This window comes from Bacillus sp. 007/AIA-02/001, assembly GCF_004634455.1.
Lineage (GTDB): Bacteria > Bacillota > Bacilli > Bacillales > Bacillaceae_G > Bacillus_A > Bacillus_A cereus.
This window is the reverse complement of sequence record NZ_SEIY01000022.1, coordinates 1-57,671: the sequence shown is the minus strand read 5'-3', so window position 1 is coordinate 57,671 and position 57,671 is coordinate 1. Positions and strand designations below refer to the sequence as shown.

Sequence of the window (57,671 nt, the reverse complement as noted above, 5' to 3'; positions counted from 1 at the left end):
TGTGAACTACGTATTAAGCCGCGATCAGCTCATTGAACGAATTTGGGGATTAAATACAAATACAGAAGATCGAACAGTCGATTCGCATATTCGTAATTTACGTGATAAATTGCGAAAAGCAAATTTCCCTATTGATCATCATTTAAAAACCGTGTATGGAGTAGGTTATCGATGGATTGATACTGAACAGTAAGGGGTAAAACGATGAAACGAATTTCAATTCAATTCGGATTTTATTTTTTAATTGTTACACTTTTAATTGAAAGTGTTCTATTTGTATTGCTCTATTATAGTCTCGTAAACACTAGAGTAAATGAAGAAATGACAGCTTTATTAAAACGTGGAAACAGTCATCGTGATGTACTTGAAAAATATTATGATAAGCAAACAATCTCTCACGTAGCATTAATGGAATCTGAAGCTGAAACAACTGTCGTTATTACAAATACAAATAAAGAAGTGCTAGCTAAATCTAACGAAATAAACACGACTATAAAAAATCACATTAGTAGCATGCAGACTCGAACAGACCATAACGGAGCGATTATAGAAAATCACTGGAAAACATCTAATTATATATGTACAGTTAGTCCTATCATAGTAGCTGGAAAACATGAAGGGTATGTGTATATGTTTCTTGGAACAGAATCAATTGAAGAGCTGGTTAATGGGTTAACGAAACAATTCATTATTGCCGGTATCATCACATTTCTACTCACAGTCATCACCATTTTTCTATTATCTCGATTATTAACAAAACCATTGTTACACATGAAACATGCCACTGAAAAAATGAGTAAAGGTGATTTGTCCGTTTCATTAACAACTACTCGAAATGATGAAATTGGTGAACTAGCATCATCTATTCAAACGCTCGCAAATGATTTACATTATATGAAAACAGAGCGAAGTGAATTTCTAGCAAGTGTTGCTCACGAATTACGAACACCGTTAACATACGTAAGAGGTTATGCTGACATTGCTTCAAAAGAAAGCACCCCTTCTGAACAACGTATGCGATATTTATCAATTATAAAAGATGAGTCTGATTACATTACAAACTTAGTTCAAGATTTATTTTCACTTGCACAAATGGAACAACATAACTTTTCTATTCAAGTAAAGGAAGTACATTTACACACATTCCTAACTCGCATAGCCGAAAAAGTAAATGCCATGTATAAAGAAAGATGCATTAAAGTTTCTTTCTCTTGTCCTCCTACACTGCTAGTAAACTTAGATGAACAGCGATTTGAACAAGTTATAGTAAACATTTTAAATAACGCTTATAGACATTCAAAAGAACATTCTCATATAAACATTTCTATCACAGAAGAACATAAACGTATCTCCATTACAATTGAAGATGAAGGCGAAGGTATTCCACCTGAAGACCTCCCTCACATTTTTGACCGCTTTTACCGTGTAGATAAAGCAAGAACACGATCTACAGGCGGAACTGGTTTAGGGCTATCTATCGTAAAAGAAATTGTAGAACTACACGACGGAAATATTACTGTAACGAGCGAAGTCGATTACGGGTCTTGCTTTATCATTTCATTGCCATCTATAAAGAAACACGACTACCATCAGTAGTCGTGTTTCTTTATCATTTTACTTTATAATATAAATTTACAAATTGCCCAAAACGTTTCGTATCCGTTAAAGTTAAATTAATTTCCGGATTCTTATCTTGAAATAACGGAACTCCAGAACCTAATATGTGAGGGGTAATCGTGACAACATATTCATCAATTAGATTATTCTTAAAGAATTCTCTCAGTAGATTCCCTCCACCGACCATCCATATTTTAGATCCTTCTTGCGATTTTAACCTTTTTGTAAACTCTACTACATCTTCATTTACAAACTCCACGTTTCCGTTTGAACCTTTTTCCGAATTAGAAAAAACATAACATTTTTTATCTAAGTACGGGAATGTTTCTGTATGCTCTACTACATAATTGTACGTTCTTTTTCCCATAATTATTGTATCAATCGTTTCGTACATTTCTGTATAACCGTTATCTCCCTCTCCTTCCGTTTCCATTAACCACTGTAAATCATCATTTTCTTTCGCAATATATCCATCTAAGCTCGCCGCAATAAATAAAACTATTTCACGTGACATATCTTTTCCTCCTTGCATCTCATCTTGATAACATATGATGTAAACAATATACTAACAATAAAACACGACAATTTATGTCATGTTTAAAAAGAAAAAAGGTGATACATTTGTCAAAAGCTAAACGCTTATTAGATATTCTTATATTTGCTTCTGCGAAAAAGGCATTTACTGCTCAAGAAATAGCCGATGAATTTAATATTTCCGTTCGTACTGTCCATAGATACATTTTAGATTTAAGTGATATGGGATTACCCATTTACGCTGAACAAGGTCGCAACGGAGGATATAAAGTATTAACGAATAGAGTAATTCCGCCTATTTTATTTACCGAAGAAGAAGCAGTTTCCATCTTTTTTGCCTTTCAATCTTTAAGCTACTACAGAGACTTACCTTTTAACACAGAAATAAATTCCGTTACACATAAACTATATAGCTCCCTACAACATGATGCGAAAGCGAAAGTTGACAAAATACGTTCTTATATCGCCTTTTGGAATCCGAAGAGAACAATTGATACACCACTTTTAAACGAAGTGTTAACAGCGGCTATTGAAAATAAAAATTTACACTTTCAATACGAATCTAAAACGGGGATAAAAACAAAACATGTTCATCCTATCGGTGTATATGCTCATGACGGGCTATGGTACTTACCGTCCTATGACTATGACAGGAAAAAAGTATTACTGTATCGCATCGATCGTATTCTTTCTATATTATCAACGAAAGAAAATGAGGATACATTCATGAATTTAGAAGAGTGGTTTTCCTCTAACTCTAACGTAGTACACATCCCTACTCAGTTACATGTTTTACTGACACCAGAAGGCGTACGCCAATGTAAAAGCGTCCCTTATCTTGAGGAATTCGTTATAGTAAACGAGGATGGGACAGGATATATAAATTCAACAATTGATAAAGGAGAAATCAATTTTATTACCCCTTTATTTTATAGACTCGGAAAAGATGCAAAAGTTTTAGAACCGACAGAATTGATAGATGGTTTACGTATGCGTGCGAAAGAAGTTTTACATATGTATGAAGACGAAAAAAGCTGCTAAATATAAGCAGCTTCTTTGTCCTGTTGTTCCTATTGTTTTATTATTGACGAATATCAAACCACCAACGATTTTTCGAATTCATATTTTCAGTGTCACCAATCCCTCTGTAATTGAAAGCATCCAAAAAGATTGAATCTAATTTATCTTCATCTACAAAATAACCTAAATTAACTTTTACCGTTTCTCCTGGTGTGATACTGCCAATATTGTAAAAGCTTTTTCCATCTCCATGAGGCTCTAAATAATCAACTTCGCCTGTCATAATATTTTTTTCTGCGATTCCATCTTTCCCAGCATACTGCCATGCATTTCCTTTATCTTCAAGAACTTTTATAGATGGAGTCATATAGATTTCTTCTGTCGCCTGTTTACCTATATTTTTCACTGTTGTTGTCAGGTAGACAAATTTAGGATGAATTAATTTTGATTCTACTAATTGATCAATTGAATCTTTACCATTTCCAATTTTATATTTATCTCTTCTATATGGTATCAATTGTCCAGCTTGATCCAAAGCTTGATTCCTGCTTAGTATTCCTAAGCCCATTTCATTAAAGTTCTCTTGTTTAAAATCTTTGATTGAATCAAAGGCTTCAACTTTTTCTATCACATATTCAATTTGACTGTTATCCATAGATATCGTTACTGGAACCTTTTGCCCTATATGAAATAGTCGTTTGCTATCCTTCTTCAAAGGAATTACCTTAGTTGTTTTACTTTCTTGGCTAAAATACTTTTTATCATAATCGCTTATATATGATGACTTTTCTTTTGACGTGGGCTCAAGTGAAATGCTCCCTAGCACATCTATCATTTGTTCTTCGTTTATATCATTTCCAATATAACTTTGTAACATAATTCCTTCTTCCTCAAAATAGAGAAAAATTACTCTATTAAACATTAAATCTTTATTACCATTTTCTCTATGGACAATTACTGCCTTCTTACCATTTATCTCTTTTTCTTCATAATTTTTCGAGTACAGAGTTGGAAAATCTGAATTCCCTCCTACTCTCCAAAGAACGAATGAAAATCCACCCATTGCGTAGTTATCTTTAAAGGAATATTTCATAGCAGAGTCATCAATTGCTTCCATATTTTCTGGTAATTTATCGATTTTCAGCCTATACCACTTATCAGCCTTTTTCGAGTCCTTATTTGTCACTGAAATATTTACTTCATAATTTTGTTTTTGAACAATCATATTATAGACCTTTACTGCTCCAAAAACGGTTGTCGGCATGCCGATCAATAAGCAAGCAGCAGCGATTAACATACGATGTCTTTTACGCTTTTTCAGCGGTTGTCCATTTTGCGGCTTCATTTCCTCCATAAACAATTTCTTTTTGCGCGTATATGTATGTGAAAATTCATGTTGTTCTTCAAGTTTATCAAAATCATCTAAAGCAATTTTTTCAGCAAGTTCATATATTTCTTTGGAGTTCTTTGAATTCGTCATGTTGTATACCTCCTATCATATTTTGGACTCGTTTTCGAGCGCGTTCAAACTGCTTGCGGACATTTGCCTCGGTTATCCCCATGACACTTGAAATTTCTTGATACGTTAAGTTATAGAAGACTTTGTACTTAAACACCTGTCTATTAGATTCGTTTAACTCTTTTAGCAATGCATCAATTTGAACCTCAGACATTTTACGTTTTTCCCACTCTTCAATATTTTCATCTACTGCTTCTACAGATTCTCTTTCATATTCTTCTAAAAATGTTTCATGTCGTTTGTTTTTCCGGTAACTATCAATCGCCTTGTTTTTCGCGACCCTCAAAATGTAGCGTTTAAGCTCTTGAGTAGCCAAGCTATGGAGCTTTTCCAAGTTCTTATAAAGAGTAATAAACGTCTCTTGAACCGCATCTTCAGCCTGTTGAATATTATTTAAAATAGAATACGCTACATAATAAATCTTTTGTTCATACAACTCATATAGCTCTTCCATCTTTTCATAATCGTTGTTTGTAACTTTCATATAATTCCTCCTCTCACTCTATATAACGAATAAGCGCTATACTTTGTGACACTGCAAAATCTTTTTATGTATAAAATTTAATAATAGAATAAACAAAAGCCCAATTTCTCTATTTTAACTGAGAAATTGGGCTTTTTAATATTAGAATTTTCCTGACCGCTACGCCTTTTCAGTAAGCAGCATATGCTCTATCGCTTCTTTTAACAAATTCTTTGTCTCTTCCAAGTTATGATTCTTCTTTTCTCCCGGTTGTACCATATAAAACTCAGCAAACGAACGCTCTTTATATCTTGGTACGACATGCATATGATAATGTGTTAACTCGTTAAATACTCCACCATTTTGACAAACTGTAACTCCGTCAGGTTTATATACTATCTTAATCGCTTTTGCAATAAGCTTAGAAGCATCCATAACGGATTTTGCTACAACATCATTTAATTCATCTACTTCTACAACATGTTGCTTTGGCACAATTAAAGTATGTCCTGGGTAGAAAGGCGCATGATCTAAAAAGCAAGTTACATAATCATCTTCATATATTATATATATAATTTCCTCTCCGCCTGCTAATTTACACCCTAAACATTCCATCATATTTCCCCCTTTATTAAAAACATAAAAACGTGAGAGCCGTATTCTCACGTTTTTATGTTTCATTTTATTAGTTCAATTGTTTCCGTAACCTTTATACTATCTTTTACAGATTGAACAATCGTACAATTTTTCACTGCAAGTTGCAGCGCCTTGTCCAGCTGCTCTTCTGTAATATTTTGCGCTTTAATTTTATAGTGCAAATGAACACTTTCAACTGGCTTCGATAACGCTTCACTTCTACCAATTTCAGTTTCGATTGTAAACGTATCGTATGGAATACGTTTCTTTTCTAAAATCGTTCGAAAGACAATTGCACTACACCCTGCGATAGAAGAAACGAGTAATTGTAACGGTGAATAACCGTTTTCTTTTCCAATCGCTAATTGACCATACGATAAATCTGCTTCTATATCATCGTGTTTGATTGTTAGTTTCATTTGTTTTTTCCATCTCCACTTTCATCGGTTTCTGCCGTTTCTTACTAATATAATAATATATATAGCAGAAAATGATAAATGGAATACCACAGTATAACGCCATTCTTTGTTCTGGAATAAACGCTAAACTAATAACAACGATACTATTTGTAATTAAAGCTAAAATTGGAACGATTGGGTATAGTGGTGTTCTATACTTTAAGTCCTCTAACTTTCCTCCGCCTTTTATATACTGACTTCTAAAGCGAAGTTGCGATAAAGCAATAATGATCCAACTTGAAACAGCTGATAAACCAGCTATAGATAATAAGTACATGTATACTGTATCTTCTGCAAGGAAGCTTGTTAATAAAGATAAAGCAGCTACAGCAATTGTTACAACTAACGCTGTAATTGGAATACCACGTTTATTTACTTTTTGGAAAGACTTTGGTGCCATTCCTTCATTTGCAAGTGACCATAGTATACGAGTTGCCGCATATAATCCTGAATTCGCTACAGATAGTAACGCTGTAATAATAACGAAATTCATAATATCAGCTGCATACGGAATACCGATTTTATCAAATACGACTACGAATGGACTTTCAATTACGCCAGCTTCTTTCCAAGAAATTAACCCTACTAAAATCGTCATTGTTAAAATGAAGAATAACATAATGCGCCATACTGTATTACGGATCGCGCGTGGAATTGTTTTTTCTGGATTTTCACTTTCTCCCGCTGCAATCCCGATTAACTCTGTTCCTTGGAACGAGAAGTTAACTGTAATCATCGTAAGTAATACGGCAGCTAGTCCATTCGGAAATAATCCACCATCGCTTACAAAGTTAGAGAAAAGAGGTGCTGCTTCTTTTCCGTCATATGATATAAACCCTAATAATGCACTACCACCAAGAACAACAAAGGCAAGAATGGTAACTACTTTAATACTAGAAAACCAAAATTCTAATTCAGCATAACTTTTTGCCGAAATTGCGTTTGAAGCATATAAAATAACACCGAATACAAGGCACCATACCCAAACATCAACATTTGGAAACCATCTTTTCATCATTAAACCTATTGACGTTAATTCTAGACCCACTGTTACTGCCCAGCCAAGCCAGTATAACCAGCCAATCATAAAGCCCGTTCCTGGTCCAATAAACTTCGTTGCATACTTTTGGAAAGAACCTGAAACTGGCATTGCTACCGTTAACTCTCCAAGACAAAGCATTGTTAAATACATAATAAATCCGCCTACTAAATATGAAAGGATGGCTCCCCCTGGTCCAGCCTGATTAATGGTGTAACCTGAACCTAAGAAGAAACCAGTTCCGATTACACCACCAAGTGCGATCATAAATAAATGTCTACTCTTCATCGTACGATGTAATTTCTCATTCGTTGGTTGCTGCATCTAAATCCTCCCCCTACCAATACCCCTATATCTTGTTAAAATTTTCTGATAATAAAAATATACACGAAAGCGATTACATTTTCTATATAAAATTAAAACTTTTCTGATAAAATAATATAAAAATCGAATTATTGCAAGATTTAGATTCTATTTAGAGGAAAATAAGGAGAAACAAGGAAAAAACCCTTACATATATTGTAAGAGTCAACGAAGTTCTAATCTTCTCGATAAAATTGATAAACTATAATTTACGATAAAGTACATACAAGCTACTAATATAAATGTTGGAATCATGTAATTCACATTTTGCCCGCTAATAATTTGAGCATTATGCATAAGCTCAGGGAGTGATATAACAACCGCTAGCGACGTATCCTTCAGCAATGAAATAAATTGACTGACAAGCGGCGGAACCATTCTCCTTAATGCTTGTGGCAAAATAATATGCCAAAGCGCTTGCACATAAGTTAATCCCGAAGATCTTGCGGCTTCAACCTGCCCTTTTTCAATAGACAATAAACCACTTCTAACAATTTCAGATATCATTGCTGCCTCAAATATTGTTAAAGCAACAATTGCAGCTGTTATAATTTCTAATTTCAAGCCTGCTTCTGGAAGTGCAAAATACGTGAAAAATATAATTAACAGTAGTGGTAAGTTTCGAATCACTTCAACTATAACTCCTAATATTTGTGAGACGACAGGTATTTTCGTGTAGCGCAATATACCGATTACACTTCCAATAATAAAACTAAGTACAATTGCTATGAGCGCTACCTCTAATGTTATAAGTAATCCTTTTAATAAAAATAGAATATGATCTCCTGTAATTGCTCCCTTGAAATCCATTTACACCGCCTCCTTTGCCAAGCGTTTTTCTAAATAACGCACTAGCATACTGAGCGGAATTGTTAATATTAAATAAAACATCCCGACAAATATATAAACATCAAACGTAACAAACGTCTTCGTTGAAATTAAATCTCCTTGATACATTAAATCAGCACCAGCAATAATTCCAAGTATTGAGGAGTTTTTAACTAAATTGAGAAACTGGTTTCCTAAAGGGGGAATTACAATTTTCACTGCTTGGGGTAAGACAACATAATACATCGCCTGCACATACGTTAGCCCTGAAGAGCGAGCAGCTTCCATCTGCCCTTTCGCAACTGATAAAATACCAGCGCGAATTACTTCTGCAATAAAAGCTGCCGTATATACCGTAAGCGTAACTGTTCCTGCTACAAAACCATTTAAAGTAATTCCTATTACAGGTAAAGCAAAATAGAATATAAATGCAATTAATACGAGTGGAATATTTCTTACAAACTCCACAAAAGCTGATCCTATCCAATTTAAAATACGAATAGGTGCAATACGCATTACTGCCAAAATTACTCCTAAAATAAAACTGCCTATCAATGCAATTACACTAGACATAACTGTATATTTAAATCCTTCTAAATACATATCAATGTTATTCGTTAATATAGAAAAATCAGGCACATATTCTCCCCTCTTTCTTTACAAGAAGAGGATGAGTACTCTCATCCTCTCACTTTTACTATCTACTTTTCTGGTTTTTGTCCAATCCATTTCTCATATAATTTGTCATACTCTCCGCTTGCTTTCATGTCTTTAATTAAAGTATTAATCTCTTTCGTTAAATCATCTGCCCCTTTTTGCACTGCAATTCCATACGGTTCATCTGTGAAAATTTTTCCTACTACTTCATAATTAGAATCTTGTTTTGCCATTCCGTAAAGGATCGCATTATCTGTCGTTAACACATCACCTTTACCTGCCTTTAACGCTGTAAATGCCTCACTATAATTTTCAAACTCTAATACAGTCGCTTCTGGTGACTTTTGACGAATGTTATTTGTAGATGTTGACCCTTTTACAGCTAATACTTTAACGCCTTGTTTTATATCATCGACACTCTTAATATTGCTTCCTTTTTTCACAAGTAACGATTGTCCTGCTTTAAAATATACATCTGAAAAATCCACTTCTTTTTTGCGTTCTTCCGTAATTGTCATTGTTGCAATAATTGCATCAATATCACCATTTTTCAGCATTGGAATACGTGTTTTAGACGTTACTTCTTTCAGCTCTAGCTTCTTTTCATCTCCAAGAATCTTTTTCGCAAGTGCCTTCGCGACATCAACATCGAATCCTTCTACCTGCCCTGTTGAAGGATTTTTTAATCCAAATAAATTCGTATCATTCTTCACCCCAACTACTAATTTCCCTCGTTTCTTAATTTGCTCAACAGCCCCGCCTTGCTTCGTATTTGTTTCCTTTGCCTCATCTTTCTTACTTCCGCAACCAGCAACAACAAGCACAAATAAACATGAAAATACGATTAAAGTAAATAATTTTTTCATTTTAAGCATGAAATTCCTCCTCTAATGATTTAGCACCCGACTTAAAAATAAACGAGCTCTTTCTTGTTCAGGGTTTGCAAAAAAGTGCGCCGGTGTTGTATCTTCAATAATTTGACCATCATCCATAAATAAGATCCTATCTGCTACCTCTCTAGCAAATCCCATTTCATGCGTGACAACGACCATTGTCATCCCTTCTTTAGCCAGTGCTTTCATAACATCAAGTACCTCTCCAATCATCTCTGGATCAAGAGCAGACGTAGGCTCATCGAATAGCATAATTTCCGGCTGCATTGCAAGTCCTCTAGCAATTGCCACCCGTTGCTGTTGTCCTCCGGATAATTGATGTGGATATACGTTAGCCTTCTCCGGGATTCCTACTTTCTCTAAATAAAACATTGCTGTTTTCTCTGCTTCTTCTTTGGAAACTTTATTTACTTTAATCGGTGCTAATGTAATATTTTGAAGAACCGTTTTATGTGGATATAAATAAAAATGTTGAAAGACCATCCCAATATTTCGCCGCAATTCATTCATGTCCGTTTTTTTATTGTGTACCTCTGTATTTTGTACAATTAATTCTCCATCTGTAATTGCCTCTAATTGATTTATACATCGAAGCAATGTACTTTTTCCTGATCCTGAAGGCCCGACAACTACTACCACTTCGCCTTTTTTCACTTGCACATTAATATTTTTCAAAACTTGAAAGTTACCATAATATTTATTTACATTACGAAATTCTATCAACATACTCCCCCTTCCCCTAACAATGCATGTACATTCTTTTTATATTCAAAAATAGTCCCAAAAATAACTTTTAGCTTCAATTTGTCCATAAAAAAAAGCAAAGAGTTTCCCCTTTGCTTCTTCATTTCTATTCTGTTAAGATACTTCTTCTTTCTTATCTTTCCCGTATTCATGCTCCCAAAAATCAGCATTTTTAATTCCTAATGGCCTTGGATCGAATACTGGATCTTTTCCTTCTTTTTTCTGTTTTTCATAATCCTTTAATGCGACTAATGCAGGTTTTTGTAATAGTAAAATCGCAATGATATTTACCCATGCCATAATTCCTACCCCAATGTCGCCTAAAGCCCAAGCCGTTGCTGCTGTTTTTATACATCCATAGAATACAGCTCCTAAAAATACAAACTTTAGTACCATAGACATCCAAGGACGGTCTTTATCACGATTTAAGTACGCAATATTCGTTTCTGCAATGTAGTAATACGCCATAATTGTTGTAAACGCGAAGAATAATAACGAGATTGCAACGAAACCGTTTCCAAATCCAGGGAAAACAGATTCTACCGCCGCCTGTGTATATCCTGGTCCTGGCTGAGCACCATTTAGTTTATTAACGATAAAGTTTTTTCCGCTTGCATCAAATACGTTATACATGCCTGTAATAATCATCATAAATGCTGTTGCTGAACAAACAAATAATGTATCAATGTAAACGGAAAATGCTTGCACTAAACCTTGCTTAGCTGGATGTGATACTTCGGCTGCTGCTGCTGCGTGTGGTCCAGTCCCTTGTCCTGCTTCATTGGAATAAATACCACGTTTTACCCCCCAAGAGATTGCTAAACCGATAATACCACCGAAAGCAGCTTCTAATGCAAATGCACTTCTTATAATTAACATAAATGCTTCTGGCAATTTTTCAATATTCATAGCAACAATGACGCAAGCTACTAAAATATAGCCTATTGCCATAAAAGGTACGACAACTTGCGCTACGTTAACAATTCGCTTTACTCCACCGAAAATGATAAGAGCTAATACGACAACTAATATAGCCCCTGATGCGGTAGTATTAATACCAAAAGCCGTTTCTAAACTTACAGCAATACTATTTGCTTGCACACCTGGTAGTAAAAGTCCTGTTGCAAGAATTGTCGCTGCAACGAATACTAAAGCATACCATTTAACTCCTAGACCTTTTTCGATGTAATAAGCAGGTCCACCACGAAACTGCCCTTGATGTTTCGTCTTATATATTTGCGCGAGTGTTGATTCTACATAAGCTGATCCTGCCCCTAAAAAGGCTACTGCCCACATCCAAAATACAGCTCCTGGTCCACCGAATGCAACCGCTGTTGCTACCCCAGCGATATTCCCTGTCCCAACACGTCCTGATAACGAAAGTGCTAACGCTTGGAATGAAGAAACACCAGCCTCTGATTTTTCTCCTTGAAATGTCAGCTTCACCATTTCTCCTACGTGCCTTACTTGTAAAAACTTCGTTCGAATAGAAAAATATAAACCTACTCCTAAACATAAATAAACAAGTGCTGGACTCCAAACAATATTATTTAACCAATTTACGAAAGTTTCCAACATTCCCCCTCCTTCTTTATAAAGAATATTCAGAATATATATAAAATTATAAGTGCATACCGAATCTAGGACAATATTATTTTAATAAAGTAAACATATTTTTGTATAAAAAAACAAAGTATATATTTGTTTTATATACTTTGTTTTGAACTAAATGTATTATATATTCACAATTGCTTCTCTTTTAATAATTCTTTCGTATAGCTCTTCTGATAATTTCAAGAAGTTATCAGGCATATCTTTCCCTTTAAACTTCTTCTGAAGCGTTCCATATAAACCTATATCACGTAAACGTAAAAATAGTGGCAACGATTCATACCAACTATCCGCCAGCCTGTGCTCATACTCATATCCTTTTCGTAACACTTGTAACTGTTTACGAGCAAAATCTGTCTTCTCTTCTGCTGTCCACGGTGTAAATAGAACAGAGTAATAAAGAACCATCGCTAAATCATGTATAAAGTAATTATAAGCTGCATCATCAAAATCAAAGATTGTTAACTCTTTACCATCATAATGAAAATTACCTGGATGAATATCCCCGTGCATAAGGCCGAACGTTTCTCTTTCAATTGAAAGAGCCTTTATCTCATCCATTAATACCGCAGCGATTTTTTTCACTTGATCATCTTCTAGTTCATTAACAATCCCACTCTCGTCTTCTTCCCACGTATCACGATAGTCTGTTTTAGGATATTCCATTGTAAGGCGATGCAGTTGCCCAATCGCTTTTCCCCATGCTTCAAAGAGAGGCTCGCCCCAATAAGGCGATTCCTCTCCTTTTACTTGCTCACCTTTTGCATATGTAAATAAGGAAGCGAAAAAGAAAGTTTCATCCTCTGCTCCAATTTCTTCTACAAGATTTTGAGACGTTGAATAAAGAGGTCCTGCTACCTTTGCCCCGTTCTCCGCAACATATCGTAAAAAATCTAGTTCGGCCTCTACCTCTTTTTTGGAGCGATGAGAAGAGTGAGTTAAACGCAATACGTAATCTTCGCCACGATCACCCTTTGCCTTAAAAATATAATTTTCAAAATCTCCAAGTGGCTTTTCTTCCACTGTTACATGAAACAAACTCGCTGCTCTTTTTAAAATCTCTTTCGTAAAAACACGTTCTACAGCTATTTCCATATGTATCCCTCCTATATATCTTCTTAATTCGACACAAATGTTAGAAGTACTGCTATGAAATTGAATAATGCACAAAAGACAATGTAACGTAACCTTCAATCCTCTTTTTTTAAAATAATTCAAGCATAAATTTCTCACAAACGACAAAAATTAACAGAAACAATTGCACTTTAAGAGAGGTGGAAATTATGACAGAGCAAAAAGAACAACAAGAGAGTAAAAACCAAAAGCATATGTTTCCATCACTTCCGGAGAACATTAATTACATTGAAAATAAACTTTCTCATTCTGATGATATAAAAAAATTAGATCTCCCTTTTCAAAACGGAAAAGGAGCAATCTTATATATCGAATCTTTAGCAGATCCAAATCTAATTCATCAGTTAGTCCTTGAGCCATTATTAACGCGATCAGATTTATCTTTAGATAAAGCTTTTTCTACGTTAAATATGAAAAAAGAAACAAATTTAAATTATGGGATACAACTTTTATTACAAGGTAAATCCTTATATTTTCATGAACACGTCGACAGTTTTTGTATTTTCGAAACAACCTTATCTTTAAAGAGAGATATAGCAGAGCCTGATAATGAAGGAGTTGTGCGCGGTCCACATACTGGTTTTGTAGAGGATCTAGCAACTAATTTAACCTCTATTCGTAAACTCATTAAGAGTCCAAATTTAGTTGTTAAGTATTTTACACTCGGTGAAGAAATGCACACGAAAGTGGCAATTACTTATATGCAAAATATAGCGAATGACGATTTAGTTATAGAAGTGAAAAGAAGATTGGAAACCATTAAAACGGATGCACTTATGCCACCAGGATACATACAAGAATTTATAGAGGATACGTCTTTCTCCCCATTTCCGCAGCAATTAAATACAGAGCGTCCAGATAGAACTGTTGCTAATTTAATGGAAGGGCGTGTTGCTATTTTATCTGATGGAGATCCAACAGCGCTCATCGTTCCTGTTACGTTATTTGCTTTCTATCAATCACCAGATGATTATAATAACCGTTGGATTGTCGGTTCTTTCGTCCGAATGATTCGCTTAGTAAGTTTTTTAATTGCCTTTCTCTTACCAGCTTTATATATTGCAACTGTTGCTTTTCATCCTGATGTGTTACCGCTCGAACTTGTGTATACGATTAAAGCTTCATTAGAGAAAGTACCGCTTCCTCCTATTTTTGAAGCTCTCTTAATGGAGTTAATTTTCGAGTTATTACGAGAAGCTGGTATTCGCTTGCCGAGCCGCGTTGGACAAACAATCGGTATTGTAGGTGGTTTAGTAATTGGGGATGCAATTGTAAAAGCTGGACTCGTTTCTTACACAATGATCATCGTTGTAGCTTTAACTGCAATCTCATCTTTTCTCGTTCCATCAAACGATATGAGTTCAGCAGTTCGGATTCTTCGTTTTCCATTAATGCTCCTTGCTGCCATATTCGGATATGTAGGAATATCATTCGGTCTCATTATAACTTTCGTTCACTTATGCCAGCTTCATTCATTTCATACACCATATCTTTCTCCTGTTGCCCCGATGCGGATTAAAGATATGAAAGATTCTTTCATAAGACTACCAATTTGGTCATTTTGGGAAAGACCACATGATCCAAAACCGAAAAAAATGCAGCGCCAACATGTAACGAGAGAGGATGAGGACGGTGACAAACACGCAAAGTAAAATTTCACTTGTTCAATTTACCTTTTTCGTTATTCAATGCCAAATTGGGGTCGGTATACTATCTCTACCTAACCGGCTTCATCCGATAGCAAAAGGTGGTGGTTGGATTTCTGCGCTCATCGCGGGGCTTGCCATTCAACTTATTATTTTACTTATGTGGCTTTTCTTAAAACGATTTCCTGATGCAGATATGTATAAAAGTGTTTGTATGCTATTTGGTAATAAGTTAGGAAAACTATTGGGCTTTTCTTATGTTTTTTATTTTACCCTTATCGGTATGACGGTTATGTTGAATGCTTGTAACGTCATTAAAGTATGGGTTTTACACGCAACTCCGTGGTCTGCAATTCTCATATTATGTACAGTAGCTTGTTGTTATGTAGCTTATAACACATTTAAAGTCATCGTACGATTTTATGTCATGGCCTCTATTCTCATTATTCCAATGGCTCTTTTAATTGCCCTAGGGCTTTCACGAGCTGATTTCTCTTATATTTTTCCTATTACAGAAGCCGGATGGTGGAATATAATTCAAGCATCCAAGGAAACAATTACAGCCATGTATGGTTTTGAAATTATTCTTATCGCTTTCCCAAAAGTAAATGGGAGTTCTATTGCAAAACTGAAGGCCATTTCTATCGCCAATGGATTTGTAACTCTTTTTTATACTTTTACCGTTTGGATTTGCTTTATCGTATTTAGTCCAAAGCAAATTGAGCTTATTCCAGAGCCAGTTGCTTACTTATTACGCTCCTTGCATATTGGAATTATAGATCGAACGGACCTAATCTTCATCCCAATTTGGATGATAACAGTTGTCGCTTCTATTGCTAGTTATTACTGCGCTGCTTCAATCGGAATTGGACATATATTCAACCTTGCTAATCATAAAAAGGCTGTTCCAATCGTTGGTATTATTGCTTTTAGTGTAGCCTTATTTATAGATACACCCGAAGAATTAAAAGTAATTTCAACTTTCACTGATAAGTTCACCTATATTTTCATCGTTGTTCTCCCTCTTTTATTTCTACTTTATTCAATAATAAGAAAGAAGAAAGGAGAACAGTATGTTCCCAAAAAGAGTTAAATTACTTTTAATATTATGTGCTAGTTCCCTCCTTTCTGGCTGTTGGGATCAAGAACCATTAAGGGAGGCAAGTTTAGCTTATAGCGTTGGAGCTGATATTACGGAAGAGAATAAACTCCAGCAAACAATCGAGCTCGTAAAAAGTTCAAGCGGAGAGCAATCTTCATTTGAGAATGAAATATATTCAGCAACCGGGCATAACATAATGGATACAGGCGATGCCCTAAAAAAAAATGTGACTGGGAATATTCGCTATTTTAAATATGGTGTTCAATTACTCGGAACCAAAATTCTAAAAAAGGGTATACTCCCCTATTTAGATGTCAGCTTTCGAGACCCAACAAACCCAACTGCTTTAGTAAAACTTATTGCAGTAGATGGTGAAACATCGGAGATACTCGAAAAAAAGAAAATAGGAAATTTACTAATTGGAGATTTTCTAAAGAAAAAAGTGAAAAGCTTAGAAGATATGAGTGTATTTCCAAAAGAAACTTTAGAAACAGCTGCTACAAAAATGTTAGATCCCGGTAAAGACTTTACCCTTCCTTCTATAAAAATAAAAGGAAAAGAAGTAGTTACAAACGGGTTAGCTTTATTTAACAATGATAAATTAACTGGGCATTTACCTTTGCAACAATCTGTTTTATTCGTGTTATTAACCGGAAAAATGGGAACAAGTGCCCGTATAACCCAAAAACTGACTAGTGATGAATCTGAGAAGACATCTGATTATTTAACAATGGAAATTAGTAATCGAAAATTAAAACGCGACTTAAAAATAACAACAGATAAAAAAGGAAATGTTTATGCTCACATTAAGCTCCAATTAAAAGTTATAGCACTTGAATCTCCAAGAGATAATATGTATACAATGGACGATAGAGAAAAACTAAATAAAGAACTTTCTAAACAACTCACGAAAGAAGCGAAAAAAATAACACGAAAACTACAAAAAGCAAATTGTGATGCTTTCGGTATTGGAAGACATCTTATCGCTTATCATCCTAACTTATGGAAGAAAAAAAATTGGAATAAAGATTATGCAAAAGTAAAATTCAAACCTGAAGTAGAAGTAAGCATTTTGTATAGTGGTGTCTTAAAATAAAAAGGTTGTATGCCGCTCGGGCATACAACCTTTTTATTTCGTATATCGATACACAATTGATTCATATGGTCTTAAGTTAAGTTTTGCAATATCCTTGCTGGCATCTTTATAATTCGACAGTAGTACTTCTTGTTTCATTCCATCTAACTGAACGTGCGCTGGTACTGAATACGTTATTTCTTCTCCATAGAAGTTATTTATAACAAGTAGTACTTCACTTTCTGTAGTACGAGTATATGCCCAAATTTTAGGATCATTTTTATCCAAAATAGCATATTCTCCTTCTGTAATTACATCATACGTTTTTCTAAGCTCTATTAACTTTTTATAATGATAAAATACGGACTCTTTATCTTCTAATGCCTTCTCTACGTTTATTTCTTTAAAATTTTCAGCCGCTGAAATCCAAGGTGTACTTGTTGTAAAACCACTGTTCATCTCTTCATTCCACTGCATCGGAGTGCGAGAGTTGTCACGAGATTTTTGCTTTAAAATCCCTATAATCTCTTCTTTTGATAGCCCTTCTTTTAGCTTTATATCGTATATATTTAACGATTCTACATCACGATATTGCTCGATGGACTCAAATTTAGGATTCGTCATACCGATTTCTTCCCCTTGATAAATATAAGGCGTTCCTTGCAGCATGTGCATGGCTGTCGCTAACATTTTTGCAGATTCGTTTCGGTACTTTCCATCATCACCAAAGCGTGACACGATGCGAGGCTGGTCATGATTACACCAAAATAACGCATTCCATCCTCCGCCCTTTTGCATTTCAATTTGCCAGTTAGACATAATCTCTTTTAATTTAATAAAATCAAACTCTGCTTTCGTCCACTTATCACCATTCGGATAATCTACTTTTAAATGATGGAAACTAAACGTCATGCTTAATTCATTACGCTCAGGATTAGAATATTTAATACAATTATCAATTGTCGTAGATGACATTTCTCCAACTGTAATGACATCTTTTCCTGCAAAAACATTTCGGTTCATCTCTTGTAAATATTCATGAACACGCGGGCCATCTGTATAATACTTGCGTCCATCACTTGTCGCAGTACTACCTTCATCGTTTAAAAAGCATTGGTCTTTTGAAATTAAGTTAATGACATCTAATCGGAATCCTGTTACCCCTTTATCCAGCCAAAAACGCATCATATCATATACTTCTTCACGAAGTTTTTCATTTTCCCAATTTAAATCAGCTTGTGTTTCATCAAATAAATGTAAATAATATTGCTCCGTCTTCTCATCATATTTCCAAGCAGATCCACCAAACTTAGACTGCCAATTATTTTTTTCATCACGCCAAATATAGTAATTACGATATGGACTATTTTTATCTTCCTTCGCTTCTTTAAACCACTTATGTTCAGTCGAACTATGATTTACAACAATATCCAGCATAATCTCAATGTTACGTACTTTCGCTTCTGCTAAAAGTTCTTCAAACTCTTCCATCGTTCCGTAAGATGGATCAATGCTGTAATAATCACTTACATCATATCCATTATCATTTTGTGGTGATTGGTATATCGGTGTTAACCAAATATAATCCACTCCGAGTTCTTTTAAATAATCTAGTTTCTCTGTAACCCCTTTTATATCACCGGTTTCTCTATTGTAATAACTATTAAAGCTCTTCGGATAAATTTGATAGACTACACTTTTATGCCAATCCTTCATGTTTAACTTCCTCCTACTTCTGTTTCACTCTTTTTGCAAATAACCATGTTAAAGTAAATGGGATTACAACTGCAATAATCATTCCGACAATAAACATTGGAATCGATTTCGGAATGATAGAAATAAATGCTGGCAATCCCCCAATTCCGATAGCAGGTGCTAATACACCATTTAATGTAATGAATATCGCTGCCACAGCAGACCCTATAATCGCTGCATAAAACGGGAACTTATTTCGTAAATTCACACCAAACATCGCTGGTTCTGTAATACCGAAGTATGCTGAAATGGCTGATGTTGATGCCATACTTTTATCATTTTGATTTTTAGAAATCCAGAACATCGCAAGTGCCGCACTACCTTGCGCAATATTAGAAAGAGCAATCATCGGCCAAATAAATGTACCGCCATGTTGTGCAATCAATTGTAAATCAATTGCAATAAACATATGATGCATACCTGTAATTACAAGTGGTGCATATAACGCTCCAAATAATACTGCTCCAACTACTGGTACTGTTTCATATACACCTACTAATCCTACTGTTAATAAATCTCCAATATGACGTGTAACCGGACCAATAATTCCTAATGCTAACACACCTGTCACAACGATTGTTGTAATTGGTACAACTAATAATTGAATTGCATTTGGTACATGTTTCTTTAAGAAAATTTCTACTTTACTTAACACAAATGCAGCTACTAAAACCGGCAAGATTTGACCTTGATACCCTACCTTTTCAATTTGGAACAGTCCTAAAATATCGAAGTACTCAATCTTTTGTCCGTCTAAACCAGTCGCTGCTTTTCCATAGTCCCAAGCGTTTAATAAGGCCGGGTGCACAAGCATTAATCCCATAACAATCCCTAGTATTGGACTACCACCAAAACGCTTCGTTGCTGACCACCCGACAAGTGCTGGTAAGAATACGAATGCTGTATTGGCCATCATATTAATTAAATCCCAAAGCCCGCCTAAGTTCGGATAAACATCTAATAAATTTTTCCCATCAAAAAATAAGTCCTTTGCGCCTAATAGATTGTTAATACCCATTAGTAAACCAGCCGTTACGATCGCTGGTAATATCGGCATAAATACATCTGAAAATATTTTTACAAACTTTTGAGCTGGATTTAACTTCTGATTTCCAGAGTCTTTTACGTCAGCTACAGTCGATTCTTTCATACCCGCAAGCGTTATCAATTCAGCGTAAACACGATCTACATCTCCTGGACCAATTACAACTTGAAATATACCAGCGTTATGAAACGCTCCTTTCACTAATGAAACAGACTGTAATTTATCATTATCTATTTTACTTTCATCTTTTAAAGCGATACGGAGCCTCGTCACACAATGTGCAGCTTGTTCAATATTGTCTTTCCCACCAATATACTGCAACACTTCCTCTGCTGTTTTACGATAGTCTTTCCCCATATTCCCGTCCCTCTTTTCTTTTTTTGATACCGTTTACAATTACATATTAACTCGTATATATAAGTTAGTCAATACTCGTATATACGAGTTTGTGTTTTTTTTATAAAAAAAAGAGATGAAACAATATTTTGTTCCACCTCTTTACTTCCTGCGTGCCACATCCGAAAAGTGAAAAATATCTAAACGGTGGCGTGATTCTGTATATTCAAACTGACTTCCATCATACAAATGTGTAAAGTTTTTCACAACGACAACATAGTCTGTTCCATTTAAATCTAAATACTTTCTGTCATCCTCTGTACATGGCTGTACTTCAATTACCCTCTGCGAATAACTAATATGTAGCCCAAGCTCTTTCTCGATGTATTTATAAATCGATGCAGTTGCAATTTCTTTCGTTAATCCTGGAACAAACTCAGATACAAAACGATTTATATCTAAAATTACTTTTTCTCCATCAATATTTCGTACACGTTTAATATGGTCAATCTCTGTTTTTTCTTTTACATTTAATAATTTTGCAATTTCTTTTGTGGCTTTTTCTTTGTCCATTTCCACAACTTCTGTAATACAATGACGTCCTAAACGTTCATTTTCTTCTTGAAAACTTACAATACCGCCAAAATTAAATTCAATATTTTTTCGCTTTAAAACAAAAACACCTTTTCCATGAATTTTTTGCACATATCCACGCTCTTGCAGTAAATCTACAGCTTTTCTCACCGTGCCTCGGCTTGCCTCATACTGCTTCATTAATTCTGTTTCTGATGGGATTTTGCATCCCTCTTTTAATTGTTTATTATCAATAGATTTACTGATTTCTGTATAAATTTGTTCATACTTACTCATCATCTACAATAGCCCCTTGTCACCTTCTAATTCTATATGTATTATAACATGCTTCACTCTTCTGCCAATCTCTCACTTATTTTCCAGTACAAGAAAAATATAGGTAAATATTTAATCTTTAAAACGTATTTTTATAAAAATTTTTATATTTTTCTTTTCATTCAAAAAAACATGTAGTATACTAACTTCAAAATCAGAGGAGAAAGGGAGCAAAGAACTATGCTTACTTATACAACAACTGTAGTTACATTTGCACAAAAACATCATCATCATACGTAACCCTTGAAACCTAGCGGAAAAATTACGCGTAGGTACAAGGGTTATTCCCGTTGTACCTACGCTTGGGCAAAAGAGCCATGTAGGTATTTTTTTATCTACATGGCTCTTTTTTTATTGTCAAAAAGCTAGTAAAAAATGATGTTTAAGCAAAACTTACTACAAAGGAGTTAACAAAAATGGAAACGAAAAAATGGGGATTATGGGTTTTAACAGCATTTGTTATCGGGAATATGGTTGGCGGTGGCGTATTTATGCTTCCAGCAAATTTAGCACAAGTATCAGGTCCAATGGGTTCTACACTCGCATGGAGTATTACAGGCCTTGGCGTATTTATGATTGCACTTGTATTTGGAAATTTAGCGATTCGTAAACCAGAATTAAAAGCTGGACCACAAAGTTACGCTCAAGCAATGTTCCCTTCAAAAAAAGCTGGTAAAGTTGCAGGATATAGTATGGCATGGGGATATTGGGCTGCTAACTGGGCTGCAACAGCATCTGTTATTATTTCCTTTGCTGGATATTTATCAACATTCTTTCCAGTTTTACAAAGTAAGCAAATTCTTTTTTCAATAAACGGATTTTCACTAGAACTCGGAAAAGGGTTAACTTTCCTTGTATGTAGCCTTATGCTATGGGGAATTCAATATATTCTTTCGCAAAATATTGATCGAGCTGGAAATATGAATCTACTTGCTACTATTGCAAAAATTATCGGATTTACAATGTTTATTGTAATTACATTATTCATTTTCAATGCTTCTAATTTCGGAGACGGTCAAACCTTTATGAATGAAGCAGGACAATCTATCTCGTTAGGTGGCCAAATCAATTCAGCTGCTATTGCAACACTTTGGGCGTTTATCGGTATTGAATCAGCGGTTATGCTTTCTAACCGTGCAAAATCACAGCGCGATGTAAAAAAAGCTACGATTTTCGGATTAATTATCGCTCTTCTTATTTACATGTCAATTACTTTACTTACAATGGGAGCTCTTCCGCAAGATGCTTTAAAGGAGTCTCAAAAACCGTTAGTAGATGCATTAAATTTAGCAATTGGAAATAAAGGTGCATATATAATGGCCTTACTCGCTCTTATATCTTTATTTGGATCTACAGTTGGCTGGATTGTTGTTAGTTCAGAAGTACCTTACCAGGCAGCAAAAAATGGACTTTTCCCTAAGTTTTTCGGGAAAACAAATAAAAAAGGTAGTCCTTCAAAATCACTATTGATTACAAATGTAATGACGCAAATTTTCTTATTTTCAACGATTTCTGGTACTGTTTCAGAAGCGTATAGTTTCGCTATCGTCGTAGCAACATTAGCCTATTTAATTCCATACCTTGTTTCTACCTTGTACCAATTAAAATTAGTTATTACAGGAGAAACGTATGATATACTGCCCGGATCTCGAGTAAAAGATGGAATCATTACGACATTAGCGTTGGTATACTCTATTTGGGTTATCAAAACGGGAACTGCTGATTTAAAAACATTCTTCTTAGGAATTGGATTGTTCGTATTAGGTCTTATTCTTTATCCAGTACTAATGAAAGACTCACAAAAAACGGATTAAATAAAGAGAAGCTGCTGGCTTCTCTTTTTTATTAAAAATCTGTAATTAACTTTTCTTTTAGCTCTCCTACAGATAAAGGTTTCGCATAATAAAATCCCTGTACATAATCACAGCTCATTGATTGTAACAAACTCTCTTGCTCTACTGTTTCTACTCCTTCAGCAACTACTGCTAAATTTAAACTATGAGCAATTTCAATAACGGATTTTACAATCGTTCGTTCTGGTTGTGCGTGATCATAATGAAATTCACGAATAAAATTACGATCAATTTTTACAATATCCAGTGGTAGTTGTTTTAAATAATATAAGGAAGAATAGCCAGTTCCGAAATCATCCAAAGCAATTAAAACACCCATATTTCTTAATTCTTGTAATGTAGCAATAATATAATCAAAATGGCGGACTGCTATGCTTTCCGTTATTTCTAATATTAAACGGTTCGGAGGAAAACCAGTTCTCTTTAAAATGCTACGTACAGAGAAAATAAAACGTTTCTGCATTAATTGTTGTATAGATAAATTCACTGATAACTTTAGTCCTTCTTGATAATTGGGCAATGTTTTAAACAATCGGCACGATTTTTCTAATACCCAGTCTCCTAGCTTTATAATAAGTCCAGACTCTTCAGCTACCGGGATAAATTCGTTTGGTGAAATAGGTCCGTCTTCTGTCATACAGCGTACTAGAGCTTCTATACCAGAATATCTCTTCGTTTTCAAATCAATAATAGGCTGCAATACTACATCTAACTCTTCATCACGAATTGCCTTTTGCAAAGCAAACTCAACTTTCATTCTACGATTTATTTTCGCGCGTAGCTCATCTGTAAAGAAACATGCAGCATTTCTCCCCTGTTCTTTTGCACTATACATAGCTAAGTCGGAGTTTTTCAATAATGTTTCCACGTCTTGTCCGTCTTGTGGATAAGAACAAAGTCCTAGACTAGCTGAAATATATACTTCATGGCCTTCAAGAATAAATGGTGCCTGGAAACATGACAACACAGATGTCGCTAACTGCCTCATATCATCTTGTCTATGATTTTTTGTTAACAGCACAAATTCGTCGCCACCTAGCCTAGCCAGAACATCTTTCTCTCCTAGTACATAATGCAACCTTGAAGCGACTTCGCTTAAAAGTAAGTCCCCTATCATATGACCTAACGTATCATTTACTAATTTAAAACGGTCCAAATCAAAGTAAATCATACCAAATTCTTTTTTATCTGCAATCAATTTATTAACGGTCGTTATTAATTGCAAACGGTTCGGCAAACTCGTTAAAGCATCATGATAGGCAAGTTCCCTATAACGACTTTCACTTAGCCGCAACCTCTGTTCCGCTTCTTTTCTACTACTAATATCATTTCGTATTGCGATAAACTGGTAAGGCTCTCCTTTTTCATTTAAAAATGGAACAATTGTTGTTTTGACCCAATAATATGTACCATCTTTTGCTCGATTCCGAATCTCACCTGTCCATACTTTCCCATTCAAAATACGTTTCCATAAGTTTTGAAAAAAGGTTTTCGGATGATGACCTGAATTTAAAATACGGTGATCTTTTCCAATTAATTCTTCTCTTTTGTATTTAGAGATTTCACAAAATTTATCATTTACATATGTAATAAGACCTTTTCGATCTGTAATTGCAACAATTGAAGACTCATCTAATGCTAACTTTAAATCTCGCAACGAAGAGTCATATAATGCATGACCTCTCTGTTCTAGCATGCGCATCTCTCCTTGCTTCTATCTGACTAAAACACAACCTGTTTCTCTTCATAGAAATAGAGATATTTCATTTTCTAATACTAGCCCTTTACATAAATTATCTTTTTAAATAAACCGATTAAAATAACATAATATTATTTGTAATAAAAAGCAATATTATACCGTTTCAATTATAACTGGTAGCTTCCCATATCTCTAATTACTTCGCGCCTTATTATACCGCAATCCTTTTAAGTAGCTCTATGCAAGCCTTGTTTCCAACTAATACCACTCATATCTGATCTCTTTGTTTTTAATAACGAAATAGAAATTAGATCATACTACATAACTATTCACAAATAATAATATGAAAATCTACATTAATGTGCATGTTTTTGAATTACAATAACAAAATATTAACATATTTCCACCTTAACTTTGGAATTATTTTATAAATAAATACTGTATTAAACTAAAAAAGAGGATAGCCTCTTTTTTAGTTTAATACGAATATGGTATTTGCTGATAACCTGGGTATGGCATTGGATACGTTACAGGGTATGGTGATGGATAAGCTACTGGATATGGAGCCGGATAATATCCTCCACTTGTTGCACCTGTTAATGCACCAGCTGTCAGTCCGCCTAACACTCCTCCTGCAAAGCTTCCAGGGAAAAATCCGCCTCCCCATGAACTACCACCACCCCAGCCCCATCCGCCCCCGTGATGATGATGGTGATCATAGTGATTGTGTCCTCCATGGTGATGATGTCCACCATGATTGTGTCCTCCATGATGATGATTTCGATAGTACAATCCATTATTTTCTATATAATTCATGTTTCTCCGCTCCTTTTCGATTTTTTCATTTTCATATGCGTTAAGAGTGGGATAAAAAATGGGATAGTACACTGTATGTAGGACAAATGCGGAAAGTATAGGTGAAATGTCTATATTTTGTAAAAAAAGCAAAACACCTTATAATAAAGATGTCATATTACATCTTCTATTTAAGAAGTCTATATTGAAAAAAGATTAGGGGAATTATATAGAAATGAAGAAGCCTATCGTTCAATTACTATTAATATTTACAATTGTATCTATCGTTCTGTTCCTATTAAATACATCGTATATTTCGTTATATACATTTGTCGGTGCTCTATGGTCCATCACAATTGTCGGAATTTCATTCGTTATTTTTATAGAAAATAGATCTCCACAAAGTACGTTAGCATGGTTTTTAGTATTAGCACTTCTTCCTATTATAGGTGTGCTTTTATACGCTATTTTCGGACGCAGCCGCTGGAGAAGAAAAAAACATCTCCATCGTTCAGAAGAACAAAGAAAATTATTCCGTGAAATATTAGAAGGAAGAAGACTAGAGTTATTACTCACAGTCCCACTAAATGAACGTTCCATACATTTAACAGAAGTCATACAAAAATTTGGAGGTGGTCCTGCCGCAGATAAAACAACTACAAAACTTTTAACAAACGGAGATCAAACATTTTCAGAAATTTTGCGAGCTATAGAGCAGGCAAAGCATCATATACATATTCAATACTACATTTATAAATCTGATGAAATTGGTACAAAAGTTCGAGATGCTTTAATACAAAAAGCAAAAGATGGTGTTATTGTACGCTTCCTTTATGATGGCCTTGGAAGTAATACGTTACGACGACGATTTTTGCAACCTATGAAAGAAGCTGGGATTGAAATTGTAGAATTTGACCCTATTTTTTCAGCTTGGTTACTTGAAACTGTCAATTATCGTAACCATCGAAAAATTGTTATTGTAGATGGAAAAATTGGTTTTACCGGAGGACTCAATGTCGGTGATGAATATCTTGGCCGTTCCAAGAAATTTCCTGTTTGGCGTGATAGTCATTTAAAAATAGAAGGAAAAGCATTATATAAATTACAAGCAATCTTTCTAGAAGACTGGCTCTATGCCTCTAGTGGTTTAAATACTTATTCCTGGGATCAATTCATGAATAGACAATACTTCCCAGGTAAAGAGATTTCAAATGCAGAAGGTGCTGTTCAAATCGTAGCAAGCGGACCAAGCTCCGATGATAAAAGTATTCGTAATACATTATTAGCTGTTATGGGCTCTGCAAAAAAATCCATTTGGATCGCTACACCCTACTTTATTCCAGATCAAGAAACTTTAACATTATTACGCTTAAGTGCAATTGCCGGAATAGATGTACGGATTTTATATCCAGGTAAAAGTGATAGCATCATTAGTGATCAAGCATCTCAATCCTATTTCACTCCGCTTTTAAAAGCTGGTGCTTCTATTTACAGTTATAAAGATGGTTTTATGCATGCAAAAATTGTACTCGTTGATGATACAATTGCAACTATTGGAACAGCGAACATGGATGTACGTAGCTTTGAATTGAATTACGAAATTATTAGCGTGCTTTATGAATCAAAAACAGTTCACGACATTAAACGTGATTTTGAAGAAGATTTTAAACATTCAACTGAAATTAAATGGAACTCTTTCCAAAAAAGAAGTATAAAAAAACGCATATTGGAGTCTTTCATGAGGCTCATTTCTCCTCTACTGTAGGCAATCAACTTCATCTTGATTGCTTTTTCTTTTCCCTTTATCCTCCTTCCTTTTCTTTGCATACCATATTAAAACAAGTTATCATAAGATGTATTACTTTATGAAAATAATGTTAGGTGGGAAATACATGTTAGAACAATTTCATATACATGCTGATTTAAAACAACAGCTTTCTACGATTCATGAAAAGAATAAACAAGAAGCTGGTGAAAATGCACATTTAATCGGAACGAAAATATATAAAGCGTCTGATAATAGCATTATTGAAGATGCGATTACAGCACTTCTTCTTGGCAAGAATATTCTATTAAAAGGACCGACTGGTAGTGGTAAAACAGTACTAGCGGAAACTCTTTCTTCTTTATTCCAAAAACCAATGCATAGCATTAACTGCTCTGTCGACTTAGATGTAGAGGGTATTTTAGGATACAACACACTACAAACGAAAGATGGTGCATCTGAAGTTTCATTCGTTAACGGTCCTCTTATGAAAGCAATGAAGAACGGTCACTTCCTATATATTGACGAAATCAATATGGCAAAACCTGAAACGTTACCACTTCTTCACGGCGCATTAGATTACCGTAAAATGATTACAAACCCATTTACACAAGAGGTTGTATACGGTGATGACGAATACCGTGTAATTGCTGCGATTAACGAAGGTTACGTTGGAACAAGTGAACTAAATGAAGCGTTAAAAAACCGTTTCGTTATTATTGAAGTTCCTTACATTCAAGGTGATACATTAAAAGAACTATTATTAGCAGAATCAAAATTAAATGATGTTGCAACAATTGAAAAGTTTGTTGCATTTGCAAGCGACCTTATGCCTTTAGCTCGCGATGGACGTGTAAGTGAAGAAGCAGCAAGTATTCGTGGTATTATCGACGCATGTGATTTAGGTGTATATATTCCTGTTATGCGAGCGATTGAACGAAGCATAATTGCAAAACTTAATGATGAAACAGAACAAATGACTGTCCGTGAATTAGCAGAAAGTTATTTCTTTGAGGGATAATTTATGAGACAAATTTTTAGTGACAAAAAAATTGATGCGTCGCTGTTTCTACAAATGGAAAACTTAATGTATGCCCTTCTAAAAGAAGACGATGCCTATCTTGAATATGGCTATAAAGCATACTACGACGAAATTGAAAAGAAAGTTGTCATTAGTCACTTTTGGGATGATCGAAAAGAAGAAGATACAGTAATCGGATTAAAAAGCGAAGTGTTCTTAAAAGCACTTGGTAATAAACATTACTCGGACATGACTTTAATTCGTTCTTATGCGATTGAATTGCAAGAATCGCCCCTAAAAAAGTTTTTAACACAATTATTTGTTCTATTAGAAGATTTACGCGTTGAGGAAATCGTAAAGAACTTACGTCCTGGCACGAAGCATGTTTTTAAACGTCGAAAAGAAATGTACCGCAATTATTTCGGCTCTCAAAATGAAATAAACCGTGTTCGTAATTATCACGGTGATCGTCTATTTTGCCTATGCTATCTTTCATTAACTAGCGATAAATACGAAATGTTTAATAATGAATATTTTGAGCAAATTGAAGCGATTTTACATGAAACATTCCAAGCACGTAATACAGAAGATATTATGTATATCGTTGAGAAAATTCGCTATCGCTTAGAGGCGCTTCTTGAAAGCGATATGCTTAACAACTATTTCGGACATGCTCCACTTTACTTATCTGTCCTTGCAGACGAAAAGAACTGTCGCGTCGAAGATTTAGCAAATGATGATACGCAGCTTATAGATGACGATGAAAATAAAAACAAAATGGATGAAAGTTTCTCCACATGGCATCGTGAAAATAAAAATAACGAAAACGAGAACTTTTTACGCTTTGAATTAGAAAGCGGAACAAAAACTAATATGATGGGTGATACTGCCCGTGAATCAGAAGATGGCGACCAAGCACTTGGTTCTGTACAAGGTACCTCACAAAAAAGTACACAATCCAACTTTGATGGCGCTGATACAGAAGAAGCAAGGGCTTCACACGCTTCTAGCCAGCACGACGGTGCATACGGTAAGTATAATGTAGGTGCTTCTCATACATTTAAAGAAGCTCGCAAACCAAACTCAGATGAGAAAAAAGATTACCAAGCTATCAAATCAGTCGTCAATAAAGATGTAAAAGAATTAAAGAAAATTATCGAAAAAACAATTGAAAATAAAACGAATGCGAATAGTGATAAATATTACGGAAGACTTCGTAAGAAATTCCTTCGTATTTATACTGAAAAACAACCGCGTATGTTTTATAAAAAAGGACAAGAGTCACAAGAACTCGATGTTGCATTCCAACTATTAGTTGACTGTTCTGGTTCTATGTATAACAAAATGGAAGAAACGAAGAAGAGTGTTGTACTATTCCATGAAGCTTTAAAGTCTTTAAAAATCCCGCACGCTATTAGCGGATTTTGGGAAGATGCCTCTAGCGCTAAACCTGAAGATAAGCCGAACGTTATCCATGAAGTTGTAAATTATAAAAACTCAACGTTGCCAAACGTTGGTCCAGAAATTATGCAACTTCGTGAAGAAGAAGATAACCGCGACGGATATATTATTCGTATCGTTTCTGAAAAACTTGCCAAAAGACCTGAGAAACATAAATTCTTACTAGTCTTCACAGACGGTGAGCCTTCTGCGCTAGACTATCAACAAGACGGAATTTTAGATACGCATGAAGCTGTTAAACTCGCGCGTAAAAGTGGTATGGAAGTAATCGGTATCTTCATCGAAGAAGGCGAAGCGAAAGAAGCAACTTATCAATTGATGAAAAACATTTATAACCATCACTTCTTAGTTGCAAATCATGCTGAAGATTTACGATTGAAGATTAAACCATTGCTGAAAAAACTATTACTGAAGACGATTGAATAGAAAATAGGAGCCTTGTGGCTCCTGTTTTTTCGTTCAATTACTTTGTTTCTGGTTGAAACTTGTATGGAATGGCTACTTCTAATAAAGATTCAAATCCTCCGTCATAGTATGGGAAACGCTCATTCGCAATTGTTCGATCTACCCACTCTATTGCAGAAATTTCACCTTCATCTTCCGCAATAAGTTCCCCTTTTACTACATTCGCTCGGAATGTAAAAAATAGTGCATGATTCCCTGATTCTTCAAAGAATTTTTCATTGATCGCAACAAGCCCCCCAGCCAAGGCGGTTAAACCTGTCTCTTCTTTCACTTCTCTTATTAGTGCTTCCTCTAATATTTCACCTTTTTCCACAGCCCCACCTGGCAATGACCAAACGTTTTGTTCTACATTATGTACCATTAATATTTTATCTGTTTCTTCGTCATGTATTAGTGCGTATACGACATCAACTCTTTGCATAAGACTTCTCTCCTCCCAAAAATAATGAAGAGCCGATTCCTAAGAATCGACTCTTCCTATTAATTCATCACTAACTCAGCTGTGAGCTTTTTTTTTAACTTAGCCAGCATGTCAGTTGTCATTTTGTCTAAATCGTATTCTGCTTTAAAGCCCCACTCTTTCATTGCTGCAGTTGCGTCAATAGAGTTTGGCCAGCTATCAGCGATTGTTTGACGAGCTGAATCTACTGCATAATCCATTGTAAACGTCGGAATGTGTTTACGAATTGACGCTGCAATTTGCTCTGGCTCGAAGCTCATTGCTGTAATGTTAAATGCATTTCTATGCACTAGCTTACTTGGATCAGCTTCCATTAATGAAATGATCGCTTGTAAAGCATCAGGCATATACATCATGTCCATGTACGTTCCTTCAGCAATGTATGAGGTGTATGCACCTTTTTTAATTGCCTCATAATAAATTTCAACTGCATAATCAGTCGTTCCGCCTCCTGGAGGAGCTACGTAAGAAATTAAACCTGGGAAACGGACACCGCGCGTATCTACGCCAAATTTTTGATGATAATAATCACATAGTAATTCTCCTGCCACTTTGTTTACCCCATACATCGTAGTAGGACGCTGAATTGTATCTTGCGGTGTATTATCTTTTGGCGTCGATGGACCGAATGCACCGATAGAACTTGGCGTGAAGAACTTACAGTTTAATTCACGAGCTGCTTCTAGAGCATTTACAAGCCCACCCATATTTAAATTCCATGCGAATAACGGATTTTTTTCTGCTGTTGCTGAAAGTAAAGCTGCTAAATGAATAATTGTATCTACTTCATTACGCTTTGCGATATCATGTAGTTTTTGTCCATCTGTTACATCTAACGTTTCAAATGGACCAGACGTTACTACTTCACTATCTGTTTCACGAATATCTGTTGCAATAACATTTGATGCGCCGTATACATCACGAAGTTTCATTACTAGTTCAGAACCAATTTGCCCTAAAGAACCGGTTACTAGAATTTTTTTCATTTTCCCCACTCCTCATTTGCAAGCTATTCAAAAGATGTCGTTACTTAAATGATGCCCATTTCTTTTCCTACTTTTTCATACTTAAGAATTGCTTCATCTAACATTTCTTTCGTATGAGCTGCTGTAGGCATATTACGAACGCGCCCTGTTCCTTTTGCTACAGTTGGGAACACGATAGATTTTGCGTATACCCCTTCTTCATTTAGACGTTTACTAAATTCTTGTGTTAATACTTCGTCCCCAATGATACAAGGTGTAATTGGCGTTTCACTTTCTCCAATGTTAAAGCCAAGTTCTTTTAATCCTTGTTTCAAGTAGCGGCCATTTTCCCATAAGCGATCGTGTAACTCTGTGCTTTCCATTAAGATTTCAATTGATCTCATGCAAGCTGCTGCATCAGCTGGTGTTAATGCTGTAGAGAATAAGAATGGACGTGAACGAACTTTTAACCAGTCAATTAAGTTTTGTTTCCCTGCTACATATCCACCAATTACCCCAATTGCTTTTGATAATGTACCAATTTGGAAATCAACTTTATCAGAAAGACCGAAGTGCTTTACAGTTCCTGCACCTTTTCCAAGTACACCTGAACCGTGTGCATCATCTACGTATGTCATTAAATCTAACTCTTCTGCAATCTCAACAATTTCTGGTAGTTTTGCAACATCTCCATCCATTGAAAAGACACCGTCTGTAATTACCATTAATTTATTGTAAAGACCTGATTCTTTCGCCGCAATTGCTTTTTGGCGTAAATCTTCCATATCCGAATGTTTATAAACAATAATTTTTGCTTTTGATAGACGACTACCATCAATAATAGAAGCATGGTTTAATTCGTCTGAAAGAATTGCATCATTTTTATCCATAACAGCTGAAATCGCTGCCATATTACAGTTAAATCCTGATTGATAAGCAATTGCTGCTTCTGTATGTTTAAACTTTGCAATTGTTTCTTCTAACTTAATATGCAAATCTAAAGTACCGTTAATTGTACGAACAGCCCCTGCTCCAACACCGTACTTATGAATAGCACCAATTGCTGCTTCTTGCAAACGGCTATCTGTTGCTAATCCAAGATAGTTGTTTGAAGATAAGTTAATATATTCTTTTCCGCCAATTGTAATGATCGGTCCATTTGAACTCTCAAGCGGATCAATTACGTTATAAAGCCCCTTTGATTTTAAATCCTCTAAATTTTCTTCTAAAAATTTCGCAAGTGTTTTACTAGACATCGTGAAGCCTCCCATCGTTCATGTAAGCGGATTATTGTCTTAATAGTTCTAATAATCCCTCTACTAGCTTAACACGTTTTCAGAATTTATTATAGAAAAATAGTTTAAAGTAACCGCTTACAATTTTAGATTATATATGATTCATTACAATAAATCTATTATTTACTTTTCATATTTGATAGAATTAAAAAAATATTTCAGGAGGTTTCAAACATGGCATTTACAGAATCTGATGTATACAATAACACAGCATTTTTCGAACAATATATGAAACGAAGATACCGAGAAAATAGCCCAAATGAATCCATTGAAAAACCAGTATTCTTTCAGCTCATTGGTCATGTACGAGGAAAACAAATTCTCGATTTAGGCTGTGGTGATGCTAAGTTTGGCGCGGAATTATTAGAAAAGGGATGCTACTCTTACACCGGCATTGAAGGCTCTGAACTTATGTATGAAAAAGCTAAAAAACAACTAGAAAATAAAAATGGATCTGTTCATTTTTTAAACCTCAAAGATTATACCTACCCCTCTTCCACTTTTGATTTAGTAACATCTAGACTCGCCTTACATTATATTGAACATCTTGATACCATTTTTCAAAATGTGTTTCAAACTTTAAAAACAAATGGCACCTTTACCTTTAGCGTTCAACATCCCGTTATTACTTCTTCGTTTGAAAGCTTACAAACAAGTGGTAAAAGAACGAGTTGGCTCGTCGATGATTACTTTAAACTAGGCAAACGGGTTGAACCATGGATTGACCAAGAAGTTATTAAATATCATCGTACAACGGAAGATTATTTCACATTATTACAGCAAGCTGGATTTACCATTACATCATTAAAAGAAGCTACACCAAATCCAACCTATTTTCAAAATGAAGAAGAGTATAAACGTCGCTTACGTATTCCTCTCTTCCTCTTATTTTCTTGTACCAAATAAAAAAAACGATGAATCACTCATCGTTTTTTTATCTCATTACCTGAGCAACTTCTTTAACTACACGTCTTCCTCTTCCGTGAGGTATACAAAGCGGTGTTCCAAACAACGGATCCGTACTAATTTGACACTCCATTCGGAATACATCACGTACTAGTTTCTCATCTACCACTTCTTCAGGTTTACCTTGTGCATATATTTGTTTATCCTGGATGGCTACAATGTTATCTGCATAGCGACATGCTAAATTTAAATCGTGTAATACCATGACAATTGTTCTTTGTTCTGTTTCATTTAATTCGAATAATAAATCTAGCACCTCAATTTGGTGAGTCATATCTAAATATGTAGTAGGCTCATCCAGTAAAATAATATCTGTATCTTGTGCAAGCGTCATTGCAATCCAAGCACGTTGTCGTTGTCCACCTGAAAGAGCATGCACATCACGCTCAGCAAATTCTGTCATACCTGTTGCTGCAAGTGCCTTCTGTACCATTTCCTCATCTTTTTCTGACCACTGTTTCAGCCATGTTTGATATGGATAGCGTCCTTGTTTTACAAGTTGCAATACTGTAAGCCCTTCAGGTGCTTGCGGTCCTTGCGGTAAAATTGCCATTTGACGAGCAATTTGCTTCGTTTGCATACTTTGAATAGCTTGATTATCTAACAAAATGTCGCCAGTTGTTGGCTTTAATAATCTAGCTAGTGAACGTAATAAAGTTGATTTCCCGCAACCGTTGGAACCGATAAAGATTGTAATTTCACCTTTTGGAATTTCTAAATTCAACTCATCGATAATAATTGTTTCACCATAAGACAACGTCAAACGTTTCGTCTCCAATGCTTTTTGCATATTCATCTCCCTTTATGAATTCCGACTTTTATAAAGTAAATAAATAAAATAAGGTGCACCAATTGCTGATGTAAATACCCCTGCTGGAATTTCAAGTGGTGTGAAAACTGTACGCCCAATTAAATCTGCAGCAAGTACTAGAATTGCACCAACAATAGCTGCAACTGGGAGTAATGCACCGTATAAAGAACCAACTAGCCTTCGTGAAATATGAGGTGCCATTAAACCGACAAATCCAATTCCTCCAGCGAAGGCAACTGCTCCCCCAATTAAAGCCGTACTAAGTAATAACATGAATACGCGTGACTTCGTTAAAGGAACACCAAGTCCTACCGCAATATCATCCCCTAGCTCTTGCGCATTTAAATGTCTAGCAGCTATAAATGATATTACCGTTAAAATGAGAACCCACGGTGCAAGCACCATAACGTTTTGCCATGAAGAACCATAAACAGTACCTGTAATCCATACATTCGCTTGACTCGCTTGATAAATTGGTGCTAACAACATAAACAAAGTCGTTGCCGCTTTCGTTAATGCCCAAAACCCCACACCAATTAAAACAAGACTAATCGGCGATAACCCGTCATTTCTCCATGCAAATAAATATACAAAAAGCGCCACAATCGTTGCCCCAACAAAGGCTGCTAACGGCATATAATGAATGCTTACAGTTAGCGCATTATTTTTATCACTAAATATAGCTAAAAACAATACAACTGCAACACTTGCCCCGCCCGTAATCCCGATGATATCCGGAGAAGCAAGTGGATTTCGAACGAGACCTTGTAAAATACATCCTGCTACAGCAAGCGCAATTCCTACGAGGATGGCAATTAAAATACGCGGCATACGAAACTTATTTACAACCATGTTAGACATCGCATCGCCATTTCCAGTGATCGCTTGCCATACATCATAAGGAGCAATTTTCATGTCTCCCATACCTGCACTTGCAAAAAATAATCCTATTAAAACAACTAGTAAACTCAACAAGACGAGACAAGCTCGTTTATACATTAAAAACGAGGGCCCGCCTTTCCCTATACGAAACGGAATATACTTCTTCATTTGCTAAGCCCTCTCTTACGTGCAATATAAATAAAGAATGGAGCTCCAATAAATGCTGTCATAACTCCTACTGGTACTTCTTGTGGCATAATGACATATCTTGCTGCTATATCAGCTAAGATTAATAGTATTGCACCTAATAAACCGCTATACGGTACTCTCCACCTATGATCTACTCCAACTAGAAATCTGGCAAAATGCGGGGTAACAATACCAATAAATCCAATTGGACCTGCGACCGCAACTGAACCACCAGACAACAGGACAATAATAAGTAGTACGAATGATTTCATTAAAATCGTTCGTTGTCCAAGCCCTTTTGCAACGTCTTCCCCCATCATTAATGTATTTACTTTCCCTGCCATCATAAGAGATGCAATCCATCCTATTAATAAATATGGGAATACAGATTGTAAAATTTCTAACTTTCTCCCTTGCACAGATCCAGCAAGCCAAAATAATACCTCTTCAAGTGCTTTTTCATTTAACACAAGTAATCCTTGTGTTAATGATGAAAATAACGCACTAATTGCGACCCCTGCTAACGTTAACTTAAGAGGAGTAGTTCCTTCTTTTCCTAAAGAACTAGAAGCAAATACAAGTACAGCTGCAACCGCCGCTCCTAAAAAGGCAATCCATGTGAAAGCTGATAATGATGTTACTGAAAAGATTACAATTGCTACAACTATGAAGAACGCAGCACCTGAATTTAATCCAATAAAATCTGGAGAAGCAAGTGGATTCTTAGTTAAAGTTTGCATAAGACAACCAGCAATGGCTAAACTAGCACCAACACTAGCTGCAATTAACGCCCTAGGCAGACGTACATTTTGAATAATAATATGTTCATTGGAACCGTTAAAATGGAAAAAAGCATCCAATGCTAGTTTCCAACTCGTATTTGTATACCCGAAAATAATACTTCCCCAAATACAAATAACGACTGCAATGATTCCAACAAATAATCCAATCCATTTTGCTCGATTTGTTTTTAATAACATGCAGCGTTTCCCCTTCAATGTATAATGATACGTTGTTAGTGTATTTCAACTTAATTCTCATTGTCAACGGAAATGAGAATTATTTTCACCCATATGTATTGACAATCAAAAGATAAAGGCTTAATATCATGCTTGCTATTGAAAAATATTCTCAACATGTAGGGGGTACATAATGAATTTCATGCGGAAGAAATCGTTTACAGTATTTGTATTTTTACTAGCATTTTCAATGCTTTTAAGCGCTTGTGGAAAATCAAATAACAAAGAAGAATCTACAAAAGAAGATAATAAAAAAGAAGTGGTTACTGTAGAACATGCAATGGGTAAAACAGAAGTTCCTGCTAATCCAAAACGTGTAGTTATCTTAACAAATGAAGGAACTGAAGCTTTACTTGAATTAGGTGTGAAACCAGTTGGTGCTGTAAAGTCTTGGACTGGTGACCCATGGTATCCACATATTAAGGATAAAATGAAAGATGTAAAAGTTGTTGGTGATGAAGGACAAGTTAACGTTGAAACAATTGCTTCTTTAAAACCAGACTTAATTATCGGTAATAAAATGCGCCACGAAAAAGTGTACGAACAACTAAAAGCAATTGCACCTACTGTGTTCTCAGAAACATTACGTGGTGAATGGAAAGATAACTTCAAATTTTATGCAAAAGCAGTAAATAAAGAAAAAGAAGGTCAAAAAGTTGTAGCTGATTACGAATCACGTATAAAAGATTTAAAAGGCAAACTTGGCGATAAAGTAAACCAAGAAATCTCTATGGTTCGTTTCATGCCTGGTGATGTTCGTATTTATCATGGCGATACATTCTCTGGTGTTATTTTAAAAGAACTTGGATTTAAACGTCCTGGAGATCAAAATAAAGATGATTTTGCAGAGCGTAACGTATCTAAAGAGCGTATTTCTGCTATGGATGGTGACGTATTATTCTACTTCACATTCGATAAAGGAAATGAGAAAAAAGGATCTGAACTAGAAAAAGAGTATATAAACGATCCTCTATTTAAAAATTTAAATGCAGTAAAAAATGGTAAAGCATACAAAGTTGATGACGTTATTTGGAATACAGCTGGTGGCGTAATGGCCGCTAACCTACTATTAGATGACATCGAAAAACGCTTTGTTAAATAATATTTCCTTAACCAGCTCCCTTCTGTGGAGCTGGTTATTTTTCAATTCACTTAAATGTCACATTATTTCGTTTTGTATTTTTATTCCCAATATGTTATATTGAGAAAGTAAATAGAATATATTTTCTTTATATCAGAATAAATGTTTTAATCTAAATTTTCTGATTAATCACTATTTTATTTTCTTTTAGAATTCAATTATTACATTTGAAAACGCTTATCATCTCGTTTTCAGGGCAAAATACAGTAACGGTCGAAGAAAAATAGAACTTTTTTAGGAATTTTCTTTCTATTTCCATATAATTCTATTGACTTCTAAATATTTTGTAAATTAAAATGATTACATAAATATCCGTTATACAGGATTAGGGGGAAACAAAAATGGATGCAGCTTTAAAATTAGACAAAGCTGGAGAGCAACAATCACCAAAAAAACATCCACCAGGGTTATACTTGTTGTTCTTTACAGAAGCATGGGAAAGATTTAGTTATTACGGAATGCGTGGCTTATTAGTTCTTTATTTAACAACGAGCTTAGTAAGTGGCGGTTTAGGATTTGATAAAGCAGTTGCCGTTCAAATTTACGGTATTTTCACAATGTTAGTATACTTCACACCGATTCTCGGCGGTTGGTTAACTGACCATTTCATTACGAAACGACATGCCATTACTATTGGCGGTATCATTATGGCGATTGGTAACTTCGTACTATTTTCAATGAATACAAAAACTGGACTATTTTTAGGATTAGGCTTATTAGTTATTGGTAATGGATTCTTCAAACCAAATATTTCGACTTTACTAGGTCAATTATATAGCGACAACGATTCTCGTCGTGATAGTGCCTTCACTATCTTCTACATGGGAATTAACTTAGGAGCTCTTATCGCTCCATTCATTTGCGGTTACTTCACAGATTACAAATATGGATTCCTAACAGCTTGTATCGGTATGATCATTGGACAGGTTGCTTTTAATTTCTTAGCACCTCGTTACTTAGGAACAATTGGTACAACTGTTGTAGGTAAAAAGTCTAAAGAAAAGACTGCAAAAGTAATTGAGAAAAAACCTTTAACATCACAAGAGAAAAAACGTACAGCTGCAATTTTAATTTTAACTTGTTTCGTTGTATTCTTCTGGGCAGGCTTTGAACAAGCTGGTAGTTCTTTAACACTTTACACAGATAAGTTCGTAGATCGTACAATTGGTGGATTTACAATTCCAACACCTTGGTTCCAATCTGTAAACCCACTATTCATTATCTTACTAGCATTACCTGTTTCAGCTTTATGGATCAAACTTTCAAAAACAAAAAATGGTGATTTAAAAATCCCTACAAAAATGGCTTTCGGTATGATTTTACTAGGAATCGGGTACTTAGTTTTAACTTTAGCTGTTCTAAAAACTGGTAGCGATGAAGGTAACATTACAATGAAGGCAAACTTACTATTCATTGTATTCACTTACATGTTCCATACAATCGGTGAATTATTCTTATCACCAATCGGATTATCTATGGTTAGTGCAATCGCTCCTGTTAAATTAGCATCATTATTAATGGGTGTATGGTTAGCTGGTACTGGATGTGCAAACTTCTTAGCAGGACAATTAGCTGCTTTCACTCAATCTTTAGGATATTTAGAAGTATTCGCAAGCATCGGTATTATCGTAATCGTACTGGGATTAGTACTTCTTATGTTCTCTAAGAAAATTGCACATATGATGGAATAACAAAAAAGACGCTTCTAATTTTAGAAGCGTCTTTTCTATTACTTCTCCTCTAAAGCCGTCACGTTCACGTGAACGCTTTCTCCAGGATTAGATACATCATACACTTGAGCAACCCCGCTCTGCTCATCACAGCTCTCAATCCATACTGGTACGCCCTCATATGTAACGTCAATTCTACTTGAAGAAGATAAGATTTGTTTCACACGTTTCACATCCATACTACTATCCCTCCTTTTGCTTACTACACTCCTTTCTATTTTTTCTTTTCCTTTTAGAATATATTCCGTAAGGCAGCATGTTGATTGATAGTCATTTCTTCCTAACATGCTAATATTTACTCTCTCGCTACCTTTCTGACAAATAAAAAAAGACGTATATTCTACACGTCTTTTTCCATAATATTCAAATTTTAAGAAAATAATGTTTTTACTACCGCACTTACTTTATCATTATGGATTTGATAATACACTTCTAATCCTCGTCTTTCAAAGCGTACTACTTTATTTTGCTTTAACTTCGTTAAATGTTGTGAAACAGTTGATTGTGGAATTTCTAATACTTCCTGTAGCTGTGTTACATTACATGTTCCTCTTTGCATAAGTTCCATTACTAGACGTAGACGAAGTGGGTGAGCTAACGCTCTTAACATTTGTACATCTTCTTCTGAAATACGACATTCGAATTGATTTTGGCTCATAAAGTTCCCCTCATTTTCGTTTTTATTTGCGTTTTTATGTTCTTTTTATTTATTTATATATCTGTTCTTATATTTCCTGTTACGACATAACTTTATCAACCTATAAAGCCGAAAAATTTTTCCATCTTCATCAGCAAAAATTCAGGAAAAAATCCTTGCTGATTTTGAATATTATACTATATGATATAACGAAAAAGCAAAATAATGGCCTACGAATACTTTGCTTGCAAACGTTGTTTTATCAGGCTTTTTGTTATATTTTCACCTCATTGAAATGCACAGTAACGGTATTGTAAAATACCGTCTATAATTGATAACCTATCGTAATGTAGTTGAACTATAATTAACCTCTTTGTTACGCTAAAAGGAATTTTCAGTAAAAAGAGATGATGTGATATTAAAAATTTGTTTCTTATTTTTTATTCGTATTGCAAGCGGTTGGATTGTTGTGCAAAACTTCCTATTAAATCCACTCACCGTTCCCCCCACTAGATCAAACAGGACAGATAATTGCATATATCAAACTTTATACTTAATATAAAAGACTTCATCTAATATACGCCTATAAGGAACATGCCATCTGAATAAGCAAAATAATATGCACATAGTTTATACAGCACACTTAAATTCATTTGAGTGTGTTTTTTGTCTACTTTATGAACAAAGCTTTTCTTTTAACACTATTATGGAATAATTATACTTTTTTACGTTGACAATAGTGTTGAAGGAGAATATACTAAGCATGTAAGTTGATTGTGAATTGTTTCACAAATAATGTGAATTTCTTCACATATAATAGATAGGAGTTGTCATTATTATGAGTACTTGGACACAAATTTATGACCCGTTAAACAATATTTGGTTATCTGCACTAATCGCAGCACTTCCAATCTTTTGTTTCATCATTTGTTTAATGGGATTCAAAATGAAAAGTTACATGGCTGGTCTTTATAGTGTGATTGTCGCTATTATCCTTGCAATATTTGTTTATAAAATGCCAGCAACAGTAGCTGTAGCATCTGCCGGATTCGGTGTTTTATCTGGATTTTATCCAATTTGTACTATCGTTATCGCTGCAATTTTCCTTTACAAATTAACTGTTAAAACAGAGCAATTCAATATTATTCGCGATAGTATTTCAAGCATTACAAATGATCAACGTTTACAAGTATTATTAATCGCTTATTCTTTCGGTGCTTTCTTAGAAGGCGCAGCTGGTCTAGGAGTTCCAGTTGCTATTACAGCTGCACTACTTGTGGGTATGGGCTTTAATCCATTAAAAGCAGCAGGTATTTGTTTAGTAGCTAATATTGCTGGTGGTGCTATGGGTGCTATGGGTATTCCAGTTACAGTACCAGCACAATTAACTCAACTTGACGCATTAACTATTGGTCGTCAAACTGTTCTTATTTTACCTTTCATTAGTGTTATCTTACCTTTCTTACTTGTTTCAATGGTCGATGGAATTAAAGGTATTAAAGAAACTTGGCAAGGTATTCTTGTAAGTGGTGTTTCTTTCGCTATTACTCAATTCGCTGTAACTTACTTCTTAGGCGCAGAACTTACTAATATTTTCGCAGCCGTTGTAAGTATGATCTCTCTTGCATTATTCTTACGTGTTTGGCAACCAAAATCTTCTACTAAAGAAGAAAAACAAGAAACTAAAGTATCACATACATTCAATCAAATTTTATATGCTTGGTCTCCATTCGTATTCTTAACTGCATTTGTAACAATCTTTAACTTAAAACCGATTAAAGCTTTATTTGCTCCAGATGGTGCGTTAGCAAACTTAGTATTTAACATTCAGTTCCCTGGTCTTCATAATGCTGTTATGAAAACTACACCAATTACAAAAGCTGATACACCTTTCGCAGCTGTTTTCAAATTTGATGTATTCTCTTCTACAACTACTGCGATTGTACTAGCAATTATCGTTTCACTTATCGTTTACCGCGTAAAAGGTAAAATGGTTAAAGAATTAATGATTGAAACAATGAAAGAATTAAAAGCTCCAGTATATACAATTTGTAGCGTTATCGCATTAGCTTACGTAGAGAACTACTCTGGTATGTCATCTACACTTGGACTTGCATTCTCTTCTACTGGTAATGCATTCCCAGTTCTTTCTCCAATCTTAGGATGGATTGGCGTATTCATTACAGGTTCAGTAGTTTCAAGTGGTTCTTTATTCGCACCACTTCAAGCAGTAACAGCAGACCAGTTAAACATCGTTCCTTCTACACTCGTTGCCTTAAACGTAGTAGGTGGTACAATGGCAAAAATGGTTTCACCACAATCTGTAGCAGTTGCTTGTGCCGCAGTTGGACTAGTTGGTAAAGAATCTGCTCTATTTAAAACAGCAATGAAATACAGTTTAATCTTCTTAGCTGTTATTAGCTTACTTCAATTAAACGCTGTATTTAATATCTTTTAAAAATAAAACACCGATCCAAATGGATCGGTGTTTTCACATTACATTTCTTTATTTTTTAATAAAGAAGCTCCAGCAATTTCAGGGTGAGTCATTTCGAATGGATCTAAAATAATATCCAATTCCTCTTCTGTCAGTACACCATGCTCTAAACATAACTCCCTAACAGATTTTCCTGTTTCAATCGCTTCACGTGCAATACGAGATGCTGCTTCATAACCAATATGAGGATTAACTGCTGTAATAATTCCAACACTTTTCTCAACATATTGCTTCAGCAATTCTTCATTTGCTGTAATTCCTTCAATACAATATTCATGGAATACACGGAATCCATTATTCATAATACTAATAGATTGAATTAAATTAAATACAAGCACAGGCTCCATTACGTTTAACTCTAATTGTCCCGCTTCTGATGCTAGGCAAATTGTATGATCATTTCCAATTACTTGGAATGCGACTTGGTTAATCACTTCTGCCATAACTGGATTTACTTTACCTGGCATAATCGATGAACCTGGCTGACGTGCTGGCAATTGAATTTCAGCCAACCCAACACGTGGCCCAGACGCCATAATACGAAGATCGTTTGCAATTTTAGACATGTTCATCATACATACTTTAAGTGCTGCAGATACTTCTGTGTATGCATCTGTATTTTGCGTTGCATCAACTAAATGCTCTGCACCAACAAGTGGGAACCCACTAAACGTTCTTAAATGTTTTACCACCTGTTCAATATACGTAGGATTTGCATTTAATCCTGTACCAACAGCTGTCGCCCCCATATTCACTTCATATAAATGTTGACGAGACTGTTTAATTCTTTTTATATCGCGCGCAAGCACTCGGCTATACGCTTCAAATTCTTGTCCAAGGCGAATTGGAACTGCATCTTGTAAATGTGTGCGTCCCATTTTAATAACGTGATCAAACTCTTTTGCTTTTTTACGAAAAGCAGAATGAAGTTCTTCCATTGTAATAAGAAGCTTTTCTAACATCATAAGAGTTGCAATATGAATCCCTGTTGGAAACGCATCGTTCGTTGATTGGGCCATGTTCACATGAGTGTTTGGGCTAATTTTCGCATACGCACCTTTTTCATATCCCATACGTTCTAATGCTCTATTCGCAATTACTTCATTTGTATTCATATTAATAGAAGTTCCGGCTCCGCCTTGAATAGGGTCCACGATAAATTGATCATGAAACTTTCCATCAACAATTTCTTGCGCTGCTTCTGCAATTTCATGTCCAATGTCTTTAGCTAAGTAACCAGTATCTATATTCGCAAGTGCCGCCGCTTTTTTCACAATTGCCATTGCTGTAATGAGTGATGGATGAATGCGATATCCTGTAATTGGGAAGTTTTCTACGGCACGTAATGTTTGTACACCATAATAAGCTGCACTTGGTACTTCTTTTTCACCTAAAAAATCTTTTTCTATACGTATATCCTTCGTTGCTATCATTTTTATCACCTATACTTTTTCATTCTAAATCCTTATCCAAAAAATCCGCCCTCTAAAAACACGAGTATCATTCAGAAGAATTTTTCAGTATCCACCTTCACTATATAGTACCTTTTTTGAAAGCGCAAACATTTATTTTTCTGTATATCCTTTTTATTAAAGTTTATAGAAAATCATTCTCCTACTTTCCTTATTTCCACTCGTTTAATTTGATGCATATCCTTTTCAAGGACTTTAAAATAAAAACCGTGTTTCTCAATAATATCTCCTTCAGCAACGATTTGTTTTTGTACCATAATCCAGCCACCAATTGTATCTACATCATCAGCAATTAAATGTATGCCAAGCAAATCATTTACTTCACTAATAAGCACTTTTCCCTCTACGATTTTATAGCCTTCACTTACATGCTCTATAGGTGGATTCTCATCTTCATCGTATTCATCTCGAATTTCTCCAACAATTTCTTCTAAAATATCTTCTAGTGTAACAATCCCTGCTGTACCACCATATTCATCATACAATACAGCTAATGGAATGTGTTTTCTTTGCATTTGTAATAGTAAATCATGAATTGGAATATTTTCTAGCACTTCAATAACTGGCCTTGTATATGGCATAATCGAGCACTCCTCGTCCCGACTACCATCCATATAACGAATAAATAAATCTTTTACATTAACCATCCCAATAATTTCATCTTTATCTTCACCAAATACAGGATATCTCGTGTACTTTTCTTGCGCGATTACTTTAATATGTGTTTCAAATGGTTCGTCCTCATATAAGCCTACAACTTCCGTACGAGGTACCATAATTTCTTTTGCTACTCTATTATCAAATTCAAAAATATTATTTACATATTTAAATTCCCTTTGGTTAATCTCTCCGCTCTCATAGCTCTCAGATAAGATTAACCTTAATTCTTCTTCTGAATGAGCTACTTCATGTTCAGAAGCTGGATTTAATCCAAATAAACCAGTTACAACCCTCGCTGAACCATTCAAAGCCCAAATAAACGGATACATAACTCGGTAAAAATAAATAAGTGGCTTCGATAACAATAAGCTAACTTGTTCTGCTTTTTGTATAGCAAATGTCTTTGGAGCAAGTTCCCCAATGACAACATGTAAAAATGTAATTACTGCAAAGGCAATAATAAATGAAACTGTACTGGAAATTGCAGGTGAGAATTGCAATTTTAAAAACAACGGCTCGAGTAAATGTTTAATGGTTGGTTCCCCTAACCACCCGAGCCCTAAAGCAGTAATTGTAATACCTAGCTGACAGGCCGATAAATATTCATCTAAATTTGTAGTTACCTTTTTAGCGGCCAGTGCACCTCGTCTTTTTTCGCTAACGAGTTGATCAATACGACTGCTACGTACCTTAATAATTGCAAATTCAACAGCCACAAAAAATGCTGTTAACCCAATAAGAATGACTACCATCAATAATTTTAAAATATCCACATATGCTCTTTAGCTTTCTTAGCTAAAGTTACACCTCCTTTTAAAAAGAAGTTTCACTTTAGTTTCTTCAATTATTGGAAAGCAACTCTATATAAAATCCACCAATTTTCAAACCTCATACAATTCTAAAGGTAAACCATCAGGGTCTTGGAAAAAGACGAATTTCTTCCCCGTTATTTCATCAATACGGATCGGTTCGATCTCAACACCACATTGATTTAAATGCTTCACAGCTTCTTCTATATTTGTAACAGCAAATGCTAAATGTCTAAGACCGGCTGCTTCTGGAAAACTTTTGCGCTCAGGCGGATTTGGAAATGAAAATAATTCGATTTGATACTCTTCTCCTACACATAAATCTAATTTATAAGAATCTCGTTCCTTTCTATATACTTCATTCATTTCTTTAAACCCTAATATTCTAGTATAAAAATACTTTGACGTCTCATAATTCGAACAAATAATTGCAACGTGATGCACTCTACATATATTCATACTCTCTCTATTCCTTTCTTTACCAAAGATGCATATTCTCCCTTGAAATGAAAAACATATATAGCAGAATATCTCTTTTAGGGGGCTTACCATGAAATTCATTACTTTTTTCGTCGGATTAATTGTTGTTTTCTTGCTCGCTTATATTGCTAGCAATAATAAGAAGCATATTAAATTTAAACCAATTTTTATCATGCTTATTATACAGTTAATTTTAACCTATTTACTATTAAATACAGAAATCGGCCTCATACTTATTAGAATCATTTCCAGTTTGTTTACAAAGCTACTCGAGTATGCTGCTAATGGAATAAATTTCGTATTTGGTGGTCTTGCAAATAAAGGTGAAATGCCATTTTTCCTTACTGTATTATTACCAATCGTCTTTATTTCTGTTTTAATTGGTATATTACAACATTTCAAAATACTACCATTTTCCATTCGTTGGATCGGGTACTTTCTTAGTAAAATAAATGGTCTTGGGAAATTAGAATCTTACAACGCTATCGCTTCTGCCATTGTCGGCCAATCAGAAGTTTTTATTACAGTGAAAAAGCAATTAGCTCAAATTCCAAAACACCGTCTTTATACACTTTGTGCCTCCGCTATGTCAACCGTATCTATGTCTATCGTAGGTGCCTATATGACAATGATTGAACCTAAGTATGTAGTAACTGCACTCGTTCTCAATTTATTTAGCGGTTTTATTATCGTACTCATCATTAACCCTTACGACGTTAAAGATGACGAAGATATTTTAGAAATCAAAGGTGAAAAACAAAGCTTTTTTGAAATGCTTGGAGAATATATTCTTGATGGTTTTCGTGTAGCCATTGTTGTCGGCGCTATGCTCATCGGATTTGTCGCATTAATTAGTTGTATTAATGACTTGTTCCTCATTATATTCGGTATTACGTTCCAACAATTAATTGGCTACGTATTTGCACCTATCGCATTCCTTATCGGTGTACCAAGCTCTGAAATTGTAGCAGCTGGTAGCATTATGGCAACGAAGCTTGTAACGAATGAATTTGTCGCAATGATGGACCTTAGTAAAATTTCTAATAGCCTTTCTCCCCGTACAGTTGGTATTATTTCTGTTTTCCTTGTATCTTTTGCCAATTTTTCTTCCATTGGTATTATTTCAGGTGCGGTAAAAGGACTAAACGAAGAACAAGGAAACGTTGTTGCGAGGTTTGGCCTTAAATTACTATATGGAGCTACTCTCGTTAGTATTTTATCTGCAATTATCGTAAGCATTATGTTGTAATTAGGTAAAATTTTATCATTTTCTTATCCCTATCTTTTGTATACAATAACGAATAGGTGTCTTATAAAGTGAAACTTTAATCAGAGTGGGGCTATCCCCACTCTGATTATTAGCCTTCATCAATCGGGTATTTACGGGCAGTTATCTCCCACCTAACTTCATTGTATTCACTGGACTTTGAGGTGGGCGTTTTACTGCTCGTTAATACCGGATAAATAATCAAGACATCTATTTTTTATACATGTACAATCGCTTTTATTTAGCGTAAAATATTTTTTATGTGTTTGAATACACTTCTAAATGTATACACTTTGATAGTTTTAAAGGAGAAAAAATGATGAAATCCGACACGAACAACGATACGCGAGCCAAAAAAGGACGCTCAAAGAAAAAACGCCTACTTTGGTTCCTTCTTATTCCATTACTAATTGTAGCACTTGGAGCAGGAGGCTACTCCTTCCATATATACAGTAAAGCAAAGTCCGTCTTAAATAATGCTTATGCTGAACTAGGTCGAGGAGAAAAGTCCAGTAAACGTGAAAAAGCTGTTAAACCTATGACCGACAACATTTCCGTACTAATTATGGGTGTTGATGAAAGTGATATTAGGGAAAAAGATTATGGAAAAGCAACTCGAACAGATGCGTTATTACTTGCAACAATTAATAAAAACGATAAATCCGTTAAACTTGTAAGCATTCCACGTGACTCACGCGTCTACATTAAATCACGTGATAAATACGATAAAATCACACATGCGCACGTATTCGGTGGTGTAGACAGCACAATTGATACGGTAGAGAACTTTTTAGATGTTCCAGTTGATTATTATGTAAAATTCAATTTTAAATCCTTTATTAAAATTGTTGATTCTCTTGGTGGCATTACTGTGGACGTTCCAGTTGAATTCACAGAGCAAAATAGTAAAGATGAAGCAGATGCAATTCATCTAAAAAAAGGACGTCAACATTTAAATGGAGAAGAGGCACTGGCACTAGCTAGAACTCGTCACATCGATAGTGATTATATGCGTGGCCAACGACAACAGCTTGTATTAGAGGCCATTGCTGAAAAAGCACTATCTCTTAATTCCATTAATAAAATCGGTGGCCTACTAGACGCTGTCGATAAAGACTTAAAAACCAATTTAACTTTTGATGATATGATGACAATTACAAAAAATTCAATGGATTCAAATTTAAAGATGGAAAAAATGCAAGTAGAAGGTACAGATAAATATATAGGTGGTATTTATTATTACGTGCCAAATGAAAAAAGCGTCGATACTATTTCAACTACCCTTCAAAAACATCTCGGTGTTACGAATAAAAATGAACATAAAAAATTATAATAAAAAGGCTGCTAGATCATTCTAGACAGCCTTTTTATTATATTTTTCAACATATTTTTCATACACATTGTGACAAGAAGTGACAATTATTACAGCGATGTAACATTTTTTATGAAAACATTACACACACAGTGAAAATAATAGTATACTAGTACGTACATAATGTTATTTTCATCATTTTTATACAAAAAATGTAATACATATATTTATACATAAATTTCTGGGGGGAAATAAATGAAGCTAAGTAAAATACTGATTGGTTCTGCAATTGCTGGGGGCATATTACTTTGTGTAGGCGGTGTTGGGGGATATCAATATGTATCCAAATTAAATAATCAATTAGATACTACTGCATTACCAAATACTACATTTGAAGGTATTTCTCTCGATGGAAAAAATAAGAAAGATATTCAAGCAATTATTAATCAAAGGGTAACTGAATTAGATCAAAAATCCCTTACCTACATATTCCAAAACGATAAACAAACTTACACATGGAAAGATTTAGGGGTAAATTATAAAGAGAAAGATATTATTGACAAAATCTTCAAAGAACAAGAAGGAAACGTAATGAATCGTTACAAAATGCGCAAGCAAGCTGAAAACGGTGAATTAAAACGTGACTATAAATTAACACCACAATTAAATGCAACAGCTTATGAAACCTTTATAAAAGATAAATATAATGAAACATTAAAAAATCCTGTTAATGCAGAATTAAGCATTGAAGGCTCAACAGTAAATGTTAGTCAAAGCCAAAACGGAGAAAAAATTGATAAAGGAAAACTAAACAGTTTAACAAACGAAGCTATTACTACTGGTAAATCAGATGTTACATTACCAGTTACATTCATAAAACCAGAACGTTCTACAGAAGATATACAGAAAATGGGTATTAAAGAAGTCATTGCTGAATATTCTACTCCAATGGCTGGCCGTAACGGAAATCAATCATTTAACGTAAATAAGTCAGCTAATACTTTAAGTGGGGTTATTGTGGCACCTGATGAAACATTTAGTTTTAACGGCCGCGTTGGCGTAACTGATGCTGCACATGGTTACAAATCTGCAGCAGTATATTCACAAGGTAAAGTAATACAAAGTGCAGGCGGAGGAGTTTGCCAAGTCAGTAGTACTTTATACAGCGCCGCTTTAAGGGCTGATTTAGGAATTGTTTCTCGAAGCAATCATTCTATGCCAGTAAATTATTTACCACTTGGGCAAGATGCAGCAGTAGCAGATTATGGTCCAGATTTAAAATTTAAAAATAATACAGGCAATCATATTTATATTCAAGCATTTTCAAATGGAGGTAGTATTACTACACGCATTTTCGGTACAAATACTGGTAAAAATGTTGAAGTGTCTTCTCAAGTAATTAGTAGGACTAGTGATAAAATCACAGCGGTTACGTATAAAAAAGTAACACAAAACGGGGAAGTAATATCAAATGGACAAATTTCAAAAAGTGTATATAAAAGCGCCCCAAAAGAATAGATAATATCAACCGAATAACATAAAGAAAAAGGCGTGATTAAATCACGCCTTTTTCTTTTGCAGTAATAGTAAAAAAGTTTCAAGATGATCTTTCGTTTCTTCTAAAGACCACATACGATTTCCTTGCTTCGCAGCTAATACACACGCCTCTTCCCACGCGTTCTTTTTCTTCATATTTATTAATTCATCACGTAATTTCAAAACAATTTCTTCGTCTTCTTGTTCAATAAACTCTTCCATCACGCTTACTATTTCATCCTCATGAATACTTAACGTACAGTACGATTTAAGAAAGTATTGTAATGTCATATACATAATGTACTCCCCCTTCTTATTTATCAGATGGATAAGAAGTAATAATCTTAAACCCTAATTCCCCTGACTTATCTCTTGCTAAAACAGTAACAGTTTTTACCAACTTGTCTTTTACACTCATATTTTTCTTTATTACCGTTTTTCCAACAGGGAATGAATGAGTTGTATTTACTACGAGACGAGCCTCTTTAGAATTTTTTAACCAATCTTGAATTTCCTTGTCATGTTGCTTCAAGCTATCTTTTACAGCTTTCGTCGCTGTTTCTTTATCATAGTATGTACTTGCGGCTGACACTTTATCTGTCTTCAAGCGATTCTTCAAATCCTCTTCTGACTTGCCTACATGTCTTTCAATCGTATGACCATTTTTAGGTGGTCCTTCCATTTCATCTAAAATATTATCACTAATTTTTTCTACCGATGTAGCTTGATTACCTGTCTGTTTCTCTGTTTTTTGTTCTTTTCCTGCACATCCACTTAAGATCAGCATTAATGCCAATAAACTACTGAAGAAAAGACTACTTATTCGTTTCATCATATCACCTCTTCCATGATTATTATCGCAACTTCACTAAAAGTCAATTTCACAACGAAAAAATCTATCAGTTTTCATTTTTTTCATCTATTTTTCCATATTTACCCGCGCAATTTCATCAACCCTCTATTTTTCGCCTTTTATAATATATACCCCCTATATTTTATAATTATTTCCCGAATAAAATCACCAATAATATAATTATAAAACCCTTTTATAAAAAGGGTTTTATACTGTTTTTCAAAACGATTTAAAATACCCCTATTTTTATATACCTAATACCTATATAAGGTATCAGGACCCCTTCTTATCAACGTTTTTCTACATTATGTAAATTTCCCCTTGCCTATACAATCGAAATATGGTGTAATGCAAAAAAAGATAAAGGATTTTAAACAATGGCTGAAACGATTCAAAATTTCTTAACAGAATACTATTCAATCGCAATTCCACTTAGTATCTTAATTAACATCATCATTAGTCTTTTAGGTGTTATTCCTAGCATCTTTTTAACCGCCATTAATATACAGCTCTTCGGTGTAACAAATGGCACAATCATTTCGATCACAGGTGAGGCCTTAGGGGCTATTATCTCGTTTTATATTTACCGCCTGGGCCTTCAAAAGTTCACTCACGATAAAGTAAATAAGTACCCAAAGGTAGAGCGTCTTCTTTATGTAGAAGGTAGAGAGGCCTTTCTACTCGTTCTATCGTTTCGATTGATACCTTTCATCCCATCAAGTATCGTGACTTTATTTGCAGCTCTAGGGAAAATGTCATTACTCTCCTTCAGTATTGCCAGTACAATAGGTAAAATACCGGCCTTATTGATTGAAGTATATTCGGCATACCAAGTCATGAACGGAACAAATGAAGCGAAGTGGGTTGTAACAATCGCAGGCGTTATTGGATTGTTTTATTTGTGGAAAAAATGGAGAAAAAAATAAAGAAGGAGCCTATGCTCCTTCTTTATTTTTGAGGTATTTTATTACTAGCTCTTCCTTAAAGCCTTAGTTTACACCAACAGCACTAAATGATTGCTTAACTGCTGCTACTTCAGCAGAATTTGCACCATATAAGTCTGCAGCAGCTTGTACTGCACCAGCACGAGCTTGGCTAAATGTAGTAGATTGCGTGAAATACTGTGTATTTGCACGGTAGTAAATCGCACCTAATTTATCTTTACCGATACCAGTTACAGTTACACCATAATGCGTACCACCATTTGCTAATAAATAAGCTTGTTTATTAATAATGCCACTGTTTGTATGAACACCACCGTTATCACTTGAACCAGTGTAACGCTTAGAATAATGGTCTGGATCACCATACTTCGTAGGATCACTCATAGAGCGAAGTGCGTCTCCTGCTTTACCAGGTGTGTAAATATCTTCACCAATCTCCCAATCCGGGTTACGGTTATCATAGAATTCTACTAAAGTACCAAAGATATCAGAAATCGCTTCATTTAAAGCCCCAGATTCATTTTGATAAATTAGATTTGAACTATTTTCCGTAACAGCATGCGTTAACTCGTGACCAATTACATCAATTCCACCAGATAATGAAGTAAATGTTACACCATCACCATCTCCGTATACCATCTGTGATCCGTTCCAGAATGCATTGTTATAATTACTTCCGTAATGAACTGTTGATTTTAACGGCGCTCCTGCATCATTAATTGAATTACGATTAAATGTATTCTTATAGTAATCATACGTGATACCCGCATAGTAATGAGCATCTACCGCTGCTGCATCATACGCTGCATTGAAAACATTATCTGCATCTGCCCATAATGTTCCTGGTAATGTTGAACGGTTTTTCGCATCATATGTGAAAATCGTTGCCCCTCGTGTATTATCTTGTAAGTAGTAAGATGATCCAGATAACGTTGTATTAAGCGACTTCGTATCTCCTAGTACACCTTTACCAGTTCCTACTTTATTCGTTCCTGTTACAGGCTTTACAACAGCTTTCGCATCCTGTTTAGGAGCCTCCTGCTTAACTGGTGACTTATCATCATTCGTCACATGATCAATTGTATTAAACTTATTTAATACTTTACCGCTGTCTGCCTCAATGAAATAGTAGTAGTTTCCTGGGCTTGGATCTAAGAAGTTCAGATTTACAACATATGCATATGTTGTTTCCTCACCGTTTTGATATACATATAAGTCCGCTTTTGGTTCTACTTCATATTTCGGTGTTACCCCTAAATCTTGCTGCGCGATTTCAATTGCTTTTGCGCCTTCAATCTTATTTTTATTTTTCAACTTTTCCTTTTTGTCTAAATCAGGTGCAACTGTTCCAGACAATACTTTTAAAGAACCGTCCTTACTTACGTGAGCTACTTGAGTAGAACCCCATACAGGCACTCCTTCGTAAACTTGTTGCATACGTACTACTGTTGAATCAGTTACAGCATCTTTCTTCACTTGTTTCACTTTGAAAGAATCTTGCGCACTCTTTTCCCCTAGCTTGTAATCACCTTTTGCTGCGTTTAAGTAATCAAACACAACAGATTCTGCTTTCTTGCCAGTTGCTTCAGTTAGATCACCAGAAATAAACTCAGGTGACTGCACCGTCTCATTGTACTTCTTCGTAGAGAGCACATTTTTAGAATCCGCAAACGCAGAGCCTGTCCCTCCAAACGTTGTAACTGCCATTCCTGTCGCTAACACTAATGCTAAACTCTTCTTTTTCATATAACCTTCCCCCTAATAAAAAATTTTTTGAAAAAGAGTAGTTTCATATTAGCATTATGTTTCCACTATTAATATACTAAAAATTCAATTAATTTATTTCTCAAGTTTTGTAGAATTTTGAGGAACAAATATTGAAAAACCCCTTTCCTGTTGGAAAGGGGTTTCTGTTAAGAATTTATTAATTCTACTACTTTTTCTCCTTGACCATAAATATCCGATGTCCAAGCATATTGCGGTTCCAATACCACTAATACAGCTACCAAAGCCAAAGCACCAATAATTATTTTTTTCATATTATTTTCCTCCCTTTTCTTCTAATAAATTAATTGCTAATTTATAGTAGTTATTACTTTCCTTAAATTCTAGTAATTCCTCGTGATATCCTGCTAGTTCTAAATACACCATTTTTAATTCCTTTTTATTTTCTTCGCCTCTAAAAAATGGGATTGCCTCAACTTCTAAAAATCTTTTATAAACATCTTTCGTTTCAAAGTATTTATTCTTAAGCATTGAAAGTATATATAGCATACTTTTATACTTTTCATCCCTCTTGGCAACATCTATCCCTTTATTAATCCAATCTTTCGCTTCTTCAAATTCTTTTAATTCAATACACTGCAAAGCGATCTCATACACTGCATCAATATAATTTAAATCCTCTTCCTTTTTGTACTTTAGGCATTGTAAATAATAATCTTTTGCTTTTGCATAATCTTTTAAGTTATAGTACAAGAAGCCTAAATTATTTAAAGCAATAGCTGTTATACTTTCTTTATCAGCAAAAGAATTTGCTTCCCTCAAAATATTATTATAAATAGATAGTGCTTCATTATATTGCTTTTTTTGTATATAACTCAACGCAATAAGTAACTGGCAATTTATCACATAACGGAATTTATATTCATTCTTAAATCCTTCCATTGCTACATTAGCAAAATGTAAAGTCATATGTTCAACTTCTAATTCATTATAAACAAGAGCTAAATTGAAATATATTCCATTCTCATGATAACCTTGTTCCTTTGCCATTACTTCTGTTCGAGTCAAATACTCCAATGCCTTCTTATATCTATGTTGTAAAAAATAATATAACCCTTTGCTATACGTATATAATAATTTTTGGAATGGTGAATACTTTTTGTACATCTTCTTTAAGCTCTCTAACTCTTTTTCGACAGCAGGAAAATCCCTTTTCATAATTAAATAACGTGTATACAGCAGTTTATAATAATTTATAATTTCAAAATCCAACACATGCTTCATTTCACCTTGCAACTCTTCATATATACGTTCTACTTGTTGCTTGTCCAAATGAACTAGTGCATTCAACCATTCATCCAGCTTCCCCTTCACATCTTCTTCTACATCCCTCAAATCCGTCACAGCAATTTCTAATCTTGCGCAGAGCAATTGTAGAATTTCTTCTGATGCTTCGATCTTTCCATTTTCGATCTTACTTAAGTATGAGACAGAACAAATGCCCTGACATAATTCTTCTTGTGTCATTTTTTGCTGAAGCCGTTTGTAAAAGACTTGTTTGCCTATTTTTTCTAATGTTTGTTGCATTGTCCTCCTCCATTCTCATTACCCCATTACTCTAATAATACATAAAATTCGGAGAAATATAAATTGATAAATATAAATTTTCTAAAAAATATGCATAATTTCATTTTTTTCTCTCTTGACTTCACATCAATATCTCTTCTTTGCTACCAATGGTGAAAAATTGGTATACTATAACCAAATTATGGAGGTGTTCTCGCGATGACTCATTATAAAGACGATAGTTATGCCTTACATACAGACCTATATCAAATCAACATGGCTTATACATATTGGAAAGATGGTATTCATAATCGCCGTTCTGTTTTTGATTTATATTTTCGAAAGCTTCCATTTGAGAACGGTTACGCTGTTTTTGCTGGCCTTGAGAAAATTGTAGAGTACATTGAAAATTTCAGTTTTACTGAAAGCGATATCGCTTATTTAGCAGAATTACAATTTGAAGAAGAATTCCTTCATTATTTACAAAATATGAAATTCACTGGGACGATTCGTAGTATGCAAGAAGGTGAAGTTGTATTTAATAACGAGCCTTTATTACGTGTTGATGCACCACTTGGTGAAGCACAAATTATTGAGACTGCCCTCTTAAATATTGTGAATTACCAAACATTAATTGCAACAAAAGCAGCACGTATGAAACATGCTGCAAGTAATGATGAGCTTTTAGAGTTCGGCACAAGACGTGCCCATGAGTTCGATGCTGCCCTTTGGGGGACGCGTGCTGCCTTTATTGGTGGTTTCTCCTCTACAAGCAACGTTCGTGCTGGGAAACGCTTTGGGATCCCTGTAGCTGGCACACACGCTCACTCTTTCGTTCAAGCATATCGCGATGAATACGTCGCGTTTAAAAAATACGCTGAAACTCATAAAAAGTGCGTCTTTCTCGTTGATACATATGACACATTGAAATCTGGTGTTCCAAATGCAATTCGTGTTGCAAAAGAATTTGGGGATCGTATTGATTTCTATGGCATACGTCTTGATAGTGGTGATATGGCTTATTTATCGAAAAAGGCACGAAAACTACTAGATGAAGCAGGGTTTACAAATACAAAAATTATCGCTTCTAGCGATTTAGATGAATACACAATTATGCACCTTAAATCTCAAGGAGCAAAAATTGACGTATGGGGCGTTGGGACGAAATTAATTACGTCCTTTGAGCAACCTGCATTGGGGGCTGTTTACAAACTAGTTGCGATTGAAGATACTGACGGAAAATTAAATGATACGATTAAAATTTCATCTAACCCTGAAAAAATTACCACTCCAGGACTGAAACGAATTTATCGTATTATCAATCGGGTTAACGATCATGCAGAAGGCGATTATATTGCGTTAGATTCTGAAGAACCTGAAAAAGAAGAGCGCTTAAAAATGTTCCATCCAGTTCACACATATATAAGTAAATTCGTAACAAACTTTGAAGCCCGTGAACTGCATAAAGACATTTTCGTTAACGGTGAAAGAACATATGAACTACCAAGTATATTAGATATTCAAAAATATAATGAACAGAGCCTCTCTCTATTTTGGGAAGAATATATGCGAACTTTAAATCCTGAAGAATACCCTGTCGATTTAAGCCAAGAGTGCTGGGATCATAAAATGAATTACATTCAAACAGTTCGAGAACAAGTTGAAAAAGACATACAAAAGTAAACAGAGAAGTTTCCCCTTCTCTGTTTTTTCAATACTATATGGATATTTGTAAAAAATATACTAAAATAATAAGACGAATGTATTTTATTTGTAAATTTTAATATTTCACTATTTGAAAGTAAAATAATATTTGGTATTATTTTATTGAGTCAATTTCAACAAAATCACCAATAAAAAAGAGGACGCGGGTTGGTATTATCCCCTATAGGTAGACAGTAAAAAAAGAGTCCATCTGATATGATGGACTCAATACTGTTTTATCTGGAGGGGATTTTTTTATGGCAAGAAAAGGACAATCATTTCAAAAATATACAGAAGAACTAAAGCGA

Annotated in this window: 52 protein-coding genes (1 of these 52 running past the window's edge); 19 read left to right on the top strand and 33 right to left on the bottom strand. The window is 34.9% G+C overall.

Translation table 11 applies throughout. The features are described 5' to 3' along the window. On the top strand, nt 1-193 hold the final stretch of the coding sequence (locus tag ES895_RS26160) for a response regulator transcription factor (protein WP_058840048.1). Its footprint begins 485 nt before the window's first position; 193 of the gene's 678 nt are visible here — the last part of the coding sequence; its start codon lies beyond the left edge, outside the window; the stop codon is at nt 191-193. An 11-nt stretch (nt 194-204) separates the two neighbouring features. Next, nucleotides 205-1,596: a sensor histidine kinase gene (locus ES895_RS26155; protein WP_065704879.1), complete on the top strand. Its 1,392-nt coding sequence runs from the start codon at nt 205-207 to the stop codon at nt 1,594-1,596. A 13-nt stretch (nt 1,597-1,609) separates the two neighbouring features. On the opposite strand, the gene ES895_RS26150 is transcribed toward ES895_RS26155, so the two are convergent. Then, complete coding sequence (locus ES895_RS26150) at nt 1,610-2,131, bottom strand: dihydrofolate reductase family protein (protein ID WP_000085800.1); 522 nt, start codon at nt 2,129-2,131, stop codon at nt 1,610-1,612. A gap of 74 nt (nt 2,132-2,205) precedes the next feature. Between ES895_RS26150 and ES895_RS26145 the strand changes: the two genes are divergently transcribed. Then, nucleotides 2,206-3,192 (top strand): helix-turn-helix transcriptional regulator, encoded by a 987-nt coding sequence (locus ES895_RS26145; protein WP_114160370.1) that lies wholly within the window; start codon nt 2,206-2,208, stop codon nt 3,190-3,192. Between the two features lie 40 nt (nt 3,193-3,232). On the opposite strand, the gene ES895_RS26140 is transcribed toward ES895_RS26145, so the two are convergent. The 11 genes from ES895_RS26140 to ES895_RS26085 all read right to left on the bottom strand — a co-directional run bounded on the left by ES895_RS26140 (nt 3,233) and on the right by ES895_RS26085 (nt 13,477). After that, nucleotides 3,233-4,651, bottom strand: a complete 1,419-nt coding sequence (locus ES895_RS26140; protein ID WP_135238753.1) for a DUF4367 domain-containing protein — start codon at nt 4,649-4,651, stop codon at nt 3,233-3,235. Further along, complete coding sequence (locus ES895_RS26135; RefSeq protein ID WP_000869272.1) at nt 4,617-5,174, bottom strand: RNA polymerase sigma factor; 558 nt, start codon at nt 5,172-5,174, stop codon at nt 4,617-4,619. Before ES895_RS26135 ends, ES895_RS26140 begins: the two co-directional genes overlap by 35 nt. Before the next feature lie 159 nt (nt 5,175-5,333). Further along, nucleotides 5,334-5,768: an HIT family protein gene (locus ES895_RS26130; protein WP_098619551.1), complete on the bottom strand. Its 435-nt coding sequence runs from the start codon at nt 5,766-5,768 to the stop codon at nt 5,334-5,336. A gap of 62 nt (nt 5,769-5,830) precedes the next feature. Then, complete coding sequence (locus tag ES895_RS26125; RefSeq protein ID WP_000778834.1) at nt 5,831-6,208, bottom strand: OsmC family protein; 378 nt, start codon at nt 6,206-6,208, stop codon at nt 5,831-5,833. After that, on the bottom strand, nt 6,183-7,610 hold the full coding sequence (locus ES895_RS26120) for an amino acid permease (protein WP_001187113.1): 1,428 nt from the start codon (nt 7,608-7,610) through the stop codon (nt 6,183-6,185). The genes ES895_RS26125 and ES895_RS26120 overlap by 26 nt, the downstream gene beginning before the upstream one ends. A 204-nt stretch (nt 7,611-7,814) precedes the next feature. Further along, nucleotides 7,815-8,459, bottom strand: a complete 645-nt coding sequence (locus tag ES895_RS26115) for an amino acid ABC transporter permease (protein ID WP_000345955.1) — start codon at nt 8,457-8,459, stop codon at nt 7,815-7,817. Beyond that, nucleotides 8,460-9,116: an amino acid ABC transporter permease gene (locus tag ES895_RS26110; RefSeq protein WP_001112667.1), complete on the bottom strand. Its 657-nt coding sequence runs from the start codon at nt 9,114-9,116 to the stop codon at nt 8,460-8,462. It abuts the gene before it with no gap. A gap of 62 nt (nt 9,117-9,178) precedes the next feature. Next, nucleotides 9,179-10,009 (bottom strand): glutamine ABC transporter substrate-binding protein GlnH, encoded by an 831-nt coding sequence (glnH, locus tag ES895_RS26105; RefSeq protein WP_000916491.1) that lies wholly within the window; start codon nt 10,007-10,009, stop codon nt 9,179-9,181. Nucleotides 10,010-10,021: 12 nt separating this feature from the next. Further along, nucleotides 10,022-10,753, bottom strand: coding sequence for an amino acid ABC transporter ATP-binding protein (locus tag ES895_RS26100; RefSeq protein WP_050552230.1), 732 nt, complete (start codon nt 10,751-10,753; stop codon nt 10,022-10,024). 132 nt (nt 10,754-10,885) lie between these two features. Further along, nucleotides 10,886-12,346, bottom strand: coding sequence for an alanine/glycine:cation symporter family protein (locus ES895_RS26090; RefSeq protein ID WP_084065506.1), 1,461 nt, complete (start codon nt 12,344-12,346; stop codon nt 10,886-10,888). A 159-nt stretch (nt 12,347-12,505) separates the two neighbouring features. Continuing rightward, nucleotides 12,506-13,477 (bottom strand): phosphotransferase enzyme family protein, encoded by a 972-nt coding sequence (locus ES895_RS26085; protein ID WP_065704889.1) that lies wholly within the window; start codon nt 13,475-13,477, stop codon nt 12,506-12,508. Between the two features lie 188 nt (nt 13,478-13,665). Here ES895_RS26085 and gerKA point away from each other — a divergent pair, with 188 nt between their 5' ends. Genes gerKA through ES895_RS26070 form a run of 3 tightly spaced genes read left to right on the top strand, consistent with a single transcriptional unit; the run spans nt 13,666 to nt 17,360 of the window. Further along, on the top strand, nt 13,666-15,168 hold the full coding sequence (gerKA, locus tag ES895_RS26080) for a spore germination protein GerKA (protein ID WP_000139248.1): 1,503 nt from the start codon (nt 13,666-13,668) through the stop codon (nt 15,166-15,168). Then, nucleotides 15,149-16,255 (top strand): GerAB/ArcD/ProY family transporter, encoded by a 1,107-nt coding sequence (locus ES895_RS26075; RefSeq protein ID WP_000185796.1) that lies wholly within the window; start codon nt 15,149-15,151, stop codon nt 16,253-16,255. Before gerKA ends, ES895_RS26075 begins: the two co-directional genes overlap by 20 nt. Continuing rightward, nucleotides 16,236-17,360 carry a Ger(x)C family spore germination protein gene (locus tag ES895_RS26070; protein WP_000484126.1) on the top strand — a complete coding sequence of 375 codons (1,125 nt, stop codon included), beginning with the start codon at nt 16,236-16,238 and terminating at the stop codon, nt 17,358-17,360. Before ES895_RS26075 ends, ES895_RS26070 begins: the two co-directional genes overlap by 20 nt. A 33-nt stretch (nt 17,361-17,393) precedes the next feature. Here ES895_RS26070 and treC read toward each other — a convergent pair whose 3' ends face one another. The 3 genes from treC to treR all read right to left on the bottom strand — a co-directional run bounded on the left by treC (nt 17,394) and on the right by treR (nt 21,348). Beyond that, on the bottom strand, nt 17,394-19,055 hold the full coding sequence (treC, locus tag ES895_RS26065; protein ID WP_000656144.1) for an alpha,alpha-phosphotrehalase: 1,662 nt from the start codon (nt 19,053-19,055) through the stop codon (nt 17,394-17,396). Nucleotides 19,056-19,068: 13 nt separating this feature from the next. Then, entirely contained in the window at nt 19,069-20,496 is a 1,428-nt protein-coding gene (treP, locus tag ES895_RS26060) for a PTS system trehalose-specific EIIBC component (RefSeq protein WP_000513940.1), read from the bottom strand. Between the two features lie 141 nt (nt 20,497-20,637). Further along, a complete protein-coding gene (gene treR, locus ES895_RS26055; RefSeq protein WP_135238751.1) occupies nt 20,638-21,348 on the bottom strand; it encodes a trehalose operon repressor in 711 nt (236 codons plus the stop codon). Nucleotides 21,349-21,800: 452 nt separating this feature from the next. Here treR and ES895_RS26050 point away from each other — a divergent pair, with 452 nt between their 5' ends. Beyond that, a complete protein-coding gene (locus tag ES895_RS26050; protein WP_000448449.1) occupies nt 21,801-23,198 on the top strand; it encodes an amino acid permease in 1,398 nt (465 codons plus the stop codon). 31 nt (nt 23,199-23,229) lie between these two features. Here the strand turns inward: ES895_RS26050 and ES895_RS26045 are convergent, their stop codons facing one another. Further along, complete coding sequence (locus ES895_RS26045) at nt 23,230-24,933, bottom strand: putative bifunctional diguanylate cyclase/phosphodiesterase (RefSeq protein ID WP_000893350.1); 1,704 nt, start codon at nt 24,931-24,933, stop codon at nt 23,230-23,232. Nucleotides 24,934-25,413: 480 nt separating this feature from the next. Next, complete coding sequence (locus ES895_RS26040) at nt 25,414-25,752, bottom strand: hypothetical protein (RefSeq protein WP_001106403.1); 339 nt, start codon at nt 25,750-25,752, stop codon at nt 25,414-25,416. A gap of 214 nt (nt 25,753-25,966) precedes the next feature. Between ES895_RS26040 and ES895_RS26035 the strand changes: the two genes are divergently transcribed. From ES895_RS26035 to ES895_RS26025, 3 genes are all read left to right on the top strand, one after another. Next, nucleotides 25,967-27,496 (top strand): cardiolipin synthase, encoded by a 1,530-nt coding sequence (locus ES895_RS26035; protein WP_000743031.1) that lies wholly within the window; start codon nt 25,967-25,969, stop codon nt 27,494-27,496. Nucleotides 27,497-27,623: 127 nt separating this feature from the next. Beyond that, entirely contained in the window at nt 27,624-28,517 is an 894-nt protein-coding gene (locus ES895_RS26030) for an ATP-binding protein (protein WP_000892973.1), read from the top strand. A gap of 3 nt (nt 28,518-28,520) precedes the next feature. Further along, complete coding sequence (locus ES895_RS26025; protein WP_001248851.1) at nt 28,521-30,404, top strand: vWA domain-containing protein; 1,884 nt, start codon at nt 28,521-28,523, stop codon at nt 30,402-30,404. A gap of 37 nt (nt 30,405-30,441) precedes the next feature. Here ES895_RS26025 and ES895_RS26020 read toward each other — a convergent pair whose 3' ends face one another. The 3 genes from ES895_RS26020 to ES895_RS26010 are packed head-to-tail and all read right to left on the bottom strand — an operon-like array spanning nt 30,442 to nt 33,124. Next, nucleotides 30,442-30,864 (bottom strand): NUDIX hydrolase, encoded by a 423-nt coding sequence (locus ES895_RS26020; protein WP_001189940.1) that lies wholly within the window; start codon nt 30,862-30,864, stop codon nt 30,442-30,444. 59 nt (nt 30,865-30,923) lie between these two features. Continuing rightward, nucleotides 30,924-31,889 (bottom strand): L-threonine 3-dehydrogenase, encoded by a 966-nt coding sequence (locus tag ES895_RS26015; protein WP_000723129.1) that lies wholly within the window; start codon nt 31,887-31,889, stop codon nt 30,924-30,926. A 44-nt stretch (nt 31,890-31,933) separates the two neighbouring features. Further along, nucleotides 31,934-33,124, bottom strand: coding sequence for a glycine C-acetyltransferase (locus ES895_RS26010; protein WP_000095905.1), 1,191 nt, complete (start codon nt 33,122-33,124; stop codon nt 31,934-31,936). A gap of 213 nt (nt 33,125-33,337) precedes the next feature. Between ES895_RS26010 and ES895_RS26005 the strand changes: the two genes are divergently transcribed. Continuing rightward, on the top strand, nt 33,338-34,069 hold the full coding sequence (locus ES895_RS26005; RefSeq protein WP_000885978.1) for a class I SAM-dependent DNA methyltransferase: 732 nt from the start codon (nt 33,338-33,340) through the stop codon (nt 34,067-34,069). A gap of 28 nt (nt 34,070-34,097) precedes the next feature. Here the strand turns inward: ES895_RS26005 and ES895_RS26000 are convergent, their stop codons facing one another. Genes ES895_RS26000 through ES895_RS25990 form a run of 3 tightly spaced genes read right to left on the bottom strand, consistent with a single transcriptional unit; the run spans nt 34,098 to nt 36,991 of the window. Next, nucleotides 34,098-34,919, bottom strand: a complete 822-nt coding sequence (locus ES895_RS26000) for an ABC transporter ATP-binding protein (protein WP_001167963.1) — start codon at nt 34,917-34,919, stop codon at nt 34,098-34,100. 12 nt (nt 34,920-34,931) lie between these two features. Continuing rightward, nucleotides 34,932-35,990: a FecCD family ABC transporter permease gene (locus ES895_RS25995; protein WP_000760071.1), complete on the bottom strand. Its 1,059-nt coding sequence runs from the start codon at nt 35,988-35,990 to the stop codon at nt 34,932-34,934. Next, a complete protein-coding gene (locus ES895_RS25990; protein WP_000925233.1) occupies nt 35,987-36,991 on the bottom strand; it encodes a FecCD family ABC transporter permease in 1,005 nt (334 codons plus the stop codon). The genes ES895_RS25995 and ES895_RS25990 overlap by 4 nt, the downstream gene beginning before the upstream one ends. Nucleotides 36,992-37,163: 172 nt before the next feature. Here ES895_RS25990 and ES895_RS25985 point away from each other — a divergent pair, with 172 nt between their 5' ends. Further along, nucleotides 37,164-38,132 (top strand): ABC transporter substrate-binding protein, encoded by a 969-nt coding sequence (locus ES895_RS25985; protein WP_098536590.1) that lies wholly within the window; start codon nt 37,164-37,166, stop codon nt 38,130-38,132. Nucleotides 38,133-38,512: 380 nt separating this feature from the next. Then, nucleotides 38,513-39,862: a peptide MFS transporter gene (locus tag ES895_RS25980; RefSeq protein ID WP_000338318.1), complete on the top strand. Its 1,350-nt coding sequence runs from the start codon at nt 38,513-38,515 to the stop codon at nt 39,860-39,862. Nucleotides 39,863-39,900: 38 nt separating this feature from the next. On the opposite strand, the gene ES895_RS25975 is transcribed toward ES895_RS25980, so the two are convergent. Together ES895_RS25975 and ES895_RS25970 are read right to left on the bottom strand one after the other, a co-directional pair. Beyond that, entirely contained in the window at nt 39,901-40,080 is a 180-nt protein-coding gene (locus tag ES895_RS25975) for an acid-soluble spore protein H (protein ID WP_000382683.1), read from the bottom strand. A 191-nt stretch (nt 40,081-40,271) separates the two neighbouring features. Beyond that, nucleotides 40,272-40,559, bottom strand: coding sequence for an ArsR/SmtB family transcription factor (locus tag ES895_RS25970; RefSeq protein WP_000081428.1), 288 nt, complete (start codon nt 40,557-40,559; stop codon nt 40,272-40,274). Nucleotides 40,560-41,376: 817 nt separating this feature from the next. Between ES895_RS25970 and ES895_RS25965 the strand changes: the two genes are divergently transcribed. Further along, a complete protein-coding gene (locus tag ES895_RS25965) occupies nt 41,377-42,996 on the top strand; it encodes an L-lactate permease (RefSeq protein WP_044306389.1) in 1,620 nt (539 codons plus the stop codon). Nucleotides 42,997-43,034: 38 nt separating this feature from the next. On the opposite strand, the gene aspA is transcribed toward ES895_RS25965, so the two are convergent. From aspA to gloA2, 3 genes are all read right to left on the bottom strand, one after another. Next, nucleotides 43,035-44,468, bottom strand: coding sequence for an aspartate ammonia-lyase (aspA, locus tag ES895_RS25960; RefSeq protein WP_098290634.1), 1,434 nt, complete (start codon nt 44,466-44,468; stop codon nt 43,035-43,037). 173 nt (nt 44,469-44,641) lie between these two features. Continuing rightward, a complete protein-coding gene (locus tag ES895_RS25955; RefSeq protein ID WP_000353322.1) occupies nt 44,642-45,940 on the bottom strand; it encodes a hemolysin family protein in 1,299 nt (432 codons plus the stop codon). Nucleotides 45,941-46,048: 108 nt separating this feature from the next. Further along, complete coding sequence (gene gloA2 / locus ES895_RS25950; RefSeq protein ID WP_001017684.1) at nt 46,049-46,435, bottom strand: SMU1112c/YaeR family gloxylase I-like metalloprotein; 387 nt, start codon at nt 46,433-46,435, stop codon at nt 46,049-46,051. A gap of 91 nt (nt 46,436-46,526) precedes the next feature. Between gloA2 and ES895_RS25945 the strand changes: the two genes are divergently transcribed. The 3 genes from ES895_RS25945 (at nt 46,527) to ES895_RS25935 (ending at nt 50,553) form a co-directional block, all read left to right on the top strand. Beyond that, a complete protein-coding gene (locus ES895_RS25945) occupies nt 46,527-47,705 on the top strand; it encodes a NupC/NupG family nucleoside CNT transporter (protein WP_135238750.1) in 1,179 nt (392 codons plus the stop codon). Nucleotides 47,706-48,039: 334 nt separating this feature from the next. Further along, a complete protein-coding gene (locus ES895_RS25940) occupies nt 48,040-49,056 on the top strand; it encodes an LCP family protein (RefSeq protein WP_001986019.1) in 1,017 nt (338 codons plus the stop codon). Nucleotides 49,057-49,290: 234 nt separating this feature from the next. Then, a complete protein-coding gene (locus ES895_RS25935; RefSeq protein ID WP_000777362.1) occupies nt 49,291-50,553 on the top strand; it encodes a VanW family protein in 1,263 nt (420 codons plus the stop codon). A gap of 42 nt (nt 50,554-50,595) precedes the next feature. On the opposite strand, the gene ES895_RS25930 is transcribed toward ES895_RS25935, so the two are convergent. Together ES895_RS25930 and ES895_RS25925 are read right to left on the bottom strand one after the other, a co-directional pair. Further along, entirely contained in the window at nt 50,596-50,868 is a 273-nt protein-coding gene (locus tag ES895_RS25930) for a hypothetical protein (protein ID WP_000282019.1), read from the bottom strand. A gap of 16 nt (nt 50,869-50,884) precedes the next feature. Beyond that, nucleotides 50,885-51,403 (bottom strand): RNase A-like domain-containing lipoprotein, encoded by a 519-nt coding sequence (locus ES895_RS25925; RefSeq protein WP_000822695.1) that lies wholly within the window; start codon nt 51,401-51,403, stop codon nt 50,885-50,887. A gap of 398 nt (nt 51,404-51,801) precedes the next feature. Between ES895_RS25925 and ES895_RS25920 the strand changes: the two genes are divergently transcribed. Then, complete coding sequence (locus ES895_RS25920; RefSeq protein ID WP_044584122.1) at nt 51,802-52,350, top strand: TVP38/TMEM64 family protein; 549 nt, start codon at nt 51,802-51,804, stop codon at nt 52,348-52,350. 63 nt (nt 52,351-52,413) lie between these two features. On the opposite strand, the gene ES895_RS25915 is transcribed toward ES895_RS25920, so the two are convergent. From ES895_RS25915 to ES895_RS25905, 3 genes are all read right to left on the bottom strand, one after another. Next, a complete protein-coding gene (locus tag ES895_RS25915) occupies nt 52,414-54,114 on the bottom strand; it encodes a M4 family metallopeptidase (protein WP_053514406.1) in 1,701 nt (566 codons plus the stop codon). A 167-nt stretch (nt 54,115-54,281) separates the two neighbouring features. Beyond that, a complete protein-coding gene (locus ES895_RS25910; protein WP_000720172.1) occupies nt 54,282-54,407 on the bottom strand; it encodes an NprX family peptide pheromone in 126 nt (41 codons plus the stop codon). 1 nt (nt 54,408) lies between these two features. After that, nucleotides 54,409-55,680: a helix-turn-helix domain-containing protein gene (locus ES895_RS25905; protein WP_001187937.1), complete on the bottom strand. Its 1,272-nt coding sequence runs from the start codon at nt 55,678-55,680 to the stop codon at nt 54,409-54,411. A 198-nt stretch (nt 55,681-55,878) separates the two neighbouring features. On the opposite strand from ES895_RS25905, the gene ES895_RS25900 reads away from it, so the two are divergent. Further along, complete coding sequence (locus ES895_RS25900; RefSeq protein WP_016112134.1) at nt 55,879-57,342, top strand: nicotinate phosphoribosyltransferase; 1,464 nt, start codon at nt 55,879-55,881, stop codon at nt 57,340-57,342. Nucleotides 57,343-57,671 lie beyond the last annotated feature (329 nt).

Excerpts from the sequence above, each read along its gene's own strand:
- ES895_RS26155 (WP_065704879.1), top strand. The coding sequence starts at position 205 with ATGAAACGAATTTCAATTCAATTCGGATTTTATTTTTTAATTGTTACA.
- ES895_RS26150 (WP_000085800.1), bottom strand. The coding sequence starts at position 2,131 with ATGTCACGTGAAATAGTTTTATTTATTGCGGCGAGCTTAGATGGATAT.
- ES895_RS26145 (WP_114160370.1), top strand. The coding sequence starts at position 2,206 with ATGTCATGTTTAAAAAGAAAAAAGGTGATACATTTGTCAAAAGCTAAA.
- ES895_RS26140 (WP_135238753.1), bottom strand. The coding sequence starts at position 4,651 with ATGACGAATTCAAAGAACTCCAAAGAAATATATGAACTTGCTGAAAAA.
- ES895_RS26135 (WP_000869272.1), bottom strand. The coding sequence starts at position 5,174 with ATGAAAGTTACAAACAACGATTATGAAAAGATGGAAGAGCTATATGAG.
- ES895_RS26130 (WP_098619551.1), bottom strand. The coding sequence starts at position 5,768 with ATGGAATGTTTAGGGTGTAAATTAGCAGGCGGAGAGGAAATTATATAT.
- ES895_RS26125 (WP_000778834.1), bottom strand. The coding sequence starts at position 6,208 with ATGAAACTAACAATCAAACACGATGATATAGAAGCAGATTTATCGTAT.
- ES895_RS26120 (WP_001187113.1), bottom strand. The coding sequence starts at position 7,610 with ATGCAGCAACCAACGAATGAGAAATTACATCGTACGATGAAGAGTAGA.
- ES895_RS26115 (WP_000345955.1), bottom strand. The coding sequence starts at position 8,459 with ATGGATTTCAAGGGAGCAATTACAGGAGATCATATTCTATTTTTATTA.
- glnH (WP_000916491.1), bottom strand. The coding sequence starts at position 10,009 with ATGCTTAAAATGAAAAAATTATTTACTTTAATCGTATTTTCATGTTTA.
- ES895_RS26100 (WP_050552230.1), bottom strand. The coding sequence starts at position 10,753 with ATGTTGATAGAATTTCGTAATGTAAATAAATATTATGGTAACTTTCAA.
- ES895_RS26085 (WP_065704889.1), bottom strand. The coding sequence starts at position 13,477 with ATGGAAATAGCTGTAGAACGTGTTTTTACGAAAGAGATTTTAAAAAGA.
- gerKA (WP_000139248.1), top strand. The coding sequence starts at position 13,666 with ATGACAGAGCAAAAAGAACAACAAGAGAGTAAAAACCAAAAGCATATG.
- ES895_RS26070 (WP_000484126.1), top strand. The coding sequence starts at position 16,236 with ATGTTCCCAAAAAGAGTTAAATTACTTTTAATATTATGTGCTAGTTCC.
- treC (WP_000656144.1), bottom strand. The coding sequence starts at position 19,055 with ATGAAGGATTGGCATAAAAGTGTAGTCTATCAAATTTATCCGAAGAGC.
- treP (WP_000513940.1), bottom strand. The coding sequence starts at position 20,496 with ATGGGGAAAGACTATCGTAAAACAGCAGAGGAAGTGTTGCAGTATATT.
- treR (WP_135238751.1), bottom strand. The coding sequence starts at position 21,348 with ATGATGAGTAAGTATGAACAAATTTATACAGAAATCAGTAAATCTATT.
- ES895_RS26050 (WP_000448449.1), top strand. The coding sequence starts at position 21,801 with ATGGAAACGAAAAAATGGGGATTATGGGTTTTAACAGCATTTGTTATC.
- ES895_RS26045 (WP_000893350.1), bottom strand. The coding sequence starts at position 24,933 with ATGCTAGAACAGAGAGGTCATGCATTATATGACTCTTCGTTGCGAGAT.
- ES895_RS26040 (WP_001106403.1), bottom strand. The coding sequence starts at position 25,752 with ATGAATTATATAGAAAATAATGGATTGTACTATCGAAATCATCATCAT.
- ES895_RS26035 (WP_000743031.1), top strand. The coding sequence starts at position 25,967 with ATGAAGAAGCCTATCGTTCAATTACTATTAATATTTACAATTGTATCT.
- ES895_RS26030 (WP_000892973.1), top strand. The coding sequence starts at position 27,624 with ATGTTAGAACAATTTCATATACATGCTGATTTAAAACAACAGCTTTCT.
- ES895_RS26025 (WP_001248851.1), top strand. The coding sequence starts at position 28,521 with ATGAGACAAATTTTTAGTGACAAAAAAATTGATGCGTCGCTGTTTCTA.
- ES895_RS26020 (WP_001189940.1), bottom strand. The coding sequence starts at position 30,864 with ATGCAAAGAGTTGATGTCGTATACGCACTAATACATGACGAAGAAACA.
- ES895_RS26015 (WP_000723129.1), bottom strand. The coding sequence starts at position 31,889 with ATGAAAAAAATTCTAGTAACCGGTTCTTTAGGGCAAATTGGTTCTGAA.
- ES895_RS26010 (WP_000095905.1), bottom strand. The coding sequence starts at position 33,124 with ATGTCTAGTAAAACACTTGCGAAATTTTTAGAAGAAAATTTAGAGGAT.
- ES895_RS26005 (WP_000885978.1), top strand. The coding sequence starts at position 33,338 with ATGGCATTTACAGAATCTGATGTATACAATAACACAGCATTTTTCGAA.
- ES895_RS26000 (WP_001167963.1), bottom strand. The coding sequence starts at position 34,919 with ATGCAAAAAGCATTGGAGACGAAACGTTTGACGTTGTCTTATGGTGAA.
- ES895_RS25995 (WP_000760071.1), bottom strand. The coding sequence starts at position 35,990 with ATGAAGAAGTATATTCCGTTTCGTATAGGGAAAGGCGGGCCCTCGTTT.
- ES895_RS25990 (WP_000925233.1), bottom strand. The coding sequence starts at position 36,991 with ATGTTATTAAAAACAAATCGAGCAAAATGGATTGGATTATTTGTTGGA.
- ES895_RS25985 (WP_098536590.1), top strand. The coding sequence starts at position 37,164 with ATGAATTTCATGCGGAAGAAATCGTTTACAGTATTTGTATTTTTACTA.
- ES895_RS25980 (WP_000338318.1), top strand. The coding sequence starts at position 38,513 with ATGGATGCAGCTTTAAAATTAGACAAAGCTGGAGAGCAACAATCACCA.
- ES895_RS25975 (WP_000382683.1), bottom strand. The coding sequence starts at position 40,080 with ATGGATGTGAAACGTGTGAAACAAATCTTATCTTCTTCAAGTAGAATT.
- ES895_RS25970 (WP_000081428.1), bottom strand. The coding sequence starts at position 40,559 with ATGAGCCAAAATCAATTCGAATGTCGTATTTCAGAAGAAGATGTACAA.
- ES895_RS25965 (WP_044306389.1), top strand. The coding sequence starts at position 41,377 with ATGAGTACTTGGACACAAATTTATGACCCGTTAAACAATATTTGGTTA.
- aspA (WP_098290634.1), bottom strand. The coding sequence starts at position 44,468 with ATGATAGCAACGAAGGATATACGTATAGAAAAAGATTTTTTAGGTGAA.
- gloA2 (WP_001017684.1), bottom strand. The coding sequence starts at position 46,435 with ATGAATATATGTAGAGTGCATCACGTTGCAATTATTTGTTCGAATTAT.
- ES895_RS25945 (WP_135238750.1), top strand. The coding sequence starts at position 46,527 with ATGAAATTCATTACTTTTTTCGTCGGATTAATTGTTGTTTTCTTGCTC.
- ES895_RS25940 (WP_001986019.1), top strand. The coding sequence starts at position 48,040 with ATGATGAAATCCGACACGAACAACGATACGCGAGCCAAAAAAGGACGC.
- ES895_RS25935 (WP_000777362.1), top strand. The coding sequence starts at position 49,291 with ATGAAGCTAAGTAAAATACTGATTGGTTCTGCAATTGCTGGGGGCATA.
- ES895_RS25930 (WP_000282019.1), bottom strand. The coding sequence starts at position 50,868 with ATGTATATGACATTACAATACTTTCTTAAATCGTACTGTACGTTAAGT.
- ES895_RS25925 (WP_000822695.1), bottom strand. The coding sequence starts at position 51,403 with ATGAAACGAATAAGTAGTCTTTTCTTCAGTAGTTTATTGGCATTAATG.
- ES895_RS25920 (WP_044584122.1), top strand. The coding sequence starts at position 51,802 with ATGGCTGAAACGATTCAAAATTTCTTAACAGAATACTATTCAATCGCA.
- ES895_RS25915 (WP_053514406.1), bottom strand. The coding sequence starts at position 54,114 with ATGAAAAAGAAGAGTTTAGCATTAGTGTTAGCGACAGGAATGGCAGTT.
- ES895_RS25910 (WP_000720172.1), bottom strand. The coding sequence starts at position 54,407 with ATGAAAAAAATAATTATTGGTGCTTTGGCTTTGGTAGCTGTATTAGTG.
- ES895_RS25905 (WP_001187937.1), bottom strand. The coding sequence starts at position 55,680 with ATGCAACAAACATTAGAAAAAATAGGCAAACAAGTCTTTTACAAACGG.
- ES895_RS25900 (WP_016112134.1), top strand. The coding sequence starts at position 55,879 with ATGACTCATTATAAAGACGATAGTTATGCCTTACATACAGACCTATAT.